This window comes from Rhizobium sp. LjRoot254 (assembly GCF_964254105.1).
GTDB lineage: Bacteria > Pseudomonadota > Alphaproteobacteria > Rhizobiales > Rhizobiaceae > Rhizobium_E.
This window is the reverse complement of record NZ_CAXUSM020000001.1, coordinates 5399218-5452207: the sequence shown is the minus strand read 5'-3', so window position 1 is coordinate 5452207 and position 52990 is coordinate 5399218. Positions and strand designations below refer to the sequence as shown.

Here is a 52990-nt window from a genome sequence, read left to right as displayed (position 1 = left end):
ACGACAATGAGGAAAAACCAGAGCGATTCCTTCATCACGCCGGCGACGATGGTCAGCGGGTCGCCGATGATGGGCACGAAGCTGAGCAGCAGCGACCAGCGGCCGTATTTATGATACCAGCGTCCCGCCCGCTCGATCGACACCTCGGAGACCGGAAACCAACGGGTTCCGCGCAGCCGCTCGATCCCGCGCCCCAGGGTCCAGTTGATCATCGAGCCGATCACATTGCCCACCGTGGCGACGGCAACAGCGATCCAGACCGGATCGTCCGACGTCAGGAGCAGCGCGACGAGTGCTGCCTCCGACGGCACCGGCACGATGGAACCGGCGGCGAGTGCGGCAAGAAACAGCCCGAAATAAGCAGCGGCATCGGCAATCAATTGAGCGCCACCGCATGGCCGGCCGGCATGGCGATGTCAACGATCACGGGCAGATGATTGGAGCCGATATCGCGGCCCCGGCGCCAGTCTGTCACGCGCAGCTGCGGCGAAACCGCAACGTGATCGATGGTTGAACCGAAATAGACGAAGCTTTTGGCCCGCGTCCAGAAGCGGGTCACCGGCAGGTACCAGCCGGGCCGTGCGAAACGATAGCCGGTCTTTTCGAAGAAGCGGTCGAAGAACACGGAATAGGCCGGCACGTTCCAGTCGCCCGCCACGATGACAGCGGCATTGTCGGCTTCCCGGCGAACGGCGTTGGCGAGCAGGTCGAGATAGGCATTTCTGCTGTGCCATTGACGGAGGCTGCGCGAAGTATCCGGATGGATGGCGTAGAGGATGATCGGGCCATCGGGTCCGTCGATCACCAGGCGCATGGGATGGCGCCTCAGCGGGGGCGTGCCGGGCGCGTCGCTGATCTGTGCCTGCTCGCGGATCGGGTAGCGGGAAAACACCTTCTTGTCGTCATTCGCCGACGCCGTTCCCGTGCTTTCGAACGGATAGAGCCCGGAGCCCCGGACGGCATCCACGAAAAGGTTTCGGGTTTCCTGGGTGACCACGATATCCGGCTGTTCACGCGTGAGCAGCGCGACGAACGCGGCGGTGTCGCGGTTCTCGTTGAGAAGATTGGCCGTGAGCACCCTGAGCCGGTTGCCCGCCGTGGCATCCGGCGCCGGCGGCAGCGCGAAGATCGGATAGAGGGTCGCCGCAACCGCGATAATCGCGAGAAGCCTGGAGACCTTGCCGGGCGCAAAAAACGTCGCGAGCAGCAGAACGACGGCGAAAAGTGCGACCACCGGCCAGAAGAAGGTGACCAGATCGACCAGCCAATATTCGCCGCCCAACGCCTTCACCGAAATCGTCAATGCAATGAGTGCGGCGGCAACGGCACCAAGGATCGCGGGCATCGAATTTCCTCTGGGCGGGACACGGCTGCCCGACGCGAGCACATATTGCAGCGCACAGGGCTACTGGCAAGCGATACTGTCAGGGACATGATGAGGCAATTGGGCAGCCCCCATAAAAAGAGCCCGGCAATTGCTTGCCGGGCCAAGGGCGGAATATGTGGATCATAATCCGCGACGGGATGTTCAGCGGCGCGGAAATTGTTCCGCGCCGCAAGCCCCTTAGCTGTGGTAGGCGGCTTCGCCGTGCGCCGAAAGGTCGAGACCTTCGCGTTCGGCTTCGGGCGAAACCCGCAGGCCGAAGATCAGGTCGACGACCTTGAAGAGGATTGCGGAACCGATACCGGACCAGAGCAGCGTCACGAGAACGCCCTTCAACTGGCTCATGACCTGGGTCGCGGTACCGGCATAGCCGGCGGCGAAATCGGCGGTCGAGTAATCGACGACGCCGGCACCGCCGAGTGCGGGGTTGACCAGGATGCCTGTCATGATGGCGCCGAAGACGCCGCCGATGCAATGGATGCCGAAGACGTCAAGACTATCGTCATAGCCGAACTTGTTCTTCACCGCGCTGACGAAGAAGTAGCAGAGCGGCGAGACGAGGAGACCGAGGACGATCGAGCCGAGCGGACCGGCAAAACCGGCGGCTGGCGTGACCGCAACGAGGCCCGCGACAACACCCGACACGGCGCCGAGCATGGAGGCCTTGCCACGCATGAGGCTTTCAACCAGGCACCAGGACACAGCCGCCGCAGCGGTGGCAACGAAGGTGTTGATGAAGGCAAGCGACGCATAGGCGTTGGCTTCGAGATTGGAGCCGGCGTTGAAGCCGAACCAGCCAACCCAAAGCAGGGCCGCGCCGACCATTGTCAGGGTCATCGAATGCGGAGCCATGATCTCCTTCTGGAAACCGATGCGCTTGCCGAGCATCAGCGCGCCCACCAGACCGGCGATACCGGCATTGATGTGAACGACGGTGCCGCCGGCGAAATCGATCGCGCCAAACGAGAAGATGAGACCGGAAGGATCGCCATAGGCGCTCGGGCCACCCCAGAACCAGACCATGTGGGCGATCGGGAAGTAGACGAATGTCACCCAGAGGAGCGCGAACAGGATCATCGACTTGAACTTGATGCGCTCGGCGACTGCGCCGACGATCAGGCCGGGCGTGATGCAGGCGAAGGTCATCTGGAAGATCACGAAGGTGAGTTCGGGGATTGCCACGCCCTTCGTGAAGGTCTCCGCCAGTGACGATGTCGTCACACCATTGAGGAACATCTTCGAGAAGCCGCCGACGAAGCTGTTCATGCTGCCGCCGTTGGTGAAGGACATCGAGTAGCCGTAGATGATCCAGATCAGCGACACCGAGGCAGCGATGACCAGAACCTGCATCAACACCGACAGCATATTCTTGGCGCGCACCAGGCCGCCGTAGAAGAGCGCGAGGCCCGGGACCGTCATCAACAGCACCAGCGCCGAGGAAACCAGCATCCAGGTATTGTCGCCCTTGTCCATGGTCATGGCAACCGGCGCGGCGGGCGCTGCGGCATCTGTCGCGGCCGGTGTTGTCGCGGTTTGCGCGAAGGCAATGGCCGGCGCCAGCATCACGCCGAGCGTCAGCCAGGCTGTGCTTATTGGATTGGTAAATTTCGAAAGTGACATCAGGTAGAACTCCCCTGCAAATGTGCGGCCGTCAGAGCGCGTCGGAATCGGTTTCGCCGGTGCGGATGCGAACGGCGTGGTCAATCGAATAGACGAATATCTTGCCGTCGCCGATCTGGCCGGTCTTGGCGGCCCCTGCGATCGCCTCGACCGTCTTGTCGACGAGTTCGGAGGACACGGCGATTTCGATCTTCAGCTTCGGCAGGAAGCTGACGGCGTATTCCGTACCGCGGTAGATTTCCGTATGCCCCTTCTGCCTGCCGTAACCCTTGACTTCGGTTACGGTGAGGCCCTGGATGCCGACAGCGGTGAGCGCTTCGCGCACTTCATCCAGCTTGAACGGCTTGATAATAGCCATCACTATTTTCATCTGGTTTCCCATCCTTTGACGAATAATTCCGGCGGGTGACCGCCTTTGGCGTGATCGCGGGAAATGTTCGCCCTCCCGTGACTTGCATCTTGAATACAAGCCCCGTGCCAGTTTCGGATCTGGAGATTAAGTAGCTGAAATTTAACGAAGAAAAATAGAGGTTCTAAAAAACGGGCACGCCTTGAAACATAGACTGAGTAAAATTTGTGCAGAATCCAAAAAATGCGCAGAGATTAATCAGTTGCACGTTTCCGAATCAAACCTTCCTGCGCGGTCGAGGCGATCAGCCTGCCCGAGCGGCTGAAAATCGAACCCCGGCTGAGGCCGCGAGCGCCGCCTGAAAAGGGGCTGTCCTGGGTATAGAGCAGCCATTCGTCGAAATCGGGCGTGTCGTGAAACCACATCGCATGGTCGAGGCTGGCGCCCTGGATCGACCGGTCGAAGATCGACATCCCATGCGGAAAGAGCGTCGTGTCGAGCAGGGTCAGGTCGGAGAGATAGGCGAGGACGGCCGACTTGATCGCCCGCTCCTCGGGCACCTGACCATTCGCCTTGAACCAGATGTGCTGGACCGGCGGCAGCGGCTTGTCGGAGACATAATGCTCCATCGAAACCGGCAGGATTTCCACCGGCCGTTCGCGGAGCCAGAAACGCCGCACATGCTCCGGCGCATCTTCCAGATAGGTCTCGTAGAGCTCTTCCGGACGCGGCAGATTCTCCGGCAGCGGAATATCGGGCATTTCGATCTGATGCGAAAGGCCTGCTTCATCGACCTGATAGGATGCCGACAAGGTAAAGATCGGCTTGCCGTGCTGGATGCCCACCACCCGGCGGGTGGTGAAACTGCCGCCGTCGCGGATCCTCTCCACCTCATAGAGAATGGGCACCGTGGGGTCGCCGGGCCGGAGAAAATAGCTGTGCAGCGAATGGACGAACCGATCCTCGACCACTGTCTGGTTGGCCGCAGCCAGCGCCTGGGCAATCACCTGCCCGCCGAACACCCGCTGCCAGCTTGAATCCGGGCTTCGCCCACGAAACAGATTCTCCTCGATTTTCTCGAGCGTGAGAATACCGACGAGCTTCTGCATTTCCGAAAGGGCATTGTCGGGGCGCGGCATTTTGGGCTTCTCTCCATAGTTCCGTCACGATTGGACTTCCTCTATACTCCCCGGCACAACGGCCGCAAGCCGGGAAAATTCAAGGAGTTGGCCATGCTGGATATTCTGGTCGCGGGCGGCGGATATGTCGGGCTTTCGGTGGCTGTATCGATCAAGAAGGCGGCGCCGCATCTCAAGATCATGGTGGCGGATGGCGCGCCGGATGGAGCCTGGCAGCGGGATGGCCGGGCTTCGGCGATCGCCGCGGCCGCCTCGCGCATGCTCACCGCGCTCGGCCTGTGGGACGAAATGCTGCCGCATGCCCAGCCGATCAACAAGATGATCATCACCGATTCCAGGACATCGGATCCGGTGCGGCCGGTCTTCCTGACATTCGATGGCGAAGTCGGCAAGGACGAGCCTTTTGCCCACATGATTCCCAATCCGGCCATGGTCGGCCCCTTGCTCAAGGCGGCAAAGGAACTCGGCGTCGAGTTGAAATTCTCGACCAGCGTCGAGACATTCTCCGCCGGGCCGGTATCGGTCAGCGCGAAGCTCTCGACAGGCGAGACGATCGAGGCCCGGCTGCTGGTCGCCTGCGACGGCGCCAAGTCGAGGCTGCGCGACATTGCGGGCATCAAGACCGTGCATTGGGATTACGGCCAGTCCGGCATCGTGACGACCGTCGAGCATGAGCGCCCGCATGACGGCGTCGCCGAAGAGCACTTTCTGCCGGCCGGCCCCTTCGCCGTGCTGCCGCTCCCCGGCAACCGCTCGTCGCTGGTCTGGACCGAACGGACGGCCGATGCCGACAAGCTGGTCGCCGCCGACGATCTCGTTTTCGAGGAGGAGCTGGAGCGCCGCTTCGGCCACAAGCTCGGACCGATCCGCGCCGTTGGCGGCCGGCGGGCATTCCCGCTCGGGTTGACGCTGGCCCGCGCCTTCGTGGCGAATCGCGTCGCGCTGGCCGGTGATTCCGCGCATGGCATCCATCCGATCTCCGGCCAGGGCCTTAATCTCGGCTTCAAGGATGTCGCGGCGCTGGCCGAGACGATCGTCGATGCCGACCGGCTCGGCCTCGATATCGGCGCGCTCAACGTGCTGGAACGTTATCAGTCCTGGCGGCGCTTCGACACGTTCCGCATGGGGGTGACCACCGACGTGCTGAACCGGCTGTTCTCCAACGATATCACGCCGATCCGCATCGCGCGGGATTTCGGATTGGGTGTCGTGGACCGCATGCCGGGATTGAAGAATTTCTTCATCAAGCAGGCCTCGATCGCGACCGGCGCCGACCCGAAACTGCTGGGCGGCGAGATGCCCTGAACCCGCGAGGGCGAATTGGCTAAAGCCCCTTCCTTGCGCGAGGCTTGCCGGGTTAACGAATGAAGCTAAATAGTTAACCCGCCTGTCTTGAAAGTTTTAAGGTTTGATGACTATCTTTAACCATCCGGGGCGATTGCGCCGGGTGCATGACTGTTAAGGATAGAAAGGACAATTCTCTGACAACAGTACACGCGAAAGGAGTGGCGTCATACGCATACTCCCGGAGCATGGAGCGTAGCGAAGACGCTGCGGCCAACGCTCTCAAGCTGGTCCTCGAAAGCCTCGAAGACTCAAAAGCTGAAAACGTCACCTCAATCGACATAGCTGGCAAATCCGCGCTGGGCGACTACATGGTCGTCGTCTCCGGGCGCTCGAATCGCCATGTGACCGCGATTGCGGAACACCTGCTCGACGACATCAAGGCCGGCGGCCTTGGCAATGCCCGCATCGAGGGCCTTGAGACCGGCGACTGGGTGCTCATCGACACCGGTGACATTATCGTTCACGTCTTCCGCCCGGAAATCCGCGAATTCTACAATCTCGAAAAGATGTGGGCCGCGCCGGATATGGACGAGGGAACGCTGCACTGATCGTATCTCATCTGCTTTTCGAGGCGGATGAACTGCGACAAAAGCATCTCGAAAGGTCATTCCTTTCGTGGTGAGAAATTTGGTCCGAAATCGAGGTGCCCATCGTGCGGATTTCTCTATTCGCGGTGGGCAGGCTGAAAGCCGGGCCCGAAAAAGAGCTTGCCGAACGGTATCTCGACCGTTTTGCCAAGACCGGCCCCGCTGTTGGGCTCGAACTCGCCAAGATCACCGAAATCAATGAAAGCCGTGCCAGCAATTCGGAAACCCGCAAGCGCGAGGAAGCGGTATCGCTCGAAAAGATGCTGGCCGACGGCGCCGTGCTGATCCTGCTGGACGAGCGTGGCAAGGCGCTTGACAGTCCCGCCTTCGCCGAACTGCTGGGCGGCATCCGCGATGCGGGCAAGCGCGAGCTGGTGATCGCCATCGGCGGGCCGGACGGGCTGGACCCGGCGCTGACTTCCAAGGCAACGCATATGCTGTGCTTCGGCAAGATGACCTGGCCGCATCAGCTGGTGCGGGTGATGTTGGGGGAGCAATTGTACCGCGCGGTGACGATATTGTCGGGGCATCCGTATCACCGCGCCTGATCAGCGCGCCGGCCGCGACCCGGACGAGGCCGGTCAAACATGCGACTCCGCTTGAGCCAACAGAACCGGTTCCATTTCAATGCAAGAGGCTCTAAGCTTTGGAAATGGATAGCTTGAAGGAGGGCCCACAGTGGCATCTCCCAGTGCGCCGGCGGCGCAAAACTGGCGGTAGTATGATGAGATTTCTGGGATTGTGCATCGCCTTGTCATTGGTGCCGAGCTTACCGGCATCGGCGCAAGGCGTGAACCCTCAGCTAAGGTCGTGCAGTACCGCCAAGGATATCCCCTATTGCAAGGTGCAGCGGGGCCAGTTCAGCCATGACTGGACCAAAGCGCACCGCGGAGACTACGCATCGCAACGCAACGTCGCCTTCTGCCTCAGATTCGGATGCGACGGCGCCGTGAAGGTGAACAAGGTCGCCGCATGCGCGTGGCGCATCGTGATTATCGGCTCGGACGCGCCGTGGGAGAGAGGCGATGTCATGAACTACAAGGCCGATTGTGCCGGCATCGGCCAGCGCGGCGACGCCATGGCGCACATTCTGTTTAAAAAGATATACAGACGACCGCTCGAGATCGTCGCCGAAGAAGTCGCGACGTCTTTGACACGCGAACATCCGAAGCAGCCGGATCGATAAGCTACGTTCCCAATCTACCGAACTGACCAGACTGGCGCCGAACCGTCACGGGCTGGACCGCGCCAGTCGCCGGCGGCGGCGACCCCGAGGCGAAACCGCCGGGCGGGACAAGCGCAAGAACGGCGATCCCGGCATAGAAGACCCAGCCCAGCACCTGCACGACGTCTGCCGGCAGCGGCAGCGCGATGAAACGCGGCAGGAAGACCGGCGCGATCGCAAACAGCCAGAATTGCGGCCAGCCGATATCCCTCAGCCGCGCCGAAACCATCCAGAGCAAGGTGATGATCGTGATCGCCGTCATCGCGATGACCGCCGCTGGATAAAGCGCGGTGAGCGCCGAATGACGGTTGGCGAGATCGACGACTTCCTTCGGCGCGTCATGATTGGGCATGAAGGACAGTGGTGTCTCTTTCAGCCGCGCGCTGATCACCGCCTCGAGTTCCTTCTTGCTGTACTTGCGGCCTGATTTGACGATGTCCCGCACGATATCCTCGTGTGCCTGCATCATGAACGGCATCGGGCGGCCTTTGATCATGGACACATCGGCCGAACCGTCGCTGGTGACCTTGCGCGGCTTCAGCAGCTCCTCCGCGGTCGCATCCTGCAGGCGCACGATATAGCGCTCGATCGGCTGCTTGGCGAAATCGAAGCCGAGCATCAAGAGGATGATCACGATATATCCGATGCGGCCCAACCGGGATTCGCCGAAAATCGACATGGAATTACCTTCGCCTCATACAGCCTATGAGGGTTTATCGCGCAATGGTTGAAAATTTCACCTAATCCGATCCGTCGGAATTTAGCTTTTTGCAAGTTTGCGGTCGATCTGACGCCCATTCCCCTTTGCCGCAAATCAGCTTAACTTGGCGCCGATAGTGCGAGTGTGCCTTTGACGAAGCAAAACACGGTGTGGCGAAGACGATATGTGCTTATGGCGGCGGCGGCCGCCTTCGGCATTGCCAGCCTGTCGCCGCTCGTTGCCGTGCCGCAGGAAATGGACCCGATCCCGACCGAGACCGGCCAGATCGGCGTGCTGACCATCAAGCGCAATGCCACCGAGAGCGAACTCCGCGAACTGGCCAGGACCATTGCCGACGCCAAGGCGCGGGCGGCGAGCCTCGAAGCCTCGATCGCCGACGTCGAGAAGACCACGTCCGGCCTGCGCGAGGCGCTGGTGGCGTCCGCCGCCAAGCGCAAGGATCTCGAGCGCCAGGTGATCGCCAACGAGGACCGGCTGGCCGGACTGGCCACTCGGGAAAAGGGCGTCAAGGCTTCGCTCCATCAGCGGCGCGGGCTGCTGGCGGAAGTGCTGGCCGCGCTGCAGCGCATGGGGCGCAACCCTCCTCCAGCGCTGCTGGTGACGCCTGACGACGCGCTGTCCTCGGTGCGCAGCGCCATCCTGCTCGGCGCCGTTGTGCCCGGTATCCGTGGCGAGACGGAGAAGCTGGCAGCCGACCTGAAATCGCTCTCCGACCTCCGGACCGAGATCGCCGCCGAGCGGCAGAAATACGTGACCACCATGGCCTCGGCGATCGAGGAAGAGCAGAAGATGACGCTGCTCGCCGCCGAGAACGATAAACTGAATGTGAAGAACCGCGCCGAACTCGACAGCGAGAAGAAGCGGGCCGAGGAACTGGCAACCCGTGCGACAAGCCTCGAAGGCCTGATTTCCTCGCTCGAAAGCGAGATTTCCTCGGCAAAAGCTGCATCCGAAGCGGCGAAGGCCGAAGAGGCCAAACGCCAGAAACTGACCCCTTCGGAGCGCGCCAAGCTTGACGCGGACCCCGCTTTGCCCGACAAAAACCGTATTGCGCCCGCATATGCGTTTTCGGTGTTGAAAGCCAAGCTCGACCTGCCGGTGGCCGGCGACGTATTGCGTGCCTTCGGTGATGACGACGGGACAGGACACCCTGCCCAGGGCATTACCGTAGCGGCCAAATCGGGAATGGTGGTGACCGCACCCGCCGATGGTTGGATCATGTTTGCCGGCCCTTTCCGGAGCTATGGTCAGATGATCATCATGAATGCGGGCGACGGCTACCACATCGTCATGTCGGGCATGGATTCGGTGACCGCAAGACAGGGACAATTCGCCGTGGCGGGAGAACCCCTCGGCACGATGGGTGAAAAGAGAATCGCAAGTGCGGCGGGCATGCATCTGGAAACCGAGCGGCCCACACTGTACATAGAATTTCGCAAGGATGGAAAACCGGTCGATTCGCGACCATGGTGGTCCGCCAAAGACCTCGGAAAGGCACGCAATGCTACGTAAAACTTCTCTTGTGCTTCTCGGCGCGCTTCTGGGCTCTACCGCCATGGTCGGCGTCTATGCGGCCGGCATTCCGGCCAATGCCGCAGGCTCCTCGACCTATAAGGAACTGAGCATTTTTGGCGAGGTCTTCGAACGCGTGCGCGCCCAATATGTGACGCCGCCGGATGAGCAGAAGCTGGTCGAATCCGCGATCTCGGGCATGTTGTCGTCGCTCGATCCGCATTCGAGCTACATGAATGCCAAGGATGCTGACGACATGCGCACCCAGACCAAGGGTGAGTTCGGCGGTCTCGGCATCGAAGTGACGATGGACCAGGACCTGGTCAAGGTCATCACCCCGATCGACGACACGCCCGCCTCCAAGGCCGGCGTGCTGGCCGGCGACCTGATCTCGAAGATCGACGGCGCCGATGTGCGCGGCCTGAAGCTCGAGGAAGCGGTCGACAAGATGCGCGGCGAGGTCGGTGCGCCGATCACGCTCACGATCATCCGCAAGGGGGCCGACAAGCCGATCGATATTACGCTGAAGCGCGACATCATCGCGGTGCAGGCGGTCAAGGTCCGCGTCGAGGGCGATGTCGGTTATCTCCGCGTCATCTCGTTCACCGAAAAGACCTATGACGACCTGAAGAAGGGCATCGAGAAGATCCAGGCCCAAGTGCCGAACGACAAGCTCAAGGGCTTCGTGCTCGACCTGCGCCTCAATCCGGGCGGCCTTCTCGACCAGGCGATCAATGTCTCCGACGCCTTCCTCGACAAGGGCGAAATCGTCTCGACCCGCGGCCGCATCGAAAGCGAAACACGGCGCTTTACGGCAACCGAAGGCGACCTTTCCAACGGCAAGCCGGTGATCATCCTGACCAATGGCGGCTCGGCTTCGGCATCCGAAATCGTTGCCGGCGCATTGCAGGATCTCAAGCGCGCCACGGTTCTCGGCACACGGTCCTTCGGCAAGGGCTCGGTCCAGACGATCATCCCGCTCGGCGATTCCGGCGCGCTGCGCCTGACCACGGCGCTCTATTACACGCCGTCGGGCAAATCGATCCAGGGCATCGGCATCTCGCCTGATATCGTCGTCGAACAGCCGATCCCTGCTGAACTGCAGGGCAAGATGGAAAAGACCGCCGAATCCTCGCTCAAGGGCCACATCAAGGGCCAGGACGAGAATGACGAGGGTTCGGGTTCGCAGGCCTATGTGCCGCCGGATCCGAAGGACGACGTGCAGCTTGCCGCCGCGCTCAAATTGCTGCGCGGCCAGGAAATCAACGCAGCCTTCCCGCCGGACCAGAAGAAGGCCGTCGAGGTCGAGCAGAAGAAGCTGTGATAATCACGCGGCGGGGCGACCCGCCACGTTTCTCATATCGAGTGCAGGCGGCCAATTGAGCGGCATCAATACGCCACTGGGACAAAACCGGAAGCCGGCGAGACCATCGCCCGGCTTCTTTTCTCTTGTCCGGTTCATTGCCGTTTTCGGCGGCATATTCCTCGTCGGCCTGTCGCTCTATGTCGCCATGCGGCCCGAGGAAAACCTCAAAAAGCCTGAAGTAGCCGGCGTCGAGGTCAAGCCTGTCGAGCAGGTCGTGGGCGAACAGCCCGAGGCCAGGGATGCCAGCCAGGCCGACAAGCTGGTCCGTGCCCGGCCGCATGATGGCGCCAATATCGATCGCCAGGTGATGGACGACGGCTCGGTCGTCACCAAGTTCACGCCGAAGAACCGCGACAAGGATGGCCCCGTCGTCATCGACGCAACGGCGCAAAGCGCCCAGGACGAGCGCACCGCAGCCCTTCCCGACGAAGCCCTGATCGAGGGCACTCCGGACGGCAAACTGCCCATCGTCGCCACTGACGGCACGCGGCCGGTCGATCGCTACGCCCGGCCATGGTCGGGCGCGCGCGGCACACGCATCGCCATCGTCATTGGCGGCCTGGGACTGAGCCAGACCGGCACCCAGCGGGCGCTGAATACCCTACCCGAGGAAATTACGCTCGCCTTTGCCGCAACCGGCAATTCGCTGTTTCGCTGGATGCCGGAGGCGCGCCGCGGCGGCCACGAAATCCTGCTGCAGGTGCCGCTCGAACCCTTCGATTACCCCGACAACAATCCCGGCCAGCTGACGCTGCTGCATACCGATTCCGAGGCGAGGAACATCAAGCGGCTGCACGAGGCGATGGGCAAGATGACCAATTACACCGGCATCATGAACTATCTCGGCGGCCGCTTTCTGGCCGATGCTCCGGCGCTGGAGCCCGTGATGCGCGATATCGCCGGCCGTGGCCTGCTGTTCCTCGACGATGGTTCCTCGGCGCAATCGCTGTCCGGCACCTATGCCAAGGCCTTCAGCGCACCGCATGCCTTCGCCGATGTCGTCCTCGACCAGGAGGTCAGCAAGGCTTCGGTGCTCAAGAAGCTCGATGAACTCGAGCGCGTGGCAATGAAAAACGGCTCGGCCATCGGCGTGGCCTCGGCATTTGACGAGAGTGTGGATGCGGTGACGGAATGGGCGCGCGAGGCAGGTGGACGCGGGATAGAGATTGTCGGCGTGTCGGTGCTGGCGGATGTGCCGAACTAGGAACTTGGATCCCCGTTGCCACGCAAATTCACCCCTCACCAAGCGCGCCCAAGCATTCGACTTTGTCTCATGCGGGCTTGCTATCCTCTCCCGCAAGGGGAGAGGTAAAACTCGTGGCGCGGCCCCGCCTCAAATGAAGGTCGAGCTTGAGGCACCCTACCTCTCCCCTTGCGGGAGAGGATACGAAGGCCGGGTGAGCGTAGCGAACCCTTGGCCGAAGTTGGTGAGGGGTGAATCCTATTGTGCAAAGTCAATGCAGGCGATTATTCAAGTGCCGACCCTATTCGAGGAACTGCCCATGACTAAATCCAAAAAAATCCGCGCTGAAGACCTGCCCTATCGTCCCTGCGTCGGCATCATGGTGCTCAATCGCGAGGGCCTGGTCTGGGCCGGACGGCGCACGCCGATCGGCAATTCGGAATATGACGGCTCGCCGCAACTCTGGCAGATGCCGCAGGGCGGGATCGACAAGGGCGAGGACCCTGAAAAGGCCGCCTACCGCGAACTCTACGAAGAGACCGGCATGACGACGGTCACATTGCTGGGACGCACAAAGGGCTGGATCAACTACGACCTGCCGCCGGAACTGATCGGCATCGGACTGAAGGGCAAGTATCGCGGCCAGACGCAGGCCTGGTTCGCGTTCCGCTTTAACGGTAACGACAGCGAAATCCAGATCGCGCCGCCGCCGGGCGGGCATGAGCAGGAATTCGACGAATGGGCCTGGAAGCCGATGGAGGACTTGCCCGCGTTGATCGTGTCCTTCAAGCGCAACGTCTATGACCGGGTCGTCGCCGAATTCCGCCACCTTTCCGGCACCCAGGCTTAATTGCCGGAATTTGCTTGAGGAAACGGGAACAAGCCGCTCACGAAAATCTTATTAGAAGTGATTGCCATCCCCCATGACACCGCACCGCGGTATCACTAAGAGGAAGTGGAGAATCGCAGCCAAGATTTGTAAGGAGCTCCCATGGCCATCTCGAACACTCTCAATCCCTGGGCGCCTCGCGTGCTCTCGATCGTCCGCATCGTTGTCGGCCTGATCTTCATGGAGCACGGCACACAGAAATTGCTGGGTTTTCCGGCCGCCGTGTCGCCCGATATGATCCCGTCCGCCTTTTCCATGGGCTGGTATGCCGGCGTGATCGAGTTGATTGCCGGCGCATTGGTCGTGCTCGGACTGTTCACACGCCCAGCGGCATTCATCGCCTCCGGCATGATGGCCTTCGCCTATTTCCTTGCCCACGCGCCCCAGAATTTCTTCCCCGTCAACAACATGGGCGATGCGGCCATCCTCTATTGCTTCGTGCTGTTTTACTTCGTCTTCGCAGGCCCCGGCCCGTGGAGCATCGACGCACAGCGAGGCGCTGCCTGAAGGCTCGTGACTGCTTGAATGCAAAAGGCGCCGGTCGCGAGTCCGGCGCCTTTCTCTTTCAAATCGTATCAGGCCTTGAAGAAGGCCAGCAGGTCCGCATTGACGATATCGGGATGTGTCGTCGCCATGCCATGCGGCAGGCCCTTGTGGACCTTTAGCGTGCCGTTCTTGAGCAGCTTGATCGCAAGCAGCGCGGAATCGGCGATCGGCACGATCTGGTCGTCATCGCCATGCAGGACGAAAACCGGCACGTCGATTTTCTTGAGGTCTTCCGTGAAGTCCGTCTCCGAGAAGGCCTCGATGCAATCGTAATGGGCCTTGGCGCCGCCCATCATGCCCTGGCGCCACCAATTTTCGACCACGGCTGGCGAAACCTTGGCGTCCGGCCGGTTGTAGCCGTAGAACGGGCCGGCAGCGACATCGTGATAAAACTGGGCGCGGTTGGCGAGCAGCGCGGACCGGAAGCCATCGAAGACTTCGATCGGCAGGCCGCCCGGGTTCTTCTCCGACTTGACCATGACAGGCGGCACGGCACCGATGAGGACTGCCTTGGAAACACGGCCGCCACCGCCATATTGCGCGACATAGCGAGCGACTTCGCCGCCACCCGTGGAGTGGCCGACATGGATAGCATTCTTGAGGTCAAGATGCTTGGCAAGTTCCGCGACATCGGCGGCATAGGTGTCCATCTCGTTGCCATAGGCGGTCTGGGTCGAACGGCCATGGCCACGGCGGTCATGGGCGATGACGCGATAGCCCTGGTCGAAGAAATAAAGCATCTGGTTGTCCCAGTCATCGGCCGAAAGCGGCCAGCCGTGATGGAAAACGATCGCCTGGGCATCCCTGGGACCCCAGTCCTTGTAATAGATGCGTGTGCCGTCCTTGGTGGTGACAAAGCCGTCGCTCATGGTCGTGTGCTCCTTGTTGGCGGTTTGGGAAGCTGCCTGGGCAGGTTGGGGGAAATTCTGGGCAGTGGCAACGGCAATCAATCCGAGCCCTGCTTTCATGACATTTCTACGTGTCGCTTTTGTCTCAAACATTGCCGTCTCCATGTATACCGCGATATTTGATATCGCGATATTGATATTCTTAATGCGAGGTTCTGGAGTTGTCCAGCGATTTATTTATCGCGATATTATTTTTTGTGATATCGTATTCACATTGGACCAACAGACGGGTTTCACGATGACCAGAGCCTCACCCCGCCCCCTCGACGAACAGCTGTGTTTCACGCTCTATTCGGCAAGCATGGCTGTCAGCCGCATGTACAAGCCGATGCTCGATGCGATGGGCATCACCTATCCGCAATATCTGGTGCTGAGCGCGCTGGACGAGCATGACGGGCTGACGATCGGCGCCATTGCCGATCGGTTGGCGCTCGAATCAAGCACCGTGACGCCGCCTGCGAAGCGACTGGAACAGGCAGGCTTGCTCGAACGCCAGCGCAGCAAGGAGGATGAGCGGCAGGTGCATGTGTTCCTGACGGCTGCGGGTCGCAAGCTGCTCGGCGATAGCAAATGTCTCGGGGATACCCTGGTCGAGCGCTCGAAGATGACGCCTGCCGAGGTTCAGGGGCTGAATGAGCGTATGCAGGGGTTTTTGGCGGCGGTGAATGACGAGGGCTAAAGCCCTAACAACAAGACCCCGCCCCGAAACCCCTCCCCACAAGGGGGAGGGGCCAACCCGTAGCACGCCTATCGCCCTAAACTACCGTTCCCGATATGTTGGACTGAGGAAGTGCTTCTCATTGGGCGTCGAGTAGGGCGAGGCGGCGAGGCTGGTTAAGCCCCTCCCCCTTGTGGGGAGGGGTTTGGGGCGGGGTCTTACTTTCTACCCAAAAACGTAAAACCCCGGCCGCAATACGACCGGGGTCTAAAGCCTGAAGCTGCCGAAGCTCACTCGGCCTCGTTCGCCGGCTCCGCGTTGAGCTGGCCGTATTTCTCCACGCCCAGTTTCCCAAGCAAATCGAGCTGGGTCTCGAGGAAGTCGATATGGCCTTCCTCGTCGCCCAGCAGTTCCTCGAACAGCTTCATGGAGACATAGTCGCCGGCGGCGTGACAGATGTCGCGGGACTGCTTGTAGGCCGTGCGCGCGTCGTATTCGCCCGCGAGGTCGGCTTCCAGCACTTCCTTGATGTTCTGGCCGATCCGGAGCGGCGCCAGCGTCTGGAGGTTCGGATGGCCTTCGAGGAAGATGATGCGGGCGACCAGGCGGTCGGCATGGTGCATCTCTTCGATCGATTCGGCGCGCTCCTTCTTGGCGAGCTTCTGGTAGCCCCAGTCCTCGAGCAGGCGATAGTGCACCCAATACTGGTTGACCGCGCCGAGTTCGAGGAAAAGCGCCTGGTTGAGACGCTCGATGACTTTCGGATCGCCCTTCATTTTGGTTCTCCCTGCTGATTATTTCGCGATAATCAAAGCAGGATTTGGCTGATATGTCGAGCCAAATTTAGAATGATTCAAAAAAATAGAATCGTTCCAAACGAGATCGGAATGTCAGGAAAACGATGAATGGGAGAAATCAGGCGACCTGCGCCATGCGTTCCCGGCGCGTGTGGATGGCGATCTTCTGCTCTTCCTTGAAAACGCGCAGGCGCTCCATGAAAACCACGACCTCTTCGCCTTCGGATGCCCTGATGGCGTGGTATTCCTCGGTCGTCTTGACGATGATATCGACGACATTGGGGAAGCAGCCGCAGCAACGGCCACGCTTTTGCAGGGCGTGATAAACCTTGCCCGGCACGATCAACTGCCAACAGTCCTCGTCAAGCAGCGAGATGATCGCTTCCTTGATGTCTTTGTCGGTGATCAGGTTGCAGGAGCAAACCAACATGGCAGGGAATTCCGGGCCGATTCAGAAATATATCCTCTTTAATCAAAAGGGGACTACCGCTGTCAAGATAAAGGATTGCCGCAATCATAAGAAATTGGGACGGGCGACCAAAGAAAGTGACAAAATCGCGCATCCCAAGCGCTTGCCGCGTGAATGCGAACGCTGAACAGTGCGTTCAGACCTTCACCTTCTGCAGGACGAAGTCCTCGGTGCCAAAGAATTTCTTGTAGCGCTCGACCTCGGAGGCGATTCCCGTCGCCTTGTTGGGATTGTCCGAGAGCTTGACGGCCGGACGGCCATTGGCCTCCACGACCTTGCAGACCACGGAGATCGGATTGAGGCCGGTCACCTCGTCGGGCACGCAATCCTCGAAATCATTGGTCAGGTTGGTGCCCCAACCGAAGCTCATGCGCACCCGGCCCTGGAAATGCTTGTACGTCTCGATGATCGTGTCGACGTCGAGGCCGTCGGAGAAGATCAACAGCTTTTCCCTGGGGTCGCGGCCATGGCTCTTCCACCAGGCGATGATCTTCTCGCCGCCTTCGATCGGTGGGGCGCTGTCGGGGCGGAAACCCGTCCAGTCGGCCACCCAGTCCGGTGCATGGCGCAGGAAGGAGGACGTACCGAAAGCATCGGGCAGAACAATCAGCAGGTTGCCGCCATAGAGCCGTTCCCAATCCTTGAGGATCTTGTAGGGCGCTTCCGCAAGTTCCGCGTCGGTCTCGGCGAGCGCAGCGCTGACCATCGGCAGTTCATGTGCGTTGGTTCCGACAGCTTCGAGGTCGGTATCCATGGCGAGCAGCACGTTCGACGTGCCGGTAAAGGCCGGGCCGATGCCTTCCTTGAGCGCCTCGACGCACCAGCGCTGCCAGAGAAAGGAATGCCGCCGCCGCGTGCCGAAATCGGAAATCCTGAGGCCCGGATATTGCCGGAGGCGCTGCACCTTCTCCCACATCCGCGACTTCGCCCGTGCATAGATGACATCGAGCGTGAACTGGCCGAGACCCTTCATCGCCGCGCGGGAGCGGAGTTCGTTGACGATGGCGAGCGCCGGGATTTCCCACATCGTGGTTTCCGCCCAGCGGCCGGCGAAGGTGAGCTCATACTGGCCGTCCTTGCGCGAGAGCTCGTATTCCGGCAGCTGGAAGGTCGACAGCCAGGCGAGGAATTCCGGTTCGAAAATCTGCTTGCGGCCGTAGAACGTATTACCCGCGAGCCAGATCATCTCCTTCTTGGAGAACCTGAGGTCGCGCGCATGGTCGAGCTGGTCGCGCAGTTCCTGCTCGTCGATATCGTCGGCGAGCCGCACCGACTTCGACCGGTTGATCACCGAGAAGGTCGTATCGACATCCGGATGCAGCTTCCAGATCATCTGCAGCATCAGGAGCTTATAGAAGTCCGTATCGAGCAGCGAGCGGACGATCGGGTCCAGCTTCCAGGCATGGCTCCAAACACGGCGGGCAATATCGGTCTTCGCAGCCATTACGGGCTCCCGTCACAAGGTCAGGCGAGGTTCACGCCGGCCGCTTTCATCTTGTCGTTCATGGTGGCGATCGAGCCGCCGAGGTCGATACCGCGCGAGGCTTCCAGGATCACCGTGGTCGAGAAGCCTTGGGAAACCGCATCGAGCGCCGAGAAGGCGACGCAGAAGTCGGTCGCCAGCCCGCAGAGCGTGACTTTCGTGATGCCGCGCTCCCTGAGATAGCCGCCCAGGCCGGTCGGGGTCTCGTGGTCGTTCTCGTAGAAGGCGGAATAGGAATCGATGCCCTTGCGAAACCCCTTGCGGACGACGAGTTCGGCCCGGGTCCATTCCAGCGCATCGTGGAATTCCGCTCCACGCGTGCCCTGGATGCAATGGTCCGGCCACAGCGTCTGCGGGCCGTAGAGCATCTCGATGCTTTCGAACGGCGCCTTGCCGGGGTGGCTGGACGCAAAGCTCGAATGACCCTGGGGATGCCAGTCCTGGGTCAGGATCACGTGCTCGAACCGGGCGATCTGCCTGTTGATCTCCGGGATGATGACATCGCCTTCGGCCACCGCGAGCGCGCCGCCGGGGCAGAAATCATACTGCATGTCGATCACGATAAGTGCTTCGCCGGACATTATCCAACTCCACCAAAGATAGCCGCGAAAGGTCAATCACAGATGGACCCTTCGCACAAGGGCAGTTTCACCAAAGGTGAAGCGATTTCAATGGCCCTTGATGCCGTCGGCATGCCGCGTGAGGTTGGAGAGCAGGAGCACGATGATGAGCAGCATCGGCGTGCCGATGAAGATCGCCGCGAAGCCGGTATGCTCGGCGACGAAGCCGAACAGCGTCGGCAGGAAGAGCGTGCCGGAATAGCCCATGATCGTGACGACCGACAGCCCGACGCCCTTGGCCATCCCAGGCAGATTGCCCGCCGCCGAAAACGCGATCGGCACCATATTGGAGACGCCGACACCGCAGAGCGCGAAGCCGCCGATCGCCACATAAGCGTTCGGCGCGAAACCGGCGATCAGCATGCCGACAAAGGCGATGGCGCCCGAAACCTGCATCGTCCTGACCGCGCCGAAGCGATCACGTATACCATCGCCGAACAGCCGCATGATGGTCATCGCGCCATGCATGGCGCCCGCCGCGAAGGCCGAGATCGTCAGGGTCGAGCCGAGTTCCTTGTTCAGGTAGAGCGCCGACCAGTCGATCACCACCCCTTCCTGCACCATGCAGAACAGCGCCACGATGCCGAGCAGCCAGGGCAGCGGGCTCTTGAAGAGACTGGTCTTCGGCGCCGCCGCTTCATGGATATCCTCGACATGGGGGCCGTCATGCAGGATCATCGAGAGTGCCGAGAAAAGCACGACTGCGCTGACGCCGGTGATGATGAGCGCATGGGCCAGCGGCCCCAGCGTGTCGATCATATAACCGCTGGCCGCGGAGCCCAACAGCGCGCCGAGGCTCCAGAAGGCATGGCAGGAGGACATGATCGCCTTGCGCATCGATTTCTCGACTTCGACGGCATTGGCGTTCATCGCGACATCCATGGCGCCGGCAAAGCCGCCGAACAGGAAGACGGCGATGCCCGCCGTCCAGACATTCGGCGCCAATGTGATCAGCAGCATGGCGAATAGCCAGATCGAGCCCGTGACCTTGGCGACGACGCTGGAGCCGTATTTCGCAATACCAGCGCCACAGAAGGGCATGATGGTGACCGAGCCGACGCCGTAGCAGACGACAAGCAGGCTGACATAGAAGGGCGACAGAATCAGCCGGTCGGCGAGTTCAGGCACCTTGAGCGACCAGGCGCCGGCATAGAGCCCGTTAGCGAGGAACAGCAGCTTCACGGCAATTCGTTCGCGCGGATAGCGGCCGATCAGGGCGGGCGTGGGGAGAGTCCGGTCAACCATTGTCATGTCCAGTTTTCGACGTTCTTTTGCGGCGCGTTGAAGGCGGGTTCAAGTCCACTGCCTATCATTGCGGATGATTCTGAGGTCACGAGGGCGTGGGATGGGCGACGATGACATTGACGCCGGCGCGCGTAAGGTCGCTGATATATCCGGCCTCGGCATCATGTTCGAGCACGACGTGGTCGCGTTTCCCCACCGGCACGACCTCGAAGGGCGCGGCGGCGCCGAGCTTCTCGTTCGTTACGGCGGCAAGCACCGAGCGCGACCTAAGTGCAATGAAGCGCTTGAACTCAGCCTCGTCGAAATCCTGCGCGCTGATGCCGGTCGCCGCCTCAAAACCGCAGCTTCCCAGCACACAGATATCGGGATGGAAATTGGATGCATCGGCCATCGCCTTGGCGCCGATGACGCCACCGGTGCGATGATCGAGCTTGCCGCCCAGCACGACGACATCGATCTCACTGCGGTCGAGAAGGGCAGACGCGACCATCGGGGAATTGGTGATGACCGTGAGCTTCAACCCCGGCGGAATGGCTTGCGCGATGGCGAGATTGGTCGAACCCGCGTCGATGAACAGGCTCATTCCCGGCTCGAAAAGCGGCACGGCCGCGCGCGCCATGGCGTCCTTCCGCTCGGGCTTGAGCTGTAGGCGCTCCGTGAGACTGGAATCGTCGGTCATGACAGGAAGCGCGCCACCATAGACCCGCCGGCAAAGGCCCGCCGCCGCCATCTCGCGAAGATCCCGCCTGATCGTATCCTCCGAGATCGCCAGTTCCTGTGCGAGCGTGGCCGCGATAATCCGGCCCTCGCCCTGAAGGCGTTTCAGGATAAGGCTCTGCCTTTCATGGAGTAGGAGGTCGGCAACGTTCATGAAAATCGAATCCGGCAACAACTGGCGCAATCATGCACAAACATGCACGATTCGTCAAGCCGATCCGGCCGCGCGATATCTTGAACCAGAGCTTGGAATTTAAAGAACCGGCGCTCTTACGGCCAGAAAGATGGCGAGGCAGGCAAGGGAAAGCGTGGTTTCCAGCCGTGCGATGTACACGACTCTGCGGAGAAATTCCCCGGCACACAGGCCCAGACTACACATGATTGCGCCGGCAGCGTTGCCATAGAGCTGGAGCGAAAGCCCGGCCGTGCCGAGGAACACAGCGGCAGCCACCGACATAACCGCCGCTTCCATAACCGGCGGACTAACCTGGATCCTGAACATATCAAGGAATTTCGGCCAGCTCAGCGCAATGGCCGCGACCAGCAACACCATGGGCACCATATTGCCGTCCATCTTCACTCTCCGGCCTCGATATTCGTCCAGCGGAGCAGGAACGCCAGCCGGACAGCAGGTTCGAAGCAAGTTCGGTGCCAGACACCATCTGCTCATCGATGCGGCAAATGATGTCGGAGGCGACGCGCGGAACGCGAAAATCTTGTGCAACTATGCCAAATGTGATTATTCCATCGCCACATTCTCCCTGCCGGAGACATGGCGCCTCGGATAATTGAACAAATTCTCAGCAAAGTGCCTAAATTGAAGCTTTTCAATCCCATACTCGCCGGCGCCACTCTTCACGAGCGCCTTATCGGCTGCGCGGGTGCCCTGCTCGGCATTTGTGTGACGGCGCTCACATGTGGCTATGTATTCGGAACGCCTGAGCATTTTCCGCTGATCGTCGCACCGATCGGCGCTTCCGCCGTGCTGCTGTTCGCGGTGCCTGCGAGCCCGTTGGCCCAGCCCTGGCCGATCGTCGGCGGCAATACGATATCGGCACTGGTCGGCGTCACCGTCGCCCACTATGTCGGCAATCCCATGATTGCCGTGGGCCTGGCGGTCGGGCTTGCCATTCTGGCCATGTCCCTCACCCGTTCGCTGCACCCGCCCGGTGGCGCCGCGGCACTGACGGCGGTGATCGGCGGACCGGCGGTTGTCTCGGCCGGCTTCTGGTTTCCCTTCGTGCCGGTGGCGATCAATTCCGTCATCCTGGTCTTGCTGGGCCTTGTCTTCCACCGGCTGGCAAAGCGCAACTATCCTCACAGGCCCGCGCCCGTCGCCAATATCCACAAGACCGCGGACGTGCCGCCGGCCATGCGGGTCGGTTTCAACAAGCAGGATATCGACGCGGCTCTTTCGGAATTCAACGAAACCCTTGATATCGACCGCGAGGATCTCGACCGCATTTTGCGGACGGTCGAAGCAAAAGCTCTCAACCGTGCGCATGCCGAACTCGTCTGCGCCGATATCATGTCGCGAGACGTGGTCAGCGTTTCCGCGGAAGACGGACCAGCAACGGCACGCCGGCTGTTGCTGGAACACGATATCCGCACGCTTCCCGTCTTGAATGGCGAAAAGCGGTTGGTGGGGACTGTCGGATTGCGGGAACTGGCTGGGCTGCCGGATGACGCACCCATGCCGATGTCACGGGCAGCGACCGCCTCGCCGGACGCCCCGGCAGTCAGCCTTCTACCCAGCCTGACCGATGGCCGGAACCACGCGGTGGTCGTTGTCGGGGAAAATCACGCCGTCACCGGGATCGTCTCGCAGACCGATCTGCTCGCCGCGCTCGCCAAGAGCCTCTCAGTCCTGCGCAGGCCCGACGAAGTCATGCTCGATGGACGTGGAATTTAAGCGCCGGCCTCAGGCCGCTGCCAGCCGCGCCCTGACACCATCAAGCTGGGCTTCTTCCGTCGGCTTGCCGAACAGATAGCCCTGGCCTTCCGTGCAGCCCCAGCCGTGAAGAAAATCGAGCTCCGCCTGCTCTTCGATGCCTTCCGCCGTGCAGCGGATTCCGAAGCTGCGCGACAGGCCGAGGATCGCATCGACGATGAGGCGGCTTTCGTGGTTGTCCTGGAGCGAAGCGACGAAGCTGCGGTCGATCTTGAGCTTGTCGAACTTGCAGCTTCTCAAATGCTGCAGCGTCGAATGGCCGGTGCCGAAATCATCGAGCGCGATGGTGATGCCGGCGGCGCGAAGTTGGTCGATCGTATCGCGCGCGGTGACCAGATCGGCGACGAGCGCGTTTTCGGTGATCTCGACCTCAAGGCGGTGCGGCGAAAGGCCGGTCTCGCCGAGGATGGAGATGATCTTGAGACCAAGCGTCTTTTCCCGGAGCTGAACCGGCGAAAGATTGACGGAGAGCTTGATATGGGCGGGCCAGGTTAGGGCCGCGAGGCTGGCCTTGCGCAGCATCTGCTCGCCGAGTTGGGCCATCAGACCGCATGATTCCGCGACGGGAATGAATTCGGCCGGGCTGATCAGCCCACGCTCGGCATGGCGCCAGCGGGCCAGCGCCTCGTAGCCGATCACATCGCGGGTCGCGAGATCGACGATGGGCTGGAAAAAGGGAACGATCGAATTGTCCTTGAGCGCCTTGTGCAGCTCGGATTCGATCCAGTTGCGCTCCTTGACCACATGCTCGAGCTCGCTCTCGAAGAAGGCGACCTGATGGCGGCCGGCATGCTTGGCCTTGTAGAGCGCGATATCGGCGCGGCGCAGCACTTCGCCGATCGTGTCGCCATCCTTGCCGAAAAGCGCGACGCCGACCGAGGCACCGAGATGCAGGATCGCGTCGTTGAAATGGAACGGCTCGGTGATGCCGGCGATGCAGGCGCGGGCATAGCCGTTGGCCTCGCTCTCGCTGGCAAGCGGCGGGGTGATGACGGCGAATTCATCGCCGCCGAAACGCGCGACGAGGCCGCCCGGGAAATGCTTCTCGATACGGCTCGCATAGTCGACCAGAACCTGGTCGCCGGCGGCGTGCCCATAGACGTCGTTGACCGGCTTGAAGTGATCGAGATCGACGAGCAGCACCGCGCGGCGTTCGAACTGCGCCTTTCCGCTCAGGAAATAAGCGCCGAACTCCTCGAACTTGCGGCGGTTGGCAAGACCGGTCAGCTGGTCCTGCATGGCAAGCCGACGGCTTTCCTGCTCGGCGCGCTGCTGGCGTTCGAGCGCACGGCGCAGACGCCACGACTGCTGGAAGGCGAAGGCCGAAAGGCCGAGGCTGGCGAAGAGGCCGAAGGTCAGGATGTTGTCGAGGCTGTAGGCCGAGGCGGTTTCAGGACGGATCACCAGCTCGATGCCGATGTCGCGTATCTTCTGCCCGGTCTGGACCCACGGATCGCCATTGATCCAGGCTTGGAGCGTGCCGTAGAAATTGTTCGAAATGGCGAGCAGGAAGAGGCAGACGGTGACGCCTGCGATTGCGAGGCTCTGTAGCCTGAAGCGTGCCGCCGCCGGCACTGCGCTGTTGGAATCGATCGGGTCGTTCGTCATGGCTGTATCCAGGGAGTGCCGTGATATCGGGCCTGAGAAGTATCAACCAGCGCTGAAACTTTGATTAAAATTGAAATGAAACGGCCGACGGGCCGGAAATAGCTGGAACTATCGTAAATCGAATATGAAGAGCGCCCGCCGGCGCTTGAACTCGATGACGACCTCGCACAACCCACGACGTCATCCTCGGGCTTGTCCCGAGGATCTGCTGATTGCCCTGTAAGCCACTGAAAATATTGGCTATATTTTGCGTGGTCAGATGCTCGGGACAGGCCCGAGCATGACGTCGGAGATTGGTCAACGGTCTGAAACACGGATGCCCGGTCCAGCGCGCCTCCTATTTGTCCGCCAAAAAATCACCCGAAAACGATCAGCAGGTCCTTGGCATCGATCTGGTCGCCGGCCTTGACGAGAACCTCGGCGATGGTGCCGTCCTTCTCCGCATGCAGCGCCGTCTCCATTTTCATCGCCTCGATCGAGAGCAGCACATCGCCCGCCTTGACCTGCTGGCCGGCCGCGACGCCGACGGTCGAAATGACGCCCGGCATCGGCGCGCCGACCTGGGCGGCATTGCCCACTTCCACCTTGCGGCGGATCGCACCATTGGACGCACCATGCGCCCGGTCCGGCACCTTGATGCGGCGCGGCTGGCCGTTGAACTCGAAGAACACGGTGACCATGCCCTTCTGGTCGGTCTCGCCCTGCGCCTGGTTAAGAATGACGAGCGTCTTGCCGCGCTCGATATCGGCAAACAGTTCCTCGCCCTGCTCGATACCGTAGAAATAGGCATGCGTCGGCAGCACCGAGACCGGACCATAGGTATCCGCCGCTACCGCGAATTCGGTGAACACCTTGGGATACATGAGGTAGGAGGCGAATTCGAAATCTGAGACCTTGCGTTCGAGCTTGGTCTCGATCTCCTTGCGTTCCTTGTCGAGATCGGCGGGCGGCAGCAGTGAGCCGGGACGAACGGTGTAGGCCGCCTCGCCCTTGAGCGCCTTCTTCTGCAACGCTTCGGGCCAGCCAGACGGCGGTTGACCGAGATCGCCCTTCAGCATCGAGACCACCGAATCCGGGAAAGAGATTTCTTTGGCCGGATTGACCACGTCCTCGACCGTGAGGTCCTGGGAGACCATCATCAGCGCCATGTCGCCGACGACCTTGGACGACGGCGTGACCTTGACGATATCGCCGAACATCTGGTTGGCGTCGGCATAGGCCTGCGCCACCCTGTGCCACTTGGCCTCAAGCCCGAGCGAGCGGGCCTGTTCCTTGAGATTGGTGAACTGGCCGCCCGGCATTTCATGGAGATAGACTTCCGAAGCCGGACCCTTGAGGTCACTTTCGAAAGCCGCATATTGCGTGCGCACGGCTTCCCAATAGAAGGAGATGCGACGAATCCAGGCCGGATCGAGGCCGGGGTCACGCTCGGTGCCGGCCAGCGCCTCGACGATCGAGCCGAGGCAGGGCTGCGATGTATTGCCGGATAGCGCGTCCATCGCCGCATCGACCACGTCGACGCCGGCTTCGACCGCCGCCAGCACCGTGGCTGCGGCGATGCCCGACGTATCATGGGTGTGGAAGTGGATCGGCAGCGAGGTCGCCTGCTTGAGTTCGCGGAACAGCATGCGCGCCGCCTGCGGCTTGAGCAGGCCGGCCATGTCCTTGAGTGCGATGATATGGGCGCCGGCCTTTTCCAGGTCCTGCGCCAGGCCGACATAATATTTGAGATCGTATTTCGGGCGCGCCGAATTGAGGATGTCGCCCGTATAGCAGATCGCTGCCTCGCAGAGCTTGTTCTCCTCGATCACCGCATCCATCGAGACACGCATGTTCTCGACCCAGTTGAGGCAGTCGAAGACACGGAAGAGATCGATGCCGCCCTTGGCCGCCTGGCGAACGAAATATTTCACGACATTGTCGGGATAGTTCTTGTAGCCGACGCCATTGGCGCCGCGCAGCAGCATCTGCAGCAGGAAGTTCGGCGCATTCTCGCGGATCAGCGCGAGCCGCTCCCACGGGTCTTCCGTCAGGAAGCGCATGGACACGTCGAACGTCGCACCGCCCCAGCATTCCAGCGAGAAGAGATTGGGCAGCGCCTTGGCATAGGTGCCGGCGATATTGGCGATATCGAAGGTCCGGACACGGGTGGCGAGCAGCGACTGGTGGCCGTCGCGCATCGTCGTATCGGTCATCAGGACGCGGTTCTGGCTGGTCATCCATTCCGCGAATTTCTTCGGGCCAAGCTCGTCGAGCAACTGCTTGGTGCCGGGCTGCACGGGCTTGTCGATGAAGGGCACGACGGGAAGTGCCGCATCTTTCGGCGGCCGGGCGCGGCCCTTGGCCTCGGGATGGCCGTTGATCGTCACGTCGGCGAGGTAAGTCAGCAGTTTCGTTGCCCGGTCCTGGCGCTTGACCTGGGCGAACAGTTCCGGCGTCGTGTCTATGAAGCGGGTCGTGTAGGTGTTGTTCTGGAACGACGGATGCGTGATGATCGCTTCCAGGAACGTCAGGTTGGTCGCCACGCCACGGATACGGAATTCGCGGAGCGCGCGCTCCATGCGCTTGATGGCCTCGAGCGGCGTCGGCGCCCAGGCAGTGACCTTTTCCAGTAGCGGATCGTAGAAGCGGGTGATCACCGCACCGGAATAGGCGGTGCCGCCATCGAGCCGGATGCCGAAGCCGGTGGCACCGCGATAGGCGGTGATGCGGCCGTAATCCGGGATGAAGTTCTGCTCCGGATCCTCGGTCGTGATGCGGCACTGCAGGGCATGGCCGTTGAGCTTGATATCTTCCTGCTTCGGCACGCCGGATTCCGGTGTTCCGATCGCATAGCCGTCGAGGATATGGATCTGCGCCTTGACGATGTCGATGCCGGTCACCTGCTCGGTGACGGTATGCTCGACCTGAATGCGCGGATTGACCTCGATGAAATAGAATTTGCCGCTGTCCATATCCATCAGATATTCGACCGTGCCGGCGCCGACATAGTTCGTCGACTTGGCAATTCTGGTCGAATAGGACGCGAGCTCCGCGCGCTGGGCTTCGCTCAGATACGGCGCCGGCGCGCGCTCGACGACCTTCTGGTTGCGGCGCTGAACCGAACAGTCGCGTTCGAAGAGATGCACCACATTGCCGTGGGTATCGCCAAGAACCTGGCTTTCCACATGGCGCGCACGCTCGACCAGCTTTTCGAGATAGACCTCGTCCTTGCCGAAAGCGGCCATCGCCTCGCGCTTGGCTTCCACCACTTCGCGGGCCAGGTCCTTGGGATCACGGATCGCGCGCATACCGCGACCACCACCGCCCCAGGACGCCTTGAGCATGATAGGGTAGCCGATCTCCTCGGCCATCCTGGCCACCGCGGCCATATCGTCCGGCAACGGCTCGGTGGCCGGCACGACGGGAACGCCGATCTCGATTGCCAGATTGCGCGCGGCAACCTTGTTGCCCAGCCTGCGCATCGTATCGCCGGTCGGTCCGATGAAGATGATGCCGGCCGCCTTGCAGGCGTCGACGAATTCGGGGCTCTCGGAGAGAAGGCCGTAGCCGGGATGAATGGCATCGGCGCCTGACAGCTTGGCGACGCGGATCACCTCCTCGATCGACAGATAACTCTCGATCGGCCCGAGATCGCGATCGAGATGCGGACCACGCCCGACCTGATAGCTCTCGTCCGCCTTGAAACGATGCAGCGCGAGTTTGTCCTCCTCCGCCCAGATCGCGACGGTCTTGATGCCCAGCTCATTGGCGGCGCGAAAGACACGGATGGCGATTTCCGAACGGTTGGCGACAAGTATCTTCTTGATGGGCAAGGCTCTGGCCTCCTCAGGCTGCGACGTCAAAACCAGGCATGCAATGAACCGCCAATCCGGCGCCAAGCGCGGTCAATTAGCGACCGGCAACGGCCTCATTCCGCCAGAAATTGCTGCGGGGCGGTAGAAATATTGCACTCGCGAAAGTCTTAGCGCGTTGCAGTGCGAAGTCAATTTGGTTTTGACTCATTTCCGTCACATTTCGCTGACGGTTCGAGGTGCCGTTGTTAAGGGATCAGCCCCCGACGCAAACCAAGCGCTACCGCGTGGTTGCGGTTCTTGGCGCCGAGTTTTTCCTGAAGGCTGGCGCCATACCAGTCCACCGTTGTCGGCGCGACCTTGAGCAGGGCGGCGATCTCTGGTGACGTCAAGCCATCGGCCATATGGCTCAAGGCCTGGACCTCGCGATGGGTGAGTGTAATCTCGGTTCCCTCGGCAACCTTCTCGGCATAGGCATCGCCCATGAATTCGAGGAGCTTGAAATAGGTGCTGCGTGTCACCGTCTCCAGCAGCATGATTTCCGCAGGCGTCAGTTCGATTTCGCCCGGACCGCCGAGCGTCGTGGCACCCATCAGCGCATTGCGGCCGAAGACCGGGAAGATATAGCCGGAGCCGAGGCCATGGGCCTTGCCGTCCTGCATCATCTTCTGCATGCGACGATATTGCGGATTGTTCTTGTAGGCCTCCACCGCCTGCTCCCAGGAGAAGCTTCTATTGGCGCGAAGCAGGAACCGGATCGTCGGATCCGTGACGATGTATTTCTTCTCGACGTAGCGCGCGATCCACGCCTCGGGCCAATTGGCCGCGACGATGAGCTGGGCCGGGTTCTCGATCGGCTTCGGCTCATGGAAAATGCAATAGTATTTGAAGCCGAACGTATCGATCAGCTTCTCAAATTCCCGGATCGCCACGTCACGATCAGGAACTTCGCCGATCGCGACGAGATAATGCATGATGTTGCCGAAACGCACCTTGGCCCCCGTTCCAAACTGCAATGCCACGTCCAGAGACCTACGCTTTGTGACATGCGCGGGTCAATCCATCGGCGACCGATTGAAGGGTATCGCCTTTGATTCGCAATCGCTAATCTGGCATTGAATTGTCAGAATTTCGTGGCAATCGCGGAAATTTTCCGGATGACGCATAATATTCTGTTGCAAATCGTCATTTTGAGACAACGTGGCCTTCAACAAATTTATGCAGCAATCGATCGTCGCCTACCGCCGCACCGGCCTTGAGAGCGGAAACGTTTCCGCCCGCTCGCCGATAGGACGAACGGGCGGCAACGGTACAATCGGAATGACGCCGAATCAGCCCATGCGTTCGGAAGCATAGGAACCGGGACTGGCGGGGAAGACGATGGTCTTGTTGCCGTTCATGAACACCCGATGATGGATATGCGCATGCACCGCGCGGGCCAGGACCTGGCTTTCGACGTCGCGGCCGATGGAAACATAATCGGAAGCCGATTGCGCATGGGTGATGCGCGCAACATCCTGCTCGATGATCGGACCTTCATCGAGATCCTCGGTGACGTAATGCGCCGTGGCGCCGATCAGCTTCACGCCGCGCTCGTAAGCCTGCTTATAGGGGTTGGCGCCCTTGAAGGACGGCAGGAAGGAGTGGTGGATGTTGATGATGCGGCCCGACATCTTCTTGCAGACGGCATCCGACAACACCTGCATGTAGCGGGCGAGCACGATCAGATCGGCGCCCGACGCAGTCACGACGTCCATCAGGCGCGCCTCGGCCTCAGGCTTGTTGGCCTTGGTCACGTTGATGTGGTGGAACGGGATGTCGTGGTTGACGACGACCTTCTGGTAATCGAAGTGATTGGACACGACGCCGACGATATCGATCGGCAGCGCACCGATCTTCCAGCGGTAGAGAAGATCGTTGAGGCAGTGCCCGAAGCGCGACACCATCAGCATGACCTTCATCTTGTGATCGCTGTCATGGAATTCGCTTGTCATGCCGAACTTCGCCTTGACCGGCTCAAAACCCTTGGCGATGTCTTCGATCGTGGCGCCTTCCTGGCTGGTGAAGGTGATGCGCATGAAGAACAGGCCCGTCTCCAGGTCGTCGAACTGCGAACTGTCGATAATGTAACAGCCCTTGTCGGCGAGGAAACCCGAGATCGCCGCGACGATGCCGCGCGTGGATGTGCAGGTAACGGTCAATACGTAGCTTTTCGTGGGGCTGTTCATGAGGCGCGCCTATCGATCTTGCGTTGCGGAAATTCCGGGGTCAGATCGGCATTATCGCGCGTTCGAGAGCATGGCAAGGGGTTCAGCGCCCACCGTGCGCGAAGCGCTCGAAATTTGCCGGACATGCGGGAAATCCCGGATGTTCATGATGTTATTTGATGTATTTTCTCGCGCGCTTCCATAAGCGACACCAACTTGTGCGCCGCGGTAGATGCGACGTCGGAAATTCTACCAGCGGAACTGCGTTGCAGCGCGCTGTTCCGGCTGCGGCGCCTGATGGTATTCAGCCTCGTATGAATCCAGCAGCGTTGCGAGCTTGTCCAAGCGGCGGCCTTCCCATGTGCCCGATCGCGCACCCCATAATTTTCCGAATTCGGAAATCGCCGCTTCGTATTCGACGTACGTCCAGGTCGATATCTTCTCAGGCGTCATAGCTTAGCCCCGAAGTGATTTGCACGAATCATGCTGGCAATCGAAGGCTATCGAAGCCCGCGCCGGATATCCAGCAGGTTCGACGGTCTGTTCACGGCGAAATGGTCACGGATGAATTCGCTCGTTATTGTTGCAGTGCAAAAACCGTCAGCGTTTGCGCACCGTCTCCGGATAACAGATGATCGAGAGATAGCGGGCCGGGAGCTTCTCCAGCACTTCGGGTCCATGCGGCGCGTCGGCATCGAAGAACAGGCTGTCGCCCGGCTCCATCGCATAAAGCTTGTCCCCGTGCCGGTATTGCACGGAGCCTTCGAGCATATAGAGGAATTCCAGCCCCTCATGCTGGAAGGTCGGGAAGATGTCGGAATCGCCGGTCAGCGTGATCAGATACGGTTCGACCACGACGCCAGACGCGTTGTTGCCGATATGGCCGAGCAGATTGTACTGATGGCCGGCCCGCGTGCCCCGGCGTTCGAGCTCGACGCCCTCGCCGGCCTTGACGAACATCGCGTTACGCACCTCCTCGAAGCGGCGGAAGAACGCCGTGACCGGTACGCCGAGCGCCTGTGCCAGTGCCTGCAGCGTGGTGAGCGACGGGGATGTATTGCCATTTTCGATCTTCGACAGCATGCCAAGCGAAATGCCGGTGGCGGAGGCGAGATCGGAGCCGGTGATGCCTAGCTTCTTGCGCAGCGTTCGCACCTCGTGGCCGATCGCCATTTCGAGGTTGTTGACCTTCTTGTCGCGTACGGCGTGCGGATCCTGATACGGGATCGCGCTCTTCGAAGTTGCAGATTTTGCCGGGGTCTTTTCCGCCATGTTTGTCCTAAAATTTGAATATCAGGAAAGAATGTCAAATTCTGGTGGAATTGCAATAGACGAGGATAGCCCCGTCAGCGCTTCAGCAGCGCGGTCGCATCGGCGAGAGACCCGGTCAGACGGGTGAAATTCTCCCTCAGCCGGCGCTCGGTCGCCACCGCCACTTCGGGATATTCCGCCATCATGCGATGAAAGAGGGTGCGGCTGATGCGCAGCACTTCGCTTTCCACCGCCGCCGTTGCCGTGAAATGGCGCTCGGCATCGGAAATCATCGCGATCTCGGTGAGGATAGAACCCGGGCCTGCCTCGCCGATGACGCGGTCGCTGCCCGATGGCAGGTTCCGGGTCAGCCGGATCTGGCCTTGCAGCACGACGAAGGCGGAATCCGCCGCCGCACCCTCGCGGAACAGGACATGGCCGCGCTCCAGCCGCCGTCGCTCCGCCCCGAAGGCGAGCAGCCTCAAATGCTCGTCCTCCAAGCCGTCGAAAATCGACAGGCCTTTCAGGATTGCGATGTCTTCACGAAGTGCCATCCGGCGTGATCCCTACGGGATGATCTTGTAGCCGCCGTTTTCGGTCACAAGTATCTCGGCGTTGGAGGGATCTTTCTCGATTTTCTGCCTGAGCCGGTAGACATGGGTTTCGAGCGTGTGGGTGGTGACGCCTGAATTATAGCCCCAGACCTCCTCCAGCAGTTCGTCGCGCGTGACCGCCTTCTGGCCGGCACGGAAGAGATAGCGGATGATCGCGGCTTCCTTCTCGGTCAGCCGGATTTTCTTGCCGTCGGCCTCGGTCAGCAGCTTCTGCGCCGGCTTGAAGACATACGGCCCGACATTGAACGTGGCATCCTCGCTCTGCTCGAACTGGCGCAACTGGGCGCGGATGCGCGCCAGCAGTACAGCGAAGCGGAAGGGCTTGGTGACATAATCGTTGGCGCCCGCCTCGAGCCCGAGGATCGTATCGGCGTCGGTATCATGGCCGGTCAGCATGATGACGGGCGACTTGAAGCCCCCCTTGCGCAGCAACTTCACCGCCTCGCGGCCATCCATATCAGGCAGGCCGACATCCATGATCAGGAGATCGACCTGAGTGTTGCGGGCAGTCGCAATGCCCTTGCCGGCATTCGGCTCTTCCAATACGGAAAATTCCTCATAGAGTCCGAGTTGCTCGACCAGCGTCTCGCGCAGGTCGGCATCGTCATCCACAAGCAGTATGGTGCGGGCTGTCATCGTGACCGTTCTTCCAGGTTTGGAATTTTTCAATGACTGGTATGCCAGATTTGGTTGTTAAAACAAGCGCGGCATGCGCCAGGGTGCCGTTCCGATACATGTGATCAACTGCAATTAACACGATGTAGGCCATGACTCGCACCGTTCTCCCCGAAATCATCGTGCGACCTGCCCCCGGCAATCCGCGCCGTGCGATCGTGCAGGCGGGCGATTTGACATTCCCGGCAGCCCTCGGGCGAGGTGGCCGGACCAGCCGCAAGCGCGAGGGCGATGGCGCCACGCCGATCGCCGATATGCGCCTGCTCTACGGCTTCTTCCGCAAGGACCAGGTGAAATTACCGCTCGGCACCACACTGCCGATGACGCCGATCGACAAGACGATGCTGTGGTGCGATGCGCCTGATGACGCCAGTTACAACAGGCCTGTACAATCGCCTTTCAAACCCAGTCACGAGGCGATGATGCGTGGGGATCATCTCTACGATATCTGCCTTGTCATGGATTGGAACATGTCGAGCCGCAGCCGCAATCGCGGTTCGGCGATCTTTTTCCATCTGGCCAAGCCGGGCTACCAGCCCACCGAGGGCTGCGTCGCCATCAAGCGCCGCGACATGCTGCGGCTGCTGCCGTTGGTCGGGCCGGAGACGGTGGTGCGCGTTCTCTAGCCGAGCATTTTCGGCGTCACGAAATGTTCGAGCGCGCAGGAATGCGGGCCGAGATCGTCCCAGCTTCCGCCAAATGAAAGCACCGCGACGGCTGCTGTCGGAAACTTTTCGCGCAGCCGCACGTCCGCTTCGCCGCCCTCATCCTTCATCAGCAGCATGGCAAGTTGCTCGAAGCCCGGATTGTGGCCGACGACGATCAATGTGCCGACCGCTTTTTTCACCAACCTGATGACTGCGAGTATATTCTCGGCCGTCGCTTCATAGATCGCATCGCTATCCTGCTTCTTCACCGGCTTGCCGAATTCGGGCTCCGCGAGCGCCCATGTCTGCTGCGCCCGCCGTGCGGTCGAAACGAGCGCCAGATCCGGCACAAGCCCGTTCGCGGCAAGCCAAGCGCCCATCACGGGGGCTGTCTTGATGCCGCGACTGGCGAGCGGCCGATCGTGATCATCGACATCGTGCTCCCACGATGATTTCGCGTGACGAAACAGGATCAGTTGCTTGGGCATCGGGCATCTTCCGGATCGTTTTTGCAAGGCTAGCAGTTTTTTGGCCGCCGGACGGTGAAAATCCGGAAACGCCACACCTATATTGAGTTTGGACGCCGGGCCTTCCTCCCCCTCCTCCCTTGCCCGTGCGTCCCTCCCATTCCCATGCGCAACGGTTGCGCCTTTCAGACACGCTGGAGATATCCATGTCCGACCAACCGCATATTCAGTTCCATGACGGCCGTTCAATCCCGCAAGTGGGCCTCGGCGTCTGGCAAACCCCGAACGAGACGGCGATCACCGCCGTCGATGCCGCGCTCAAGACCGGTTACCGGCATGTCGATACCGCCGCGATCTACAACAACGAGCAGGGTGTCGGTGAAGGCATTCGCAAGTCGGGCGTCGACCGCAAGGACATTTTCCTCACCACCAAGCTGTGGAACGACGACCAGGGCTTCGACTCGACGCTCCGCGCCTTCGACAAGAGCTTGCAGAGGCTCGGCACCGACTATGTCGATCTCTACCTGATTCATTGGCCGTCTCCTACGCGCAACAAGTATCGCGACACGTGGAAGGCTTTTGTCAGGTTGCAGGAAGAAGGCCGCGCGCGCTCGATCGGCGTTTCCAATTTCGGCACTGAACATCTCGAAGCCATTGTCAGTGACACCGGCGTGACCCCGGTGCTGAACCAGGTCGAACTGCACCCCGATTTCCAGCAGAAGGAACTGCGCGCCGCCCACAAGCGGCTCGGCATCCACACCGAAAGCTGGAGCCCGCTCGGCCAGGGCATACTACTGGCGAATGAAACCGTGGGCGAAGTCGCCCGCAAGCTCGGCAGGACGCCGGCGCAGGTTATCATCCGCTGGCATCTCCAGCACGGCCTGGTCGTCATCCCGAAATCGGTGACGCCGAGCCGCATCGTCGAGAATTTCCAGGTGTTCGACTTCGAACTGGATGCCAGCGACCTCCGGGCACTCGACAGCCTGGACGACGCCGGCGGACGCATCGGCCCCAATCCGGCAACGGCCGGGTTCTGAGGTCATCCGGCCGGACGCGACGCCGCGCTCGGCCGGCTACCTGGTGGCGGTGAACACATGGGCGCGGAGCCGGCCTTCGATCGGACCCTGGCCGAAATGCGCGGCGAGTGCCGCAGCTACGCTTTCGGTCACCGCCTGCAGTTGGCCCGGCGCTCGCGCCTCGATCTCGTTTCTGAGAGGATTGCCCTGACAGTAGCCCGTCGCCGCATCGAGCGCGGACCTCGCGCGACTGACCTTGTCGACCGTCTCCGCATCGACTTTCGAGAACCCGGCATCCCTGACCTCCGCCGTGATCGCCTCGATGTCGTAATAGCCGTGCGGCGCCCGCTCCATGAATTTGGGCGGATCGCCGGGGAGGCACTTTGCAAGCGCCGCATTCGCGACCGTCACGAATTCGTTCGTCGCGATCCGGTCCCAGACGGCGAAAACATAGGCGCCTCCGGGCTTGAGCACGCGCAGCGCCTCGCGATAGCATTTCGCCTTGTCGGGAAAGAACATCACGCCGAACTGGCATACAGCCGCGTCGAAGCTCTGGTCCTCGAAGGGCAGCGCCTGCGCGTCGGCTTGCCTGAAGGTCACGTTTCCCCGCCCTTCTTGACGTTCGGCGGCGGCATCCAGCATCGGCTGATTGAGATCGGTGGCGACGATTTCCGCGTCCGGTCCGAGCGTCGCGGTCATCGCGCGTGTCACAACGCCGGTGCCCGCCGCGATCTCGAGTATCCTTGCTGGTCGCAGCCGGGCGACACGCGCCGCCATGTCCTGCGCATAGGGCTCGAAGATCATCGGAACGAGATATTTTTCGTAGATGGCGGGGATATTGCCCGCAAAGACCTTGTCTGCTCCAGTCATGACACGCCTCCCGCTGTCGGAATGTCCAGCCTATCGCAAGCCCTGGGCGGACAGCAAGTCTGATGCGAAGTAAGGGCTCGTTAGCCACATTTCTCAACGCTTGCTGACACGGGCGACCAACAGGCGGAATATGAGCTTCCGCGAATGGAGGTGGGTCTCATGAACACAACAGCCTGGAAGCCCGCGATCACCGTTGAAGACAGCGAGACCGGAACCCGGCGGACGGTGAGAACCGTGCGGCAGGCGCACACGGTGCTGCACCGCAATTGGCCCGACACGTCGGGCAGCCGCTACCGGCTGGCCGAGACGACCTGCGAGGACGCATTGCACGGCGAGGCGGCACCGGAAGATGCCCGCAAGGCCTTCATCGCCGCCGCGATCGAGGCACATCTGCATCTCAGCTGAGCCGCTTGGAAAGAAGAAAGCCGCCCGGAGGCGGCTTTCGGAAAGTCTTACTGCCAGTCGCGGATATCAACGAAGTGCCCGGCAATCGCCGCCGCCGCCGCCATGGCGGGCGAGACGAGATGTGTGCGGCCCTTGAAGCCCTGGCGGCCCTCGAAATTGCGGTTCGAGGTCGAGGCGCAGCGCTCGCCCGGAGCCAGCCGGTCGTCGTTCATCGCCAGGCACATCGAGCAGCCCGGCTCACGCCATTCGAAGCCGGCGGCGAGGAAGATCTTGTCGAGGCCTTCGGCTTCAGCCTGCTCCTTCACGAGACCGGAACCCGGCACGATCATGGCGTTGACGGTCGATGCGACGGTCTTGCCCTCGACGACTTTGGCCACTTCGCGCAGATCCTCGATGCGGCCATTTGTGCAGGAGCCGATGAAGACGCGATCGAGCGTGATATCGGTGATCGGCGTGCCTGGCTTGAGGCCCATGTAATCCAGCGCGCGCCACTTCGACGTCCGCTTGTTCTCGTCGGAGATTTCATCCGGGTTGGGAACGACGCCCTGCACCGAGATCACGTCTTCCGGCGAGGAGCCCCAGGACACGATCGGCGGCAGTTCGGCGGCGTTCAGCACGACGACGCGATCGTAATGCGCGCCTTCGTCCGTATGCAGCGTCTTCCAGTATTCGATCGCCTGTTCGAGCTGAGCGCCCTTCGGCGCGCGCGGACGGCCCTTGATATATTCGAAGGTCTTCTCGTCGGGCGCGATGAGGCCGGCACGGGCACCCCCCTCGATCGTCATGTTGCAGACCGTCATGCGGCCTTCCATGGAAAGCGCGCGGATCGCTTCGCCGGCAAATTCGATGACGCTGCCGGTGCCGCCGGCGGTGCCGATCTCGCCGATGATCGCGAGGATGATATCCTTGGCGGTCACATGGTCGGGCAGGACGCCATCGACACGCACCAGCATGTTCTTGGCCTTCTTCTGGATCAGCGTCTGGGTGGCGAGCACATGCTCGACCTCCGACGTGCCGATGCCGTGCGCCAGCGCGCCGAATGCGCCATGCGTCGAGGTGTGGCTGTCGCCGCAGACGATGGTCATACCCGGCAGCGTGAAGCCCTGTTCGGGGCCGACGATATGGACGATGCCCTGGCGCTTGTCGTGCTCTGAATAATATTCGACGCCGAACTCGGCCGCATTGGTGGCGAGTGCCTCGACCTGGATGCGGCTCTCTTCGTTCTTGATGCCTTCATAGCGATCGAGCGTGGTCGGCACATTGTGGTCGACGACGGCGAGCGTCTTCTCGGGCGCGCGGACCTTGCGGTGGGTCATGCGGAGGCCTTCGAACGCCTGCGGGCTGGTCACTTCGTGGACCAGGTGGCGATCGATGTAGAGAAGACAGGTGCCGTCAGGCTGCTGATCGACGACGTGATCGTCCCAGATCTTGTCATAAAGGGTGCGGGGTGCGCTCATTGGATCTCACCATATATCTGAAAATGCGAGGGAAAACGAATTGCGGCGGGTGCCGCCAAAGACGCGTCAGAGAATGTGCGCGGTCGCGAGGCCCGAGAGCTCGGCGAAAAAGCGTGCGGGCAGGCGCTTGCGATCCTGCAGCACGAATACCAGCTTTTTCCCAGTGTTTTCCATCATGGCAGGGCGAATAGCACTTTTTCGAATGAGGGGCAATGGATCGATTTCCAGCATTCAGATCGTGAATGCCGGCACACCAACGGCGAAGGCGGCTTCGAACAGATGCTTGTCGAGTGTGCAAACCTGGAATTCTTGGCGCTCAGCAATTGCCAAATGTAGCGCATCTCCCGCACGAAGCTTCAACGCCTCTTTGTTTGCAAGCGTCGCGGCACGACCAAAATCGGCACGGGTTACCTCAATGATCTGAAAGCTCTCCGAGGTGTAACGTGCAAAAAGTTCTTGGGCACCGGCACGCAATCCGGCGTCGATTTGACCGGTTCGAAGCTTGAGGGCCAAGGCCGAATGAAATTCGACAATGGTCCAATCGCTGATAACGATCTCCATGGGCTCGCACTCGGAAAACCATTGCTGGACCGCTTTGGTCTTGAGTTCAAGGACCGTGAGAGGTACGAAAATCGAGGTATCGAAATAAAACTTCAATAGCGGTCCTCATCCCGCATGCGTCTTATAAAATCGCCCGCCGATTCCGATTGGAGCGGTTGTGAGCGCGTGAATTCCTGCAAAGCCGTGATATCAATCTTTTTTTTCGGCTCCCGGTCTCGAGAGGCTACGTTCGTCCCCACGAGCCGCGCCACCGTCTTGCCGTCCTTCTCGATCAGGATCGTCTCACCAGCCTCAGCGCGGCTGACAAGCTCCTCCACCTGATCCCTCATGTCGTCAATCTTTATCACGCCCATGGCCGCAATCCTTAGTTCCCCGGGATCGTAGCACGATCGTCGTCGGTCCTCAATTCCTCCGATAGAGCCAGAGCTGCGCGGGCGGTATATTGCGCACCACGAAATCGAAATGAGAAATCGTGTAGAGATCAGGCATGGGAGGCAGCGGCGAAAGCGGCCCGTGGGTGATCTGGATGACCGGACGGCCGCGCGGAATGCGCGCCAGAAGGCTGTCCATCAAGGCCACCCGCTTCTCGAGCGGAAAGCTCAGCATCGGCACGGCGGACACCACGCAATCGAAGATCTCGCCACGGCCCTCGCCGAGAACATTGTCGAGATCGAAGACATCGCCATTGCGGACATCGATATCGGGAAAGCGCTCGCGAAGCATGTCGCAGAAATGTTCCGCATACTCAACGGAGACAAGCTGGCTGGCGCTGACGCCGCGTTCCAGGATCGCCTTGGTTATGACACCTGTGCCGGCGCCGAGTTCGAGAACCGGCAGACCGGATGAAAGATCGATGATGCTCGCCATGCGGCGCGCCGTAATACCGGATGTGGGAATGAGGGCGCCGACGCCCTTCTTGTCGCGTTGCCAACCCCTGAAAAAGCGGATTTCCTCGTCGAATTTCCGGCCAAGCCGCTCTTTCAGACCGCGAACCATGAATTCTCCCCTCAACGCCTGACCATGCAACGCATGCTATGGTTCAGCGCTGCGCATAACATAACGCATTCGGTCCGCAAAGGTTCCGCCTCAAGATTTGATAGACGTCAAATAATGGACATGGCGTTTGGCGATGTTCAGGCTGCCGGCGCCTGTGCCTGTGGCCTGTTGACCTGCTTCGAAGCTTCCATCACCAGAGGCAGCAGACCCTCACCGCCACTATCGACGATCTCGAAGAACTGGCGCCGCATGCGCGGTTCCCAGAATTTGTTGATGTGGTTCGACACGCCGGGGACGCGCGTCGCCTCGGGCTGCGACAGGAAGAAGGTCGCGATCTGGTTCGCCATCCGGACGATCTTGTCATTATGCTGCATTCGCCTCTGTCCCTATATTTACCCGGTCTGCGCCGGCGAAAATCTCGAAATCCTGGCCACGTGCCAGCGCCACCAACGACATGCCGGCACGCGTCGCCATGTCGATCGCCAGCGCCGTCGGCGCCGATATGCCGATCAGCATGCCGCTGCCCAGCTTGGCGGTCTTCTGGATGAGTTCGACCGACAGCCGCGAGGTCATGATCACGGCGCCGTCGGAGCCGGAAATTCCGTTGCGCGCCAGATGTCCGATCAGTTTGTCCAGCGCATTGTGCCGGCCGACATCCTCACGCACGGCAACCATGCCTCGGCCGGGAATGTAGAAACCCGCCGCATGGACAGCGCGGGTCCCGGCATTGAGCGGTTGGTTGGCGGAGAGAGCATTCATGGCATCCGCTATATCGCCAGCCGTCAATTGCAGCGCGATGCCCGAAACGTCGGCGGCAGGCTTCAACGCTTCTTCGATCGATTCGACGCCGCAAAGACCGCAGCCGACCGGCCCGGCCTTAGCCCGACGGCGGACACGCAAGGCGCGATCGACGTCATCCTTGAGACTGATCTGCAGGTCGATGCCGCCCGAGGCTGTTTCGACGTCGACACCGATCACCTCGTCAAGACTTTCGATAATGCCTTCGGACAGCGAGAAGCCGACGGCAAAGTCCTCGAGATCGGCGGGCGTCGCCATCATCACGGCTTCGGTCGAGCCGCCGTACGACAGCGCGATAGCGGATTCCTCCGCCACGGTGCGATGGCCGGTGGAGAGTGCGGCGTTGCGGAAGATCGTTTCGGGGACGTGGCGGGAGGTGGGGATCAAGTTCACCCCCCTCTGTCGCTTCGCGACATCTCCCCCTCAAGGGGGGAGATTACTTGGAACGCGGAGCGCGCCACATCCAATCTCCCCCCTTGAGGGGGAGATGCCCGGCAGGGCAGAGGGGGGTATGCCGCACTCACAATCAAATGCCTTACTCCGCAGCTTCCATCTTGCCAACGATCCGGCGCGAGCGGCGGCTGAGTGCGTCATACTCTTCCTGCCACTGGGACGGACCGTTGGAAGGCGAGATCTGAACCGCAGTCACCTTGTATTCCGGGCAATTGGTCGCCCAGTCCGAGAAGTCGGTGGTGATGACATTGGCCTGCGTATCCGGATGATGGAAGGTCGTGTAGACCACGCCGGTCGCGACCTTTTCGGTGATCAGCGCGCGCAGCGATGTTTCGCCGGCGCGGCTCTGCAACCGTACCCAATCGCCATCGCGAATGCCGCGATTCTCAGCGTCGTGCGGATGGATTTCCAATCGGTCCTCGGCATGCCAGGCAGTGTTCTCGGTGCGGCGGGTCTGCGCGCCGACATTGTACTGGCTGAGCACGCGGCCGGTGGTGAGCAGCAGCGGGAAGCGCGGACCGGTCTTTTCGTCTGTCGCGACATATTCGGTGCGGATGAACTTGCCCTTGCCGCGCACGAAGCCGTTGACATGCATGATCGGCGAACCTTCGGGGAACTTCTCATTGCACGGCCACTGAACCGAGCCCATCTTTTCCAGATAGTCGTAGGAGACCAGCGCGAAAGCCGGCGTCGTTGCCGCGATCTCGTCCATGATCTCGGACGGATGCGTGTAGGTCCAGTTCAAGCCCATGGCATTGGCGAGGTTCTGCGTCACTTCCCAGTCGGCATAGCCGTTCTTCGGCGTCATGACCTTGCGGACGCGGTTGATGCGGCGCTCGGCATTGGTGAAGGTGCCGTCCTTTTCCAGGAAGGTCGAGCCCGGCAAGAAGACGTGGGCGTAGTTGGCCGTTTCGTTGAGGAACAAATCCTGCACGACGACGCATTCCATGGCGGCAAGACCGGCCGAGACATGCTTGGTATCCGGGTCGGACTGAAGGATGTCTTCACCCTGGATGTAGATGCCCTTGAACGTGCCATCGACGGCGGCATCCAGCATATTGGGAATGCGCAGGCCCGGCTCGTTCTCAAGCGTAACGCCCCACATCTTCTCGAAGATCGCACGGGTGGCATCGTCGGAGATATGGCGATAGCCCGGCAGTTCGTGCGGGAAAGAGCCCATGTCGCAGGAGCCCTGGACATTGTTCTGGCCGCGCAGCGGGTTCACGCCGACGCCGCGGCGACCAATATTGCCGGTTGCCATGGCGAGGTTGGCGATCGCAATGACGGTGGTCGAGCCCTGGCTGTGTTCGGTCACGCCGAGGCCGTAATAGATCGCGCCATTGCCGCCGCGAGCGAACAGGCGCGCCGCACCACGGATAAGTTCCGGATCGACCTTCGTATACATCTGGATGGCTTCCGGGCTGTGACGTTCCTCGGAAACGAATTCGGCCCAATCGGAAAATTCCGACCAGTCGCAGCGCTCGCGGATGAAAGCTTCGTCATAGAGGCCTTCGGTGACGATCACATGCGCCAACGCCGTGACGACGGCCACGTTGGTGCCCGGCATCAGCGGCAGGTGGTAATCCGCCTTCACATGCGCGGTCGAGACGATTTCAGTCTTGCGCGGATCGATGACGATCAGCTTCGCGCCCTGGCGCAAACGCTTCTTGAGGCGCGAGGCGAACACCGGATGGCCTTCGGTCGGGTTGGCGCCGATGACGATGACGACATCGGTATCCTCGACAGAGTCGAAGTCCTGCGTGCCTGCCGAGGTGCCGAAAGTCTGGCCGAGGCCATAGCCGGTGGGCGAGTGGCAGACGCGGGCGCAGGTATCGACATTGTTGTTGCGGAAGCCGGCCCGGACCAGCTTCTGGACCAGGTAGGTTTCCTCATTGGTGCAGCGCGACGACGTAATGCCGCCGATCGAATCCTTGCCATACTGGTACTGGATGCGGCGGAATTCGTTGGCGGTATAGGTCAGCGCCTCTTCCCAGCTCACTTCGCGCCACGGATCGGAGATCTTCTCGCGGATCATCGGGTTGAGGATGCGGTCCTTGTGGGTGGCGTAGCCCCAGGCGAAGCGGCCCTTGACGCAGGAATGGCCGCGATTGGCCTTGCCGTCCTTCCACGGCACCATGCGCACGAGTTCCTCGCCGCGCATTTCCGCCTTGAAGGAGCAGCCCACGCCGCAATAAGCGCAGGTGGTAACTTCGGAATGTTCCGGCTGGCCGATCTCGATGACGGTCTTTTCGGTCAGCGTCGCGGTCGGGCAGGCCTGTACGCAGGCGCCGCAGGAGACGCATTCGGAGGAGAGGAAATCCTCGCTTATGCCCGCAGCGACCCGGCTACCGAAGCCGCGGCCCGAAATCGTCAGCGCGAACGTGCCCTGCACCTCTTCGCAAGCGCGGACGCAGCGCGAGCAGACGATGCACTTGGCGGGATCATAGGTGAAGTACGGGTTGCTCTCGTCCTTCGGCATCCAATTGAGATTGATCTCGCCGTTGCTGCGCGCCGTGACATGATTCTCGCCTTCATAGCCGTAGCGCACGTCGCGCAGGCCAACCGCGCCTGCCATGTCCTGCAGTTCGCAATCGCCGTTGGCGGCGCAGGTCAGGCAGTCTAGCGGGTGGTCGGAGATGTAGAGTTCCATCACGCCCTTGCGGATGTCCTTCAGCCGCGAGGTCTGGGTATGGACCTGGATCCCAGGCGCGACCGGTGTCGTGCAGGAGGCGGGCGTTCCATTGCGGCCGTCGATCTCGACGAGACAGAGGCGGCAGGAGCCGAAGGCATCGATCATGTCGGTGGCGCAGAGCTTGGGCACCTCGATGCCGGCTTCCATCGAGGCGCGCATGATGGACGTGCCTTCCGGAACCGTGATCTCGCGGCCGTCAATGGTGAGCGTCACCATCTTCTCGGACTTAGAAGCGGGGGTGCCGAAGTCGATTTCGTGAACGAGACCCATGATATTACTCCGCTGCCTGAAGGGTGGCCGCCGGACGGAAGTCATCCGGGAAATGATTGATGGCACTCATGACGGGATAGGGCGTGAAGCCGCCCAGCGCACAGAGCGAACCGAATTTCATCGTGTTCGAGAGGTCGGCGACCAGAGCGAGGTTCTTCTCCGGCTCGATGCCCTGCGAAATCTTGTCGATCGTCTCGACTCCCCGGACCGAACCGATGCGGCAGGGCGTGCACTTGCCGCAGGACTCCACGGCGCAGAATTCGAAAGCGAAACGCGCCTGGGCCAGCATGTCGGCGGTGTCGTCGAACACCGTGATGCCGGCGTGTCCGATCAGGCCGTCCTTCGCCGCGAAGGCTTCGTAGTCGAACGGCGTGTCGAAGAGCGAGACGGGGAAATAAGCGCCGAGCGGACCACCGACCTGCACCGCCTTGACCGGACGGCCGGTGCGGGTGCCGCCACCGATCTCGTTGACGATTTCACCGAGGGTAAGGCCGAACGCCACCTCGTAAAGTCCCGAATGCTTGACGTTGCCGGCGATCTGGATCGGAATCGTTCCGCGCGAGCGGCCCATGCCGAAGTCCTTGTAATGCTGTGCACCCTTTTCCATGATCACAGGCACGGAAGCGAGCGAGATCACGTTGTTGACGACGGTCGGCTTGCCGAGGAAGCCTTCAAGCGCCGGTAGCGGCGGCTTGGCGCGCACGACGCCGCGCTTGCCTTCGAGCGAGTTGAGCAGCGAGGTCTCCTCGCCGCAGACATAGGCGCCCGCACCCGAGCGGATCTCCATGTCGAAGGCCTTGCCCGAACCGAGCACCGAAGCCCCCAGCACGCCCTCGCGGCGAGCGACTTCCACCGCCTCGTTCATGATCAGGATCGCGTTCGGATACTCCGAGCGGAGATAGACGTAGCCCTTGTTGGCACCGACCGCGATGCCTGCGATCGCCATGCCTTCGATCAACACGAAGGGGTCGCCTTCCATGATCATCCGGTCGGCGAAGGTGGCACTGTCGCCCTCGTCGGCATTGCAGACGATGTACTTCTGCGGACCCGTCGCATCATGAACCGTCTTCCACTTGATGCCGGTCGGGAAGCCGGCGCCGCCACGGCCGCGCAGGCCGGAATCGGTGACTTCCTTGACGACATCGGCGCCGGTCATGCCAAGTGCGCGTTCAAGACCCACAAGGCCGCCGAGCGATCTGTAGTCATCCAGATCAAGCGGATCGGTGATGCCGCAGCGGGAGAATGTCAGCCGCGTCTGGTTCTTCAGCCAGCCGATTTCTTCCGTCAGCCCGTGACAGAGCGGATGATCCTTGCCTTCGAGCAGGCCGGCATCGAGCAGGCCGGCAACATCCTTGGCCGCAACCGGGCCGTAGGCGACGCGGCCGGAAGGCGTTTCGACCTCGACCAGCACTTCGAGCCAATGAAGCCCACGAGATCCGTTGCGAACGATCTGTACATCGAGTTTGCGAGCGGCGATCTCAGCCTGAAACGCCTTGACGACCCTCTCGGCGCCGACGGCGAGGGCTGCGGAATCGCGCGGGATGAAAATGTGGACACTCACTGGCGCACCTCCTTGATGAGGGCTGAAAGCGTCTCACGGTCGAGGCGCCCGTGAAGCTCCCCATCGATCTGCGCCGAGGGAGCGGTGGAACAGAGCCCAAGACAGTAGACAGGCTCCAGCGTCACCCGCCCATCCGGCGTCGTGCCGTGCCAATCGAGGTCGAGCATCTTGCAGGCGTGCTCCGCGATCTCGCGGCCGCCGACGGACTGGCAGGCCTCGGCGCGACAGATGCGCACGACATGCTGCCCGGCCGGGTGGCTGCGGAATTCGTGGTAGAAAGTGACGACGCCATGGACTTCGGCGCGGGAGAGATTGAGTTCTCGTGCGATCAGCGGGAGGCTCGCTTCCGGCACATAGCCGAAGTCTTCCTGAACCGCGTGCAGGATCGGCAGCAACGGCCCTTCCAGCGACTTGAGCTCATTGACGATTTCGAGCGTCCGTGCGCTCACATCGTCCTTCACATGGACATTCATACTGGCCTCCACCCATCCGCCATGAAAGCGGTCGTTAAGGCATGGGCAATCGCCATCACGCCTTCAGTCTATCACATTCCCGGGAAATTTGATGGCAAAACCGGAACTCTGTCGGCCATGCGTCGCGGGGATGATGGCAATTGGAGTCTCGAAGGTCAATAACGGAGGTTCGTTGGTTGATAGAAATTTTCTATCAAAGACGACAAGTTGTCGTTTGCCGAAAAACTGGTATTATCTGGAACATTCGAACTTTTCGAGGAACATGACTATGAAGGTTTCATCAGCCGAATTCATAAAGAATTATGGCACGCTTTCCGACAAGGCGCTGCAGGAACCGGTGACGATCACGCGGAATGGCCGCGAGCGGCTCGTGCTACTCTCGAGTGAGGAATATGGTCGCTTGAGGGCGAGTTATCGGCGGGCTTTCCTTGCCGAAGAAATGTCCGACGAGGACAGGGCTTTGGTTGCCAAGCAGCGCGTGCCGGAAGAATATGCCTATCTGGATGACCTCATCAAGGACTGGAGTCCTGAGAAATGATGATCCCAAAGCCGGAAGCGGGTATGGTGATCAACTATTCCTATCTTTGGGCCAGAGAGGCTCGTGCTGGACAGGAAGAGGGCGCGAAGAATCGGCCCTGTGCAATCATTCTGGCAACTGAGGAGGGGGAAAGAGGAACGCGCGTCCAGATTCTACCCGTCACGCATTCGCCGCCGTCGAGCGGCGCATCTGCCGTAGAAATTCCGGGCGCCATCAAGCGCCATCTGAGACTCGATGACGAGCGATCATGGATACTTATCGACGAGTATAATCAATTTCTTTGGCCGGGATATGATTTACAACCAGCCGGCCGATCGCAGAGCCCAGTCTACGGCTTCCTGCCGCAACGGTTCTTTCAACATCTGATTGAAAGCTTCCTTGCACGGCCTCATCCAACAGAAGTCGACCGCATCTAACCTCTCCCACCCACCTCCCGCGCCATATTCAGCATTGCCGACACCAGCGGCGTGTTCGGCTCGCGCTCCAGCGCAATCACCCCGACCGAGTGGCTGGTCTTCGGCTCTGTGAGCGGCACGACGGCGATCTCCGATGCAAACCCGAACGACCGCGCCGCATCGAGCGGCATGATCGAGGCCCATTTGCCGGTCAGGACATGGGTGAACAGCACAATCATCGAATTGGATTCGAGTCGGGGCGATACGCTCACGCCGGCCTCAGCCATGTGCTTGTTGATGATGCGGCGGTTCTGCATATCAGGCGTCAGCAGGCAGAGCGGCAGTTCGCTGACCTCTTTCCAGGTCACCGAGGCACGGTCCGCCAGCGGCGCGGATTTCGAGGTCACCAGATAATAGCGTTCTTCTATCAGAGGCACCGTGACCACTCGCCCGAGCGGCTCATTGTCGAGATAGGTGATGCCGATATCGGTCTCGAGGTTGTCGAGTTGGCTCATGATATGGAGCGAGGTCGCCGACTGGATCGAGAAGGTCACATCCGGATGCTTCTCCTGAAATGGCGCGGTAAGCCCAGGCACCAGCGAAAGCGCTGTCGGAATGGCCGTGATGCGGAGATGCCCGGAGAGACCCTTATGCGCCGCGCGCATTTCTTCCTTCATGGTGCGGGCGTCGCCGACAATCCGCCGCGCCCATTCCAGCACCCGTTGACCCTCCGGCGTCAGACCCTGGTAGCGCGAGCCGCGATTGACCAGCATCACGCCGAGCTCGTTTTCCAGCGCGCGGATCGCGGCGGAAAGCGTCGGCTGGGTGATGCCGCATTCCTCGGCAGCCCGGCCGAAATGCTGTTCGCGAGCGAGGGCCAGAAAGAATTGCAGCTTGTCGATCATCGCATCACCCGGAACTTGGAAGCGGCATTGAACCGCATTACATCACCAATACAAGAATCTCCTTCAATTTCCGGCCGATTTGCGCTAGAGCGCGGCCTCGGAAAGAACAAGGAGCTCCGAAAGGACAGATCATGGACAAGTTCACAACGCTGACAGGCATCGCGGCACCCTACCCCGTCATCAATATCGACACGGACATGATCATCCCGAAGGATTACCTCAAGACCATCAAGCGCACCGGTCTCGGCACCGGCCTGTTCGCCGAGGCGCGCTACAAGGACGATGGTTCGGAAAACCCGGATTTCGTGCTCAACAAGCCGGCTTACCGCAAGTCGCAGATCCTCGTCGCCGGCGACAATTTCGGCTGCGGCTCGTCGCGCGAACATGCGCCCTGGGCGCTGCTCGATTTCGGCATCCGCTGCGTGATCTCGACGAGCTTCGCCGACATTTTCTACAACAACTGTTTCAAGAACGGCATCCTGCCGATCGTCGTTTCACCCGAGGATCTCGAGAAGCTGATGGACGATGCGAGCCGCGGCTCCAACGCCACGCTGTCCGTCGATCTCGAAGCCCAGGAAATCCGTGGTCCCGACGGCGGCACGATCAAGTTCGACATCGACGCCTTCAAGAAGCATTGCCTGCTCAACGGCCTCGACGATATCGGCCTGACGCTCGCAAAGGCCGCCGAGATCGACACCTACGAAAAGAAGACCGCCAATTCACGCCCCTGGGCCTGAGCGGTTCCACAGAATAGTGAACGCATGATGCCATCAGCGTCATGCGTTTTCTTTCGCCCCAAGGAATACCTAGAATGAAGCCGTTCCTGCCGAGGAAATACGAACATATCGCCTTTGGGCTCATGCTGTCAGGTCTGATGTCGTTTCTTGTCTCCGGCTTTGCCACATTGATTTCGCTCGGCGTATCGGCGGAGTTTCCGCTGTCATGGCTCAAGGCCTGGCTGCCTTCGTGGATGCTCGCTTTCCCAGTCGTCCTGGTCGTCGCCCCCTTCGTTCGTCGCGTGTTGTCGGGCATCGTCATTCGTGACTAGGGGTTCACTGCGGCGCCCCATTGCCGGACAGGATTTGTGCGGCGCCACGCATGGCGACGCGGAACGCCTCATCGAAATTGACGCCACGTACGACCCATCGATAGGTTTCGCCGTCGTGCCTTAACCGCCAGGTGGCGACCCAGCCGAGATCCGCATCGCTCCAGACCAGACTGCCCGACAGGGGAAGGACGCCGTCCGAAGGCACCAACCCGCCAGCGTCCAGCGATGCCGCATCCGCAGCGGCAGGAAACGTCACCTTCAGTGCCAGCGGAGCAGCGCCGAGTGCGAAGGACTCCCGCATGGCAAGGTCACGCATGTCGTCCGCCGTGGCCCGGAATGCCTGCCCACCCCTTTTGACATCGAGAACGATCAGGAAGGTCGGCCGCTCCGCCGGCCATGGCCGGCTGCCCAGCCCGGCCAGCAGGTCGTCAACGGTCTTGCGATCATAGCGGCAGGTCAGGTCGTGCGGCCGGTCATAGGTTCCCTGCTCGTCATGAATAGGTTTGCCCGCCAGCCGGTCGCGATAGGCGAAGGATGCGACAAAGTCGCCCGCCCGCGCTCGCAGCGCGTCAGCTTGTGGAAGTCGAGGCAGGCGTTGATCGCCGGAAACCTTCACCAGCACCCGATCGAGGCAATCTCGAAAGCCGGGTTGCCGGTTCTTTTCGCCCTGGCCGGTCACGATGGCCTGGGACGAATAGAGATCGTCGGGCTCGGCTGCGGGCACCCGGCTTGCCAGCAGGTTGATCGATAGCAGAACTGCACCGGCAAAGCGCAAAAAAGTCATGTCCCCTCCCAAGGCAACGACCGTTCAACGCAGGCGATCAGGCCTCTGCGCCGGCCTCGATCGCCTCGATATCGTCGTCGGAAAGGCCGAAATGGTGGCCGATCTCATGGATCAGCACATGGGCGATGATGTCGCCCAGCGTCTCCTCATTCTCCGACCAATAGTCGAGTATCGGCCGGCGATAGAGTGAAATGCGGTTCGGCAGCTCGCCGTTCTCCACGGAGAAGCGCTCGGTGACACCCCTACCCTCGAAGAGACCCAGGAGGTCGAACGGCGTCTCAAGTGCCATGTCCTCGAACACGTCGTCCGAAGGGAAATCGGAGATTTCGATGATGAGGTCCTGGCAGAGCGCGCGAAAATCCTCCGGCAACTGACCATAGGCCTCGCGCGCCAATTGTTCGATTGCTTCCAATGACGGGGAAAACCTGTCCCGCCAATCATCTGTCTGGTCGATACTCGCCATGAACGCTCCTGTTGCGCCCTATATAGAGTCATCGCCACAATTTTGCGAGGGCCAACTCATTTGCCTCTCGGCAGGATGTCGAAATCGAATCGGCGGCCGGCAAAGGGCTGCCGGTCGAGGCTGAAGTGCCACCATTCACGGGCATAATTCCTGAAACCGCGCCGCTGCATCGCCTCGACCAACAGCTTGCGATTTGCCTTTGCGATCCCGGAAACACCCGTACTGTTGGTATGCGCCAGCGGGTCGAAGAAATCGAAACCGGTGCCCATGTCGATCTCGGAGCCATCCAGCGATACCAGCGTGAGATCGATCGTCGAGCCCGCCGAATGGCCGGAGCGCTTGCCGATATAGCCCTCGGCGATCAACCGGTCGCGCGATACGCGTGGGTGATGGATCTTGTCGAAATCGACGCCTTTGCCGGCCCATGCCACGAAGCTATCCACGGCCTTGACCGGCCTGTAGCAATCCCAGACTTTCAGCCCGAGCCTGCTGCTCTGCAAATCCTTCCGGACCTGGGCCAGCGCCGTGGCCGCCTTCACCGTCAGAATGCATTCAGCGGCATTGTAGCCGGGCGCAGGCGCGTGGGTAAAATTATCCGGCCCTGCATAGCGCATGTCTTGCACGATCGCGGCATCGACATCGGAGAGATAGACGAAGCCGGACGGCAATTCGGCCGCCTGCACTGTAACGACCTGCACCGCGAGCATGAGGCCGCACGCAAAGGCGAGCGCGCGGCACATCATTGGCATCAGGTGCCGGTGCGCACGATCCTGAGCAGGATCAGCAGGATCACCGCGCCGATCGTGGCATGCAGGATGGCCCACAGGAACCCGCCGCCAACGCCGAAACCGAGCCGCGGAAGCAGAAAGCCCGCGATGAGGGCGCCCACGATGCCGACGACGATATTGCCGAGAAGACCAAAGCCATACCCCTTGACGACGATGCCTGCCAGCCAGCCGGCGATGGCGCCGACGATCAGAAATACAAGAATGCTTTCAATGCCCATCATGATTCACTCCCCATTGACATGCGACGGACGGGACCGGCCTGTTGCCGCTCACGCCCGCAATCATTAATAGGGATAAATGAAAAGTTCGCCAGTCAAATCGGCGCCGCTTTTCTACCACTCAGCGCCGTTCTTCCATCCCGCGCCCGGGCGGCAGAACCTCGTTTTCGACGGCCAGCACATTTTCCGCCGGCACCCGTTCGAGATGCATCTTGCGCTGTTCGAACCATGCGACGGAGACCGAGCCGTCATCATGGCTCTTCACGATCGTCATCAGCCTGTCGTCGTTCTTGAGGCGGACGGTTTCGCCGACTGCCCAGTGCCTGCGCTGTTGTTCGCTCATGATCCGGCTTGTATCTCCTTAACGGCGCAAAACCGTTGCTGGAGATGTTTGTTCCGTTCATGCGCGCGATTTGCTGATCGTAGGCGGTCGCGAACCCGCGTTCACGAGGTCCGGAGGCTCTGCGGCCAGCGACTGACTGACCAAGCGGCGTCCCGGTCCGATCGAAGATCGAGATAAGTCCGGCGATTCCGCCTGCCGCACCGGCAATCATGGCGCGTGCGGCAGTGCTTCGATTCAGCAAGCCGGTGCGACCAATGCCTTGCCGATGGCCACGACCGATCCATTCTCGTCACGCACGATGATGATCATTTCCTGTGCCTTCCCGCATGTTGCGTTTGCCGCCGGGTCTTTCTCCATCGCAACAGGCTGCGGCACGATCTGCATGTCGCTTTCGACGGCGTCTTGGGGAACGGATGCCATCGCCGGAACGGCGGACATCAGAAGAATGGCAAGCGTTTTCATATCAGCCTCATCAGGTTTGGCCCGCTGCCTGCTGCCTTAGGGCATCAAGTTGATGGTCAAATTCCCGAAAGCTGATTGGGTTCCATGAGAAGCATAATTTCTTTAAAATCAAACATTTAAATAGATATGGCGCCCTCCCGGAGAAGCTCCGGGAGTGCCGAATTCAGATGTCGGGCGATCAGTGGTGCGCGGGCCGCGTCTCGCCTCCTTTCTTCTCCGGATCACGCGTGTGGTGGCTATCGCGCTCACCGCCGCCGCCGGAAATGCTGCTCTTTGACTTGGCGTCGGATTGCGCCGGCGGCTTCTTGATTTCCAGCGGCGCCTTGGCGTTTTCATGCGAGGCGCCGGGGCCGCCCTGCCGGATGCTCGCCGGTGTCTTGGTCGAGGTGGACATTGTGGGTCTCCTTAGCGGTCCTGGGTTGAAAGCTGCGGCGTCAGGTTGATCTTGGTATTGCCCTGCTGGCCCTGCTTGGACGGGTCGGTCACGCCGGGCTTGACCTTCTGGTCGGCGCCGGCATTGAAATGCGCATTCTCGCCGGGACCCTTGTCGCTGCGATTGCCGCGCGGAATAGGAGGTGCTTTGGTGGTCATGTCGGTTTCTCCTCAGTTCTTCAGCAATCCGGTGTCGCGGCGCGACGCGTCGAGTTTCTCGACCGGCACCACGCGGTTGGCAGCATGATCCTGATACTGTTCGGACTTGACGGCCTTGCCATCGAGGCCGCGCTCCCGGGAGTGCTGGGCCTTGTCGCGATTTGAAAGAACGTCGTTCGCGCCGATCTTGTCGAGATCCATATGGGTCATCGCACCAGCGCCCGATTTCTTGCCCTGGCTGCCTTCCCTGATGTGATTCTTGCTGGCATTCGCCATTTCGGTCTCCTTCTCCTGCATGTTGCATCGCCTCACCAACATCCAGCGACCGGGATGGTTCCCGGGGAACCATTCGCGCAGCGGCCGGTTTGAAGGAAGTATTTGGCTCAAGGAGGATCAGATGAGCACTTCTCACACCACGACCAGCCACAAGAAGATCCGGACATGGATCGAAGACCGTGACGGCCATCCGGCACGCGTCAAGGCAAGCGGAGACGGCGGAGTATTGAGAATTGACTTCGGCAAGCCGGAAGAGAACCTGGAAGAAATCGAATGGGACGAGTTCTTCAAGATTTTCGACCAGAACTATCTCGCCTTCCTCTATCAGGACAAGACCCAGGACGGTGGAACCAGCAGGTTCTCGAAGTTCATTTCCCGCCACTGATACGTTCTATCTAGGCCAACTCCGAATCACGAAACCCGGCTCCTTGGAGGAACCGGGCTTCATGAGGGAGGGGAGGTCAGATGCGTCCAGCAGGGCCATCCGTTGCAGGACGGATGGCCCTGCTCGTCAATTACCAGGCGCAGACGCGCACCCGCTTGACATACATGTTGCCCCAGTCGTCGAAGCGCTTGATCTTCTTGACGAAGCAGTAATCACCGCCATGGTGATAGCCGCCGGCCCAGTACTTGTAGTGGTGGCCATGG

Annotated in this window: 66 protein-coding genes (2 of these 66 running past the window's edge); 20 read left to right on the top strand and 46 right to left on the bottom strand. The window is 60.9% G+C overall.

All coding sequences use genetic code 11. The annotated features are described in order from the left end of the window. The 5 genes from ACSQ26_RS27015 to tesB form a co-directional block, all read right to left on the bottom strand. Positions 1 to 377 carry the 5' portion of a YqaA family protein gene (locus tag ACSQ26_RS27015; protein ID WP_436015487.1) on the bottom strand. 61 nt of this gene lie to the left of the window's left edge, so only the first 377 of its 438 coding nucleotides appear in the window; the start codon lies at positions 375 to 377; the stop codon falls past the left edge of the window. Continuing rightward, positions 377 to 1345, bottom strand: coding sequence for an endonuclease/exonuclease/phosphatase family protein (locus ACSQ26_RS27010; RefSeq protein WP_436014452.1), 969 nt, complete (start codon positions 1343 to 1345; stop codon positions 377 to 379). Before ACSQ26_RS27010 ends, ACSQ26_RS27015 begins: the two co-directional genes overlap by 1 nt. Before the next feature lie 219 nt (positions 1346 to 1564). Continuing rightward, entirely contained in the window at positions 1565 to 3004 is a 1440-nt protein-coding gene (locus ACSQ26_RS27005) for an ammonium transporter (RefSeq protein ID WP_436014450.1), read from the bottom strand. A gap of 31 nt (positions 3005 to 3035) precedes the next feature. After that, positions 3036 to 3386: a P-II family nitrogen regulator gene (locus tag ACSQ26_RS27000; RefSeq protein ID WP_436014448.1), complete on the bottom strand. Its 351-nt coding sequence runs from the start codon at positions 3384 to 3386 to the stop codon at positions 3036 to 3038. Positions 3387 to 3607: 221 nt separating this feature from the next. Continuing rightward, complete coding sequence (gene tesB / locus ACSQ26_RS26995) at positions 3608 to 4492, bottom strand: acyl-CoA thioesterase II (protein ID WP_436014446.1); 885 nt, start codon at positions 4490 to 4492, stop codon at positions 3608 to 3610. Between the two features lie 93 nt (positions 4493 to 4585). Here tesB and ACSQ26_RS26990 point away from each other — a divergent pair, with 93 nt between their 5' ends. From ACSQ26_RS26990 to ACSQ26_RS26975, 4 genes are all read left to right on the top strand, one after another. Continuing rightward, complete coding sequence (locus ACSQ26_RS26990; RefSeq protein ID WP_436014444.1) at positions 4586 to 5797, top strand: ubiquinone biosynthesis hydroxylase; 1212 nt, start codon at positions 4586 to 4588, stop codon at positions 5795 to 5797. A 146-nt stretch (positions 5798 to 5943) separates the two neighbouring features. After that, entirely contained in the window at positions 5944 to 6387 is a 444-nt protein-coding gene (rsfS, locus tag ACSQ26_RS26985) for a ribosome silencing factor (protein WP_436014442.1), read from the top strand. Positions 6388 to 6491: 104 nt separating this feature from the next. Continuing rightward, complete coding sequence (gene rlmH / locus ACSQ26_RS26980; protein WP_436014440.1) at positions 6492 to 6974, top strand: 23S rRNA (pseudouridine(1915)-N(3))-methyltransferase RlmH; 483 nt, start codon at positions 6492 to 6494, stop codon at positions 6972 to 6974. A 173-nt stretch (positions 6975 to 7147) separates the two neighbouring features. Beyond that, positions 7148 to 7612: a hypothetical protein gene (locus ACSQ26_RS26975; RefSeq protein WP_436014438.1), complete on the top strand. Its 465-nt coding sequence runs from the start codon at positions 7148 to 7150 to the stop codon at positions 7610 to 7612. Between the two features lies 1 nt (position 7613). On the opposite strand, the gene ACSQ26_RS26970 is transcribed toward ACSQ26_RS26975, so the two are convergent. Further along, the gene (locus ACSQ26_RS26970) at positions 7614 to 8330 is read right to left on the bottom strand and encodes a hypothetical protein (protein ID WP_436014436.1); all 717 of its coding nucleotides are present in this window, start codon (positions 8328 to 8330) and stop codon (positions 7614 to 7616) included. A gap of 213 nt (positions 8331 to 8543) precedes the next feature. Here ACSQ26_RS26970 and ACSQ26_RS26965 point away from each other — a divergent pair, with 213 nt between their 5' ends. From ACSQ26_RS26965 to ACSQ26_RS26945, 5 genes are all read left to right on the top strand, one after another. Beyond that, the gene (locus ACSQ26_RS26965; RefSeq protein ID WP_436014434.1) at positions 8544 to 9884 is read left to right on the top strand and encodes a murein hydrolase activator EnvC family protein; all 1341 of its coding nucleotides are present in this window, start codon (positions 8544 to 8546) and stop codon (positions 9882 to 9884) included. Then, positions 9874 to 11208, top strand: a complete 1335-nt coding sequence (locus ACSQ26_RS26960) for a S41 family peptidase (protein WP_436014432.1) — start codon at positions 9874 to 9876, stop codon at positions 11206 to 11208. Before ACSQ26_RS26965 ends, ACSQ26_RS26960 begins: the two co-directional genes overlap by 11 nt. A gap of 55 nt (positions 11209 to 11263) precedes the next feature. Then, positions 11264 to 12454 carry a divergent polysaccharide deacetylase family protein gene (locus ACSQ26_RS26955; RefSeq protein ID WP_436014430.1) on the top strand — a complete coding sequence of 397 codons (1191 nt, stop codon included), beginning with the start codon at positions 11264 to 11266 and terminating at the stop codon, positions 12452 to 12454. Between the two features lie 298 nt (positions 12455 to 12752). After that, the gene (locus tag ACSQ26_RS26950) at positions 12753 to 13283 is read left to right on the top strand and encodes an RNA pyrophosphohydrolase (protein WP_436014428.1); all 531 of its coding nucleotides are present in this window, start codon (positions 12753 to 12755) and stop codon (positions 13281 to 13283) included. Positions 13284 to 13424: 141 nt separating this feature from the next. Continuing rightward, the gene (locus ACSQ26_RS26945; protein WP_436014426.1) at positions 13425 to 13829 is read left to right on the top strand and encodes a DoxX family protein; all 405 of its coding nucleotides are present in this window, start codon (positions 13425 to 13427) and stop codon (positions 13827 to 13829) included. Positions 13830 to 13897: 68 nt separating this feature from the next. On the opposite strand, the gene ACSQ26_RS26940 is transcribed toward ACSQ26_RS26945, so the two are convergent. Then, positions 13898 to 14737: an alpha/beta fold hydrolase gene (locus ACSQ26_RS26940; RefSeq protein ID WP_436014424.1), complete on the bottom strand. Its 840-nt coding sequence runs from the start codon at positions 14735 to 14737 to the stop codon at positions 13898 to 13900. 277 nt (positions 14738 to 15014) lie between these two features. Here ACSQ26_RS26940 and ACSQ26_RS26935 point away from each other — a divergent pair, with 277 nt between their 5' ends. Continuing rightward, positions 15015 to 15455 (top strand): MarR family winged helix-turn-helix transcriptional regulator, encoded by a 441-nt coding sequence (locus ACSQ26_RS26935; protein ID WP_436015486.1) that lies wholly within the window; start codon positions 15015 to 15017, stop codon positions 15453 to 15455. A 269-nt stretch (positions 15456 to 15724) separates the two neighbouring features. Here ACSQ26_RS26935 and bfr read toward each other — a convergent pair whose 3' ends face one another. Next, entirely contained in the window at positions 15725 to 16210 is a 486-nt protein-coding gene (gene bfr / locus ACSQ26_RS26930) for a bacterioferritin (protein ID WP_436014422.1), read from the bottom strand. Positions 16211 to 16349: 139 nt separating this feature from the next. After that, the gene (locus ACSQ26_RS26925; protein WP_436014420.1) at positions 16350 to 16661 is read right to left on the bottom strand and encodes a (2Fe-2S)-binding protein; all 312 of its coding nucleotides are present in this window, start codon (positions 16659 to 16661) and stop codon (positions 16350 to 16352) included. Between ACSQ26_RS26925 and ACSQ26_RS26920 the strand changes: the two genes are divergently transcribed. Then, positions 16660 to 16827, top strand: a complete 168-nt coding sequence (locus ACSQ26_RS26920; protein ID WP_436014418.1) for a hypothetical protein — start codon at positions 16660 to 16662, stop codon at positions 16825 to 16827. The genes ACSQ26_RS26925 and ACSQ26_RS26920 overlap by 2 nt on opposite strands. A gap of 9 nt (positions 16828 to 16836) precedes the next feature. Here ACSQ26_RS26920 and pncB read toward each other — a convergent pair whose 3' ends face one another. From pncB to ACSQ26_RS26895, 5 genes are all read right to left on the bottom strand, one after another. Then, complete coding sequence (gene pncB, locus ACSQ26_RS26915; RefSeq protein ID WP_436014416.1) at positions 16837 to 18144, bottom strand: nicotinate phosphoribosyltransferase; 1308 nt, start codon at positions 18142 to 18144, stop codon at positions 16837 to 16839. A 20-nt stretch (positions 18145 to 18164) separates the two neighbouring features. Beyond that, entirely contained in the window at positions 18165 to 18764 is a 600-nt protein-coding gene (pncA, locus tag ACSQ26_RS26910) for a bifunctional nicotinamidase/pyrazinamidase (RefSeq protein WP_436014414.1), read from the bottom strand. An 87-nt stretch (positions 18765 to 18851) separates the two neighbouring features. Beyond that, positions 18852 to 20048 carry an MFS transporter gene (locus ACSQ26_RS26905; protein ID WP_436014412.1) on the bottom strand — a complete coding sequence of 399 codons (1197 nt, stop codon included), beginning with the start codon at positions 20046 to 20048 and terminating at the stop codon, positions 18852 to 18854. An 85-nt stretch (positions 20049 to 20133) separates the two neighbouring features. After that, a complete protein-coding gene (locus ACSQ26_RS26900) occupies positions 20134 to 20919 on the bottom strand; it encodes a DeoR/GlpR family DNA-binding transcription regulator (RefSeq protein ID WP_436014410.1) in 786 nt (261 codons plus the stop codon). Positions 20920 to 21018: 99 nt separating this feature from the next. Beyond that, complete coding sequence (locus tag ACSQ26_RS26895; protein WP_436014408.1) at positions 21019 to 21339, bottom strand: hypothetical protein; 321 nt, start codon at positions 21337 to 21339, stop codon at positions 21019 to 21021. Positions 21340 to 21537: 198 nt separating this feature from the next. Here ACSQ26_RS26895 and ACSQ26_RS26890 point away from each other — a divergent pair, with 198 nt between their 5' ends. Continuing rightward, positions 21538 to 22677 carry an HPP family protein gene (locus tag ACSQ26_RS26890; RefSeq protein ID WP_436014406.1) on the top strand — a complete coding sequence of 380 codons (1140 nt, stop codon included), beginning with the start codon at positions 21538 to 21540 and terminating at the stop codon, positions 22675 to 22677. Between the two features lie 9 nt (positions 22678 to 22686). Here ACSQ26_RS26890 and ACSQ26_RS26885 read toward each other — a convergent pair whose 3' ends face one another. The 9 genes from ACSQ26_RS26885 to ACSQ26_RS26845 all read right to left on the bottom strand — a co-directional run bounded on the left by ACSQ26_RS26885 (position 22687) and on the right by ACSQ26_RS26845 (position 32959). Further along, on the bottom strand, positions 22687 to 24324 hold the full coding sequence (locus ACSQ26_RS26885) for a putative bifunctional diguanylate cyclase/phosphodiesterase (RefSeq protein WP_436014404.1): 1638 nt from the start codon (positions 24322 to 24324) through the stop codon (positions 22687 to 22689). Positions 24325 to 24680: 356 nt separating this feature from the next. After that, complete coding sequence (gene pyc / locus ACSQ26_RS26880) at positions 24681 to 28139, bottom strand: pyruvate carboxylase (protein WP_436014402.1); 3459 nt, start codon at positions 28137 to 28139, stop codon at positions 24681 to 24683. 227 nt (positions 28140 to 28366) lie between these two features. Next, entirely contained in the window at positions 28367 to 29134 is a 768-nt protein-coding gene (locus ACSQ26_RS26875; protein ID WP_436014400.1) for a helix-turn-helix transcriptional regulator, read from the bottom strand. Positions 29135 to 29449: 315 nt separating this feature from the next. Next, positions 29450 to 30346, bottom strand: a complete 897-nt coding sequence (gene purU / locus ACSQ26_RS26870; protein ID WP_436014398.1) for a formyltetrahydrofolate deformylase — start codon at positions 30344 to 30346, stop codon at positions 29450 to 29452. Between the two features lie 228 nt (positions 30347 to 30574). Beyond that, positions 30575 to 30778, bottom strand: a complete 204-nt coding sequence (locus ACSQ26_RS26865) for a hypothetical protein (protein WP_436014396.1) — start codon at positions 30776 to 30778, stop codon at positions 30575 to 30577. Positions 30779 to 30925: 147 nt separating this feature from the next. Beyond that, positions 30926 to 31597 (bottom strand): helix-turn-helix domain-containing protein, encoded by a 672-nt coding sequence (locus ACSQ26_RS26860; protein WP_436014394.1) that lies wholly within the window; start codon positions 31595 to 31597, stop codon positions 30926 to 30928. Positions 31598 to 31671: 74 nt separating this feature from the next. Next, complete coding sequence (locus ACSQ26_RS26855; RefSeq protein WP_436014392.1) at positions 31672 to 32130, bottom strand: cyclic nucleotide-binding domain-containing protein; 459 nt, start codon at positions 32128 to 32130, stop codon at positions 31672 to 31674. A gap of 12 nt (positions 32131 to 32142) precedes the next feature. After that, the gene (locus ACSQ26_RS26850) at positions 32143 to 32826 is read right to left on the bottom strand and encodes a response regulator transcription factor (RefSeq protein ID WP_436014390.1); all 684 of its coding nucleotides are present in this window, start codon (positions 32824 to 32826) and stop codon (positions 32143 to 32145) included. Next, positions 32795 to 32959, bottom strand: a complete 165-nt coding sequence (locus ACSQ26_RS26845; protein ID WP_436014388.1) for a hypothetical protein — start codon at positions 32957 to 32959, stop codon at positions 32795 to 32797. The genes ACSQ26_RS26850 and ACSQ26_RS26845 overlap by 32 nt, the downstream gene beginning before the upstream one ends. On the opposite strand from ACSQ26_RS26845, the gene ACSQ26_RS26840 reads away from it, so the two are divergent. Next, positions 32958 to 33491, top strand: a complete 534-nt coding sequence (locus ACSQ26_RS26840; protein ID WP_436014386.1) for a L,D-transpeptidase family protein — start codon at positions 32958 to 32960, stop codon at positions 33489 to 33491. The genes ACSQ26_RS26845 and ACSQ26_RS26840 overlap by 2 nt on opposite strands. On the opposite strand, the gene ACSQ26_RS26835 is transcribed toward ACSQ26_RS26840, so the two are convergent. Next, complete coding sequence (locus ACSQ26_RS26835) at positions 33488 to 34000, bottom strand: SixA phosphatase family protein (protein WP_436014384.1); 513 nt, start codon at positions 33998 to 34000, stop codon at positions 33488 to 33490. The two genes, ACSQ26_RS26840 and ACSQ26_RS26835, sit on opposite strands and share 4 nt — an antisense overlap. Positions 34001 to 34185: 185 nt before the next feature. Here ACSQ26_RS26835 and ACSQ26_RS26830 point away from each other — a divergent pair, with 185 nt between their 5' ends. Next, positions 34186 to 35016, top strand: a complete 831-nt coding sequence (locus ACSQ26_RS26830; RefSeq protein WP_436014382.1) for an aldo/keto reductase — start codon at positions 34186 to 34188, stop codon at positions 35014 to 35016. 36 nt (positions 35017 to 35052) lie between these two features. On the opposite strand, the gene ACSQ26_RS26825 is transcribed toward ACSQ26_RS26830, so the two are convergent. Beyond that, positions 35053 to 35865, bottom strand: coding sequence for a class I SAM-dependent methyltransferase (locus tag ACSQ26_RS26825; protein ID WP_436014380.1), 813 nt, complete (start codon positions 35863 to 35865; stop codon positions 35053 to 35055). A gap of 159 nt (positions 35866 to 36024) precedes the next feature. Between ACSQ26_RS26825 and ACSQ26_RS26820 the strand changes: the two genes are divergently transcribed. Beyond that, the gene (locus ACSQ26_RS26820; RefSeq protein ID WP_436014378.1) at positions 36025 to 36270 is read left to right on the top strand and encodes a DUF982 domain-containing protein; all 246 of its coding nucleotides are present in this window, start codon (positions 36025 to 36027) and stop codon (positions 36268 to 36270) included. Between the two features lie 47 nt (positions 36271 to 36317). Here the strand turns inward: ACSQ26_RS26820 and leuC are convergent, their stop codons facing one another. The 10 genes from leuC to ACSQ26_RS26770 all read right to left on the bottom strand — a co-directional run bounded on the left by leuC (position 36318) and on the right by ACSQ26_RS26770 (position 45531). Further along, complete coding sequence (leuC, locus tag ACSQ26_RS26815) at positions 36318 to 37727, bottom strand: 3-isopropylmalate dehydratase large subunit (protein ID WP_436014376.1); 1410 nt, start codon at positions 37725 to 37727, stop codon at positions 36318 to 36320. A 66-nt stretch (positions 37728 to 37793) separates the two neighbouring features. Beyond that, on the bottom strand, positions 37794 to 37958 hold the full coding sequence (locus ACSQ26_RS26810) for a hypothetical protein (protein ID WP_436015526.1): 165 nt from the start codon (positions 37956 to 37958) through the stop codon (positions 37794 to 37796). After that, positions 37959 to 38384: a type II toxin-antitoxin system VapC family toxin gene (locus ACSQ26_RS26805; RefSeq protein ID WP_436014374.1), complete on the bottom strand. Its 426-nt coding sequence runs from the start codon at positions 38382 to 38384 to the stop codon at positions 37959 to 37961. After that, complete coding sequence (locus ACSQ26_RS26800; RefSeq protein ID WP_436014372.1) at positions 38381 to 38641, bottom strand: type II toxin-antitoxin system Phd/YefM family antitoxin; 261 nt, start codon at positions 38639 to 38641, stop codon at positions 38381 to 38383. Before ACSQ26_RS26800 ends, ACSQ26_RS26805 begins: the two co-directional genes overlap by 4 nt. Before the next feature lie 49 nt (positions 38642 to 38690). Beyond that, positions 38691 to 39284: a phospholipid N-methyltransferase PmtA gene (gene pmtA / locus ACSQ26_RS26795; protein ID WP_436014370.1), complete on the bottom strand. Its 594-nt coding sequence runs from the start codon at positions 39282 to 39284 to the stop codon at positions 38691 to 38693. A 137-nt stretch (positions 39285 to 39421) separates the two neighbouring features. Continuing rightward, positions 39422 to 39658, bottom strand: coding sequence for a formate dehydrogenase subunit delta (locus ACSQ26_RS26790; RefSeq protein ID WP_436014368.1), 237 nt, complete (start codon positions 39656 to 39658; stop codon positions 39422 to 39424). Further along, positions 39648 to 40469 carry a formate dehydrogenase accessory sulfurtransferase FdhD gene (gene fdhD / locus ACSQ26_RS26785; RefSeq protein WP_436014366.1) on the bottom strand — a complete coding sequence of 274 codons (822 nt, stop codon included), beginning with the start codon at positions 40467 to 40469 and terminating at the stop codon, positions 39648 to 39650. Before fdhD ends, ACSQ26_RS26790 begins: the two co-directional genes overlap by 11 nt. 148 nt (positions 40470 to 40617) lie before the next feature. Next, positions 40618 to 43497, bottom strand: coding sequence for a formate dehydrogenase subunit alpha (gene fdhF / locus ACSQ26_RS26780; protein ID WP_436014364.1), 2880 nt, complete (start codon positions 43495 to 43497; stop codon positions 40618 to 40620). 4 nt (positions 43498 to 43501) lie between these two features. Next, on the bottom strand, positions 43502 to 45058 hold the full coding sequence (locus tag ACSQ26_RS26775) for a formate dehydrogenase beta subunit (RefSeq protein ID WP_436014362.1): 1557 nt from the start codon (positions 45056 to 45058) through the stop codon (positions 43502 to 43504). Then, the gene (locus tag ACSQ26_RS26770; RefSeq protein WP_436014360.1) at positions 45055 to 45531 is read right to left on the bottom strand and encodes a formate dehydrogenase subunit gamma; all 477 of its coding nucleotides are present in this window, start codon (positions 45529 to 45531) and stop codon (positions 45055 to 45057) included. Before ACSQ26_RS26770 ends, ACSQ26_RS26775 begins: the two co-directional genes overlap by 4 nt. A gap of 91 nt (positions 45532 to 45622) precedes the next feature. Between ACSQ26_RS26770 and ACSQ26_RS26765 the strand changes: the two genes are divergently transcribed. Then, on the top strand, positions 45623 to 46069 hold the full coding sequence (locus tag ACSQ26_RS26765; protein WP_436014358.1) for a hypothetical protein: 447 nt from the start codon (positions 45623 to 45625) through the stop codon (positions 46067 to 46069). Next, positions 46066 to 46485, top strand: a complete 420-nt coding sequence (locus tag ACSQ26_RS26760) for a hypothetical protein (RefSeq protein ID WP_436014356.1) — start codon at positions 46066 to 46068, stop codon at positions 46483 to 46485. Before ACSQ26_RS26765 ends, ACSQ26_RS26760 begins: the two co-directional genes overlap by 4 nt. On the opposite strand, the gene ACSQ26_RS26755 is transcribed toward ACSQ26_RS26760, so the two are convergent. Further along, positions 46482 to 47369 (bottom strand): LysR family transcriptional regulator, encoded by an 888-nt coding sequence (locus ACSQ26_RS26755; protein ID WP_436014354.1) that lies wholly within the window; start codon positions 47367 to 47369, stop codon positions 46482 to 46484. The genes ACSQ26_RS26760 and ACSQ26_RS26755 overlap by 4 nt on opposite strands. A 131-nt stretch (positions 47370 to 47500) precedes the next feature. On the opposite strand from ACSQ26_RS26755, the gene leuD reads away from it, so the two are divergent. Next, entirely contained in the window at positions 47501 to 48106 is a 606-nt protein-coding gene (gene leuD, locus ACSQ26_RS26750) for a 3-isopropylmalate dehydratase small subunit (protein WP_436014352.1), read from the top strand. Between the two features lie 74 nt (positions 48107 to 48180). Beyond that, positions 48181 to 48417: a DUF2798 domain-containing protein gene (locus tag ACSQ26_RS26745; RefSeq protein WP_436014350.1), complete on the top strand. Its 237-nt coding sequence runs from the start codon at positions 48181 to 48183 to the stop codon at positions 48415 to 48417. A 4-nt stretch (positions 48418 to 48421) separates the two neighbouring features. Here the strand turns inward: ACSQ26_RS26745 and ACSQ26_RS26740 are convergent, their stop codons facing one another. The 9 genes from ACSQ26_RS26740 to ACSQ26_RS26700 all read right to left on the bottom strand — a co-directional run bounded on the left by ACSQ26_RS26740 (position 48422) and on the right by ACSQ26_RS26700 (position 52342). Next, positions 48422 to 49201, bottom strand: a complete 780-nt coding sequence (locus ACSQ26_RS26740) for a DUF2066 domain-containing protein (RefSeq protein ID WP_436014348.1) — start codon at positions 49199 to 49201, stop codon at positions 48422 to 48424. Between the two features lie 37 nt (positions 49202 to 49238). Continuing rightward, a complete protein-coding gene (locus ACSQ26_RS26735) occupies positions 49239 to 49664 on the bottom strand; it encodes a metallopeptidase family protein (protein WP_436014346.1) in 426 nt (141 codons plus the stop codon). 56 nt (positions 49665 to 49720) lie between these two features. Beyond that, positions 49721 to 50413: a M15 family metallopeptidase gene (locus tag ACSQ26_RS26730; RefSeq protein WP_436014344.1), complete on the bottom strand. Its 693-nt coding sequence runs from the start codon at positions 50411 to 50413 to the stop codon at positions 49721 to 49723. Continuing rightward, complete coding sequence (locus tag ACSQ26_RS26725; RefSeq protein WP_258162933.1) at positions 50413 to 50670, bottom strand: GlsB/YeaQ/YmgE family stress response membrane protein; 258 nt, start codon at positions 50668 to 50670, stop codon at positions 50413 to 50415. The genes ACSQ26_RS26730 and ACSQ26_RS26725 overlap by 1 nt, the downstream gene beginning before the upstream one ends. A gap of 121 nt (positions 50671 to 50791) precedes the next feature. Further along, entirely contained in the window at positions 50792 to 51013 is a 222-nt protein-coding gene (locus ACSQ26_RS26720; RefSeq protein WP_436014342.1) for a hypothetical protein, read from the bottom strand. Between the two features lie 234 nt (positions 51014 to 51247). Continuing rightward, positions 51248 to 51475 carry a hypothetical protein gene (locus ACSQ26_RS26715; protein ID WP_436014340.1) on the bottom strand — a complete coding sequence of 76 codons (228 nt, stop codon included), beginning with the start codon at positions 51473 to 51475 and terminating at the stop codon, positions 51248 to 51250. 178 nt (positions 51476 to 51653) lie between these two features. Beyond that, a complete protein-coding gene (locus tag ACSQ26_RS26710) occupies positions 51654 to 51869 on the bottom strand; it encodes a hypothetical protein (RefSeq protein WP_436014338.1) in 216 nt (71 codons plus the stop codon). Positions 51870 to 51880: 11 nt separating this feature from the next. Beyond that, positions 51881 to 52066: a hypothetical protein gene (locus ACSQ26_RS26705; RefSeq protein WP_436014336.1), complete on the bottom strand. Its 186-nt coding sequence runs from the start codon at positions 52064 to 52066 to the stop codon at positions 51881 to 51883. A 12-nt stretch (positions 52067 to 52078) separates the two neighbouring features. Beyond that, a complete protein-coding gene (locus ACSQ26_RS26700; RefSeq protein ID WP_436014334.1) occupies positions 52079 to 52342 on the bottom strand; it encodes a hypothetical protein in 264 nt (87 codons plus the stop codon). 121 nt (positions 52343 to 52463) lie between these two features. On the opposite strand from ACSQ26_RS26700, the gene ACSQ26_RS26695 reads away from it, so the two are divergent. Then, the gene (locus tag ACSQ26_RS26695) at positions 52464 to 52727 is read left to right on the top strand and encodes a hypothetical protein (RefSeq protein ID WP_436014332.1); all 264 of its coding nucleotides are present in this window, start codon (positions 52464 to 52466) and stop codon (positions 52725 to 52727) included. A 130-nt stretch (positions 52728 to 52857) separates the two neighbouring features. Here the strand turns inward: ACSQ26_RS26695 and ACSQ26_RS26690 are convergent, their stop codons facing one another. Next, positions 52858 to 52990: the 3' portion of a hypothetical protein gene (locus ACSQ26_RS26690; protein ID WP_258158852.1), read on the bottom strand. The gene runs 113 nt beyond the window's last position; the window shows 133 of its 246 coding nt (coding positions 114–246); its start codon lies off the right edge, out of view; it ends in the stop codon at positions 52858 to 52860.

Bases quoted from the DNA above. Each gene is read 5' to 3' on its own strand.
- ACSQ26_RS26885 (WP_436014404.1), bottom strand. From the start codon at position 24,324: ATGACGAACGACCCGATCGATTCCAACAGCGCAGTGCCGGCGGCGGCA.
- bfr (WP_436014422.1), bottom strand. From the start codon at position 16,210: ATGAAGGGCGATCCGAAAGTCATCGAGCGTCTCAACCAGGCGCTTTTC.
- ACSQ26_RS27000 (WP_436014448.1), bottom strand. From the start codon at position 3,386: ATGGGAAACCAGATGAAAATAGTGATGGCTATTATCAAGCCGTTCAAG.
- ACSQ26_RS26940 (WP_436014424.1), bottom strand. From the start codon at position 14,737: ATGAGCGACGGCTTTGTCACCACCAAGGACGGCACACGCATCTATTAC.
- ACSQ26_RS26945 (WP_436014426.1), top strand. From the start codon at position 13,425: ATGGCCATCTCGAACACTCTCAATCCCTGGGCGCCTCGCGTGCTCTCG.
- ACSQ26_RS26920 (WP_436014418.1), top strand. From the start codon at position 16,660: ATGGCAGGGAATTCCGGGCCGATTCAGAAATATATCCTCTTTAATCAA.
- ACSQ26_RS26790 (WP_436014368.1), bottom strand. From the start codon at position 39,658: ATGCAGCATAATGACAAGATCGTCCGGATGGCGAACCAGATCGCGACC.
- pmtA (WP_436014370.1), bottom strand. From the start codon at position 39,284: ATGGTTCGCGGTCTGAAAGAGCGGCTTGGCCGGAAATTCGACGAGGAA.
- ACSQ26_RS26730 (WP_436014344.1), bottom strand. From the start codon at position 50,413: ATGCCAATGATGTGCCGCGCGCTCGCCTTTGCGTGCGGCCTCATGCTC.
- rsfS (WP_436014442.1), top strand. From the start codon at position 5,944: ATGACTGTTAAGGATAGAAAGGACAATTCTCTGACAACAGTACACGCG.
- ACSQ26_RS26900 (WP_436014410.1), bottom strand. From the start codon at position 20,919: ATGAACGTTGCCGACCTCCTACTCCATGAAAGGCAGAGCCTTATCCTG.
- ACSQ26_RS26925 (WP_436014420.1), bottom strand. From the start codon at position 16,661: ATGTTGGTTTGCTCCTGCAACCTGATCACCGACAAAGACATCAAGGAA.
- purU (WP_436014398.1), bottom strand. From the start codon at position 30,346: ATGAACAGCCCCACGAAAAGCTACGTATTGACCGTTACCTGCACATCC.
- ACSQ26_RS26890 (WP_436014406.1), top strand. From the start codon at position 21,538: ATGGCGCCTCGGATAATTGAACAAATTCTCAGCAAAGTGCCTAAATTG.
- pncB (WP_436014416.1), bottom strand. From the start codon at position 18,144: ATGGCTGCGAAGACCGATATTGCCCGCCGTGTTTGGAGCCATGCCTGG.
- pncA (WP_436014414.1), bottom strand. From the start codon at position 18,764: ATGTCCGGCGAAGCACTTATCGTGATCGACATGCAGTATGATTTCTGC.
- ACSQ26_RS26705 (WP_436014336.1), bottom strand. From the start codon at position 52,066: ATGACCACCAAAGCACCTCCTATTCCGCGCGGCAATCGCAGCGACAAG.
- ACSQ26_RS26950 (WP_436014428.1), top strand. From the start codon at position 12,753: ATGACTAAATCCAAAAAAATCCGCGCTGAAGACCTGCCCTATCGTCCC.
- ACSQ26_RS26745 (WP_436014350.1), top strand. From the start codon at position 48,181: ATGAAGCCGTTCCTGCCGAGGAAATACGAACATATCGCCTTTGGGCTC.
- ACSQ26_RS26715 (WP_436014340.1), bottom strand. From the start codon at position 51,475: ATGAAAACGCTTGCCATTCTTCTGATGTCCGCCGTTCCGGCGATGGCA.
- ACSQ26_RS26820 (WP_436014378.1), top strand. From the start codon at position 36,025: ATGAACACAACAGCCTGGAAGCCCGCGATCACCGTTGAAGACAGCGAG.
- ACSQ26_RS26835 (WP_436014384.1), bottom strand. From the start codon at position 34,000: ATGCCCAAGCAACTGATCCTGTTTCGTCACGCGAAATCATCGTGGGAG.
- ACSQ26_RS27010 (WP_436014452.1), bottom strand. From the start codon at position 1,345: ATGCCCGCGATCCTTGGTGCCGTTGCCGCCGCACTCATTGCATTGACG.
- ACSQ26_RS26860 (WP_436014394.1), bottom strand. From the start codon at position 31,597: ATGGCGGAAAAGACCCCGGCAAAATCTGCAACTTCGAAGAGCGCGATC.
- ACSQ26_RS26845 (WP_436014388.1), bottom strand. From the start codon at position 32,959: ATGGCCTACATCGTGTTAATTGCAGTTGATCACATGTATCGGAACGGC.
- tesB (WP_436014446.1), bottom strand. From the start codon at position 4,492: ATGCCGCGCCCCGACAATGCCCTTTCGGAAATGCAGAAGCTCGTCGGT.
- ACSQ26_RS26970 (WP_436014436.1), bottom strand. From the start codon at position 8,330: ATGTCGATTTTCGGCGAATCCCGGTTGGGCCGCATCGGATATATCGTG.
- ACSQ26_RS26720 (WP_436014342.1), bottom strand. From the start codon at position 51,013: ATGAGCGAACAACAGCGCAGGCACTGGGCAGTCGGCGAAACCGTCCGC.
- ACSQ26_RS26770 (WP_436014360.1), bottom strand. From the start codon at position 45,531: ATGAATGTCCATGTGAAGGACGATGTGAGCGCACGGACGCTCGAAATC.
- ACSQ26_RS26855 (WP_436014392.1), bottom strand. From the start codon at position 32,130: ATGGCACTTCGTGAAGACATCGCAATCCTGAAAGGCCTGTCGATTTTC.
- ACSQ26_RS26895 (WP_436014408.1), bottom strand. From the start codon at position 21,339: ATGGACGGCAATATGGTGCCCATGGTGTTGCTGGTCGCGGCCATTGCG.
- ACSQ26_RS26825 (WP_436014380.1), bottom strand. From the start codon at position 35,865: ATGACTGGAGCAGACAAGGTCTTTGCGGGCAATATCCCCGCCATCTAC.
- ACSQ26_RS26710 (WP_436014338.1), bottom strand. From the start codon at position 51,869: ATGTCCACCTCGACCAAGACACCGGCGAGCATCCGGCAGGGCGGCCCC.
- ACSQ26_RS27005 (WP_436014450.1), bottom strand. From the start codon at position 3,004: ATGTCACTTTCGAAATTTACCAATCCAATAAGCACAGCCTGGCTGACG.
- ACSQ26_RS26755 (WP_436014354.1), bottom strand. From the start codon at position 47,369: ATGATCGACAAGCTGCAATTCTTTCTGGCCCTCGCTCGCGAACAGCAT.
- leuC (WP_436014376.1), bottom strand. From the start codon at position 37,727: ATGAGCGCACCCCGCACCCTTTATGACAAGATCTGGGACGATCACGTC.
- ACSQ26_RS26865 (WP_436014396.1), bottom strand. From the start codon at position 30,778: ATGACGCCTGAGAAGATATCGACCTGGACGTACGTCGAATACGAAGCG.
- ACSQ26_RS26760 (WP_436014356.1), top strand. From the start codon at position 46,066: ATGATGATCCCAAAGCCGGAAGCGGGTATGGTGATCAACTATTCCTAT.
- ACSQ26_RS26830 (WP_436014382.1), top strand. From the start codon at position 34,186: ATGTCCGACCAACCGCATATTCAGTTCCATGACGGCCGTTCAATCCCG.
- ACSQ26_RS26695 (WP_436014332.1), top strand. From the start codon at position 52,464: ATGAGCACTTCTCACACCACGACCAGCCACAAGAAGATCCGGACATGG.
- ACSQ26_RS26935 (WP_436015486.1), top strand. From the start codon at position 15,015: ATGACCAGAGCCTCACCCCGCCCCCTCGACGAACAGCTGTGTTTCACG.
- ACSQ26_RS26905 (WP_436014412.1), bottom strand. From the start codon at position 20,048: ATGGTTGACCGGACTCTCCCCACGCCCGCCCTGATCGGCCGCTATCCG.
- ACSQ26_RS26735 (WP_436014346.1), bottom strand. From the start codon at position 49,664: ATGGCGAGTATCGACCAGACAGATGATTGGCGGGACAGGTTTTCCCCG.
- ACSQ26_RS26740 (WP_436014348.1), bottom strand. From the start codon at position 49,201: ATGACTTTTTTGCGCTTTGCCGGTGCAGTTCTGCTATCGATCAACCTG.
- ACSQ26_RS26975 (WP_436014438.1), top strand. From the start codon at position 7,148: ATGATGAGATTTCTGGGATTGTGCATCGCCTTGTCATTGGTGCCGAGC.
- fdhF (WP_436014364.1), bottom strand. From the start codon at position 43,497: ATGGGTCTCGTTCACGAAATCGACTTCGGCACCCCCGCTTCTAAGTCC.
- ACSQ26_RS26990 (WP_436014444.1), top strand. From the start codon at position 4,586: ATGCTGGATATTCTGGTCGCGGGCGGCGGATATGTCGGGCTTTCGGTG.
- ACSQ26_RS26965 (WP_436014434.1), top strand. From the start codon at position 8,544: ATGGCGGCGGCGGCCGCCTTCGGCATTGCCAGCCTGTCGCCGCTCGTT.
- ACSQ26_RS26700 (WP_436014334.1), bottom strand. From the start codon at position 52,342: ATGGCGAATGCCAGCAAGAATCACATCAGGGAAGGCAGCCAGGGCAAG.
- ACSQ26_RS26810 (WP_436015526.1), bottom strand. From the start codon at position 37,958: ATGCTGGAAATCGATCCATTGCCCCTCATTCGAAAAAGTGCTATTCGC.
- leuD (WP_436014352.1), top strand. From the start codon at position 47,501: ATGGACAAGTTCACAACGCTGACAGGCATCGCGGCACCCTACCCCGTC.
- ACSQ26_RS26765 (WP_436014358.1), top strand. From the start codon at position 45,623: ATGGCAAAACCGGAACTCTGTCGGCCATGCGTCGCGGGGATGATGGCA.
- ACSQ26_RS26840 (WP_436014386.1), top strand. From the start codon at position 32,958: ATGACTCGCACCGTTCTCCCCGAAATCATCGTGCGACCTGCCCCCGGC.
- ACSQ26_RS26850 (WP_436014390.1), bottom strand. From the start codon at position 32,826: ATGACAGCCCGCACCATACTGCTTGTGGATGACGATGCCGACCTGCGC.
- ACSQ26_RS26800 (WP_436014372.1), bottom strand. From the start codon at position 38,641: ATGGGCGTGATAAAGATTGACGACATGAGGGATCAGGTGGAGGAGCTT.
- ACSQ26_RS26960 (WP_436014432.1), top strand. From the start codon at position 9,874: ATGCTACGTAAAACTTCTCTTGTGCTTCTCGGCGCGCTTCTGGGCTCT.
- ACSQ26_RS26725 (WP_258162933.1), bottom strand. From the start codon at position 50,670: ATGGGCATTGAAAGCATTCTTGTATTTCTGATCGTCGGCGCCATCGCC.